The sequence below is a fragment of the Pseudochelatococcus lubricantis genome, assembly GCF_042432495.1.
GTDB classification, from domain to species: domain Bacteria; phylum Pseudomonadota; class Alphaproteobacteria; order Rhizobiales; family Beijerinckiaceae; genus Pseudochelatococcus; species Pseudochelatococcus lubricantis.
In genome coordinates, this window is sequence record NZ_JBHLXC010000003.1 from 57218 (window position 1) to 109154 (window position 51937).

General features: G+C 64.3%; 68 protein-coding genes (2 of these 68 cut by a window edge). 20 read left to right on the forward strand and 48 right to left on the reverse strand.

Going from position 1 to position 51937, the window contains the following annotated elements; all coding sequences use genetic code 11:
- The 4 genes from ACFFJ7_RS10065 to ACFFJ7_RS10080 form a co-directional block, all read left to right on the forward strand.
- On the forward strand, positions 1-307 hold the end of the coding sequence (locus ACFFJ7_RS10065; protein WP_034658511.1) for a cation diffusion facilitator family transporter. 740 nt of this gene lie to the left of the window's left edge; only the last 307 of its 1047 coding nucleotides appear in the window; its start codon lies beyond the left edge, outside the window; it ends in the stop codon at positions 305-307.
- Positions 304-618, forward strand: a complete 315-nt coding sequence (locus ACFFJ7_RS10070) for an ArsR/SmtB family transcription factor (RefSeq protein ID WP_012092668.1) — start codon at positions 304-306, stop codon at positions 616-618. Before ACFFJ7_RS10065 ends, ACFFJ7_RS10070 begins: the two co-directional genes overlap by 4 nt.
- A gap of 213 nt (positions 619-831) precedes the next feature.
- Positions 832-1008 carry a hypothetical protein gene (locus ACFFJ7_RS10075; RefSeq protein WP_012092667.1) on the forward strand — a complete coding sequence of 59 codons (177 nt, stop codon included), beginning with the start codon at positions 832-834 and terminating at the stop codon, positions 1006-1008.
- Positions 1008-1955, forward strand: a complete 948-nt coding sequence (locus ACFFJ7_RS10080) for a LysR family transcriptional regulator (protein WP_012092666.1) — start codon at positions 1008-1010, stop codon at positions 1953-1955. The genes ACFFJ7_RS10075 and ACFFJ7_RS10080 overlap by 1 nt, the downstream gene beginning before the upstream one ends.
- Here the strand turns inward: ACFFJ7_RS10080 and ACFFJ7_RS10085 are convergent.
- From ACFFJ7_RS10085 to trbB, 11 genes are read right to left on the reverse strand one after another with little or no spacing between them, the layout of a single operon-like run.
- Entirely contained in the window at positions 1909-2148 is a 240-nt protein-coding gene (locus ACFFJ7_RS10085; RefSeq protein ID WP_012092665.1) for a DUF2274 domain-containing protein, read from the reverse strand. The genes ACFFJ7_RS10080 and ACFFJ7_RS10085 overlap by 47 nt on opposite strands.
- Before the next feature lie 2 nt (positions 2149-2150).
- Positions 2151-3278, reverse strand: coding sequence for a TraB/TrbI/VirB10 family type IV secretion system protein (locus ACFFJ7_RS10090; protein ID WP_012092664.1), 1128 nt, complete (start codon positions 3276-3278; stop codon positions 2151-2153).
- Complete coding sequence (trbG, locus tag ACFFJ7_RS10095; RefSeq protein ID WP_012092663.1) at positions 3275-4303, reverse strand: P-type conjugative transfer protein TrbG; 1029 nt, start codon at positions 4301-4303, stop codon at positions 3275-3277. Before trbG ends, ACFFJ7_RS10090 begins: the two co-directional genes overlap by 4 nt.
- On the reverse strand, positions 4300-4989 hold the full coding sequence (gene trbF / locus ACFFJ7_RS10100; protein ID WP_012092662.1) for a conjugal transfer protein TrbF: 690 nt from the start codon (positions 4987-4989) through the stop codon (positions 4300-4302). The genes trbG and trbF overlap by 4 nt, the downstream gene beginning before the upstream one ends.
- Positions 4986-6344, reverse strand: a complete 1359-nt coding sequence (gene trbL, locus ACFFJ7_RS10105; RefSeq protein ID WP_012092661.1) for a P-type conjugative transfer protein TrbL — start codon at positions 6342-6344, stop codon at positions 4986-4988. The genes trbF and trbL overlap by 4 nt, the downstream gene beginning before the upstream one ends.
- A gap of 3 nt (positions 6345-6347) precedes the next feature.
- Positions 6348-6635: a putative entry exclusion protein TrbK-alt gene (trbK-alt, locus tag ACFFJ7_RS10110; protein WP_012092660.1), complete on the reverse strand. Its 288-nt coding sequence runs from the start codon at positions 6633-6635 to the stop codon at positions 6348-6350.
- A 16-nt stretch (positions 6636-6651) separates the two neighbouring features.
- Positions 6652-7434, reverse strand: coding sequence for a P-type conjugative transfer protein TrbJ (gene trbJ, locus ACFFJ7_RS10115; RefSeq protein ID WP_012092659.1), 783 nt, complete (start codon positions 7432-7434; stop codon positions 6652-6654).
- The gene (trbE, locus tag ACFFJ7_RS10120; protein WP_012092658.1) at positions 7431-9941 is read right to left on the reverse strand and encodes a conjugal transfer protein TrbE; all 2511 of its coding nucleotides are present in this window, start codon (positions 9939-9941) and stop codon (positions 7431-7433) included. The genes trbJ and trbE overlap by 4 nt, the downstream gene beginning before the upstream one ends.
- Positions 9942-9949: 8 nt before the next feature.
- The gene (locus ACFFJ7_RS10125; RefSeq protein ID WP_012092657.1) at positions 9950-10231 is read right to left on the reverse strand and encodes a VirB3 family type IV secretion system protein; all 282 of its coding nucleotides are present in this window, start codon (positions 10229-10231) and stop codon (positions 9950-9952) included.
- Positions 10231-10560, reverse strand: a complete 330-nt coding sequence (locus ACFFJ7_RS10130; protein ID WP_012092656.1) for a TrbC/VirB2 family type IV secretion system protein — start codon at positions 10558-10560, stop codon at positions 10231-10233. The genes ACFFJ7_RS10125 and ACFFJ7_RS10130 overlap by 1 nt, the downstream gene beginning before the upstream one ends.
- Positions 10557-11555 (reverse strand): P-type conjugative transfer ATPase TrbB, encoded by a 999-nt coding sequence (gene trbB, locus ACFFJ7_RS10135; protein WP_012092655.1) that lies wholly within the window; start codon positions 11553-11555, stop codon positions 10557-10559. Before trbB ends, ACFFJ7_RS10130 begins: the two co-directional genes overlap by 4 nt.
- 428 nt (positions 11556-11983) lie before the next feature.
- On the opposite strand from trbB, the gene ACFFJ7_RS10140 reads away from it, so the two are divergent.
- Entirely contained in the window at positions 11984-12349 is a 366-nt protein-coding gene (locus ACFFJ7_RS10140; RefSeq protein WP_012092654.1) for an ArsR/SmtB family transcription factor, read from the forward strand.
- Positions 12350-12357: 8 nt separating this feature from the next.
- Positions 12358-13293, forward strand: a complete 936-nt coding sequence (locus ACFFJ7_RS10145) for a bile acid:sodium symporter family protein (protein WP_012092653.1) — start codon at positions 12358-12360, stop codon at positions 13291-13293.
- A gap of 7 nt (positions 13294-13300) precedes the next feature.
- Here ACFFJ7_RS10145 and ACFFJ7_RS10150 read toward each other — a convergent pair whose 3' ends face one another.
- The gene (locus tag ACFFJ7_RS10150; protein WP_012092652.1) at positions 13301-13717 is read right to left on the reverse strand and encodes a MerR family transcriptional regulator; all 417 of its coding nucleotides are present in this window, start codon (positions 13715-13717) and stop codon (positions 13301-13303) included.
- 66 nt (positions 13718-13783) lie between these two features.
- On the opposite strand from ACFFJ7_RS10150, the gene ACFFJ7_RS10155 reads away from it, so the two are divergent.
- From ACFFJ7_RS10155 to lspA, 6 genes are all read left to right on the forward strand, one after another.
- Entirely contained in the window at positions 13784-15916 is a 2133-nt protein-coding gene (locus ACFFJ7_RS10155; protein WP_028034401.1) for a heavy metal translocating P-type ATPase, read from the forward strand.
- A gap of 66 nt (positions 15917-15982) precedes the next feature.
- Positions 15983-16600, forward strand: a complete 618-nt coding sequence (locus ACFFJ7_RS10160; protein ID WP_012092650.1) for a cation efflux transmembrane domain-containing protein — start codon at positions 15983-15985, stop codon at positions 16598-16600.
- Positions 16593-17096 (forward strand): copper chaperone PCu(A)C, encoded by a 504-nt coding sequence (locus ACFFJ7_RS10165; RefSeq protein ID WP_028034400.1) that lies wholly within the window; start codon positions 16593-16595, stop codon positions 17094-17096. Before ACFFJ7_RS10160 ends, ACFFJ7_RS10165 begins: the two co-directional genes overlap by 8 nt.
- On the forward strand, positions 17093-17713 hold the full coding sequence (locus ACFFJ7_RS10170; protein ID WP_012092648.1) for an SCO family protein: 621 nt from the start codon (positions 17093-17095) through the stop codon (positions 17711-17713). Before ACFFJ7_RS10165 ends, ACFFJ7_RS10170 begins: the two co-directional genes overlap by 4 nt.
- The gene (locus ACFFJ7_RS10175; RefSeq protein ID WP_012092647.1) at positions 17713-18456 is read left to right on the forward strand and encodes a cytochrome c biogenesis CcdA family protein; all 744 of its coding nucleotides are present in this window, start codon (positions 17713-17715) and stop codon (positions 18454-18456) included. Before ACFFJ7_RS10170 ends, ACFFJ7_RS10175 begins: the two co-directional genes overlap by 1 nt.
- Before the next feature lie 25 nt (positions 18457-18481).
- Complete coding sequence (lspA, locus tag ACFFJ7_RS10180; RefSeq protein WP_012092646.1) at positions 18482-18946, forward strand: signal peptidase II; 465 nt, start codon at positions 18482-18484, stop codon at positions 18944-18946.
- A 105-nt stretch (positions 18947-19051) separates the two neighbouring features.
- On the opposite strand, the gene ACFFJ7_RS10185 is transcribed toward lspA, so the two are convergent.
- Positions 19052-19549, reverse strand: coding sequence for a DUF6428 family protein (locus ACFFJ7_RS10185; RefSeq protein ID WP_012092645.1), 498 nt, complete (start codon positions 19547-19549; stop codon positions 19052-19054).
- A 46-nt stretch (positions 19550-19595) separates the two neighbouring features.
- On the opposite strand from ACFFJ7_RS10185, the gene ACFFJ7_RS10190 reads away from it, so the two are divergent.
- Genes ACFFJ7_RS10190 through ACFFJ7_RS10215 form a run of 6 tightly spaced genes read left to right on the forward strand, consistent with a single transcriptional unit; the run spans position 19596 to position 23982 of the window.
- Positions 19596-19955 carry an ArsR/SmtB family transcription factor gene (locus ACFFJ7_RS10190; protein ID WP_012092644.1) on the forward strand — a complete coding sequence of 120 codons (360 nt, stop codon included), beginning with the start codon at positions 19596-19598 and terminating at the stop codon, positions 19953-19955.
- On the forward strand, positions 19948-20496 hold the full coding sequence (locus tag ACFFJ7_RS10195; protein ID WP_012092643.1) for an arsenate reductase ArsC: 549 nt from the start codon (positions 19948-19950) through the stop codon (positions 20494-20496). Before ACFFJ7_RS10190 ends, ACFFJ7_RS10195 begins: the two co-directional genes overlap by 8 nt.
- Before the next feature lie 8 nt (positions 20497-20504).
- Entirely contained in the window at positions 20505-20930 is a 426-nt protein-coding gene (arsC, locus tag ACFFJ7_RS10200; protein WP_012092642.1) for an arsenate reductase (glutaredoxin), read from the forward strand.
- Between the two features lie 27 nt (positions 20931-20957).
- Complete coding sequence (gene arsB / locus ACFFJ7_RS10205; RefSeq protein WP_012092641.1) at positions 20958-22046, forward strand: ACR3 family arsenite efflux transporter; 1089 nt, start codon at positions 20958-20960, stop codon at positions 22044-22046.
- A complete protein-coding gene (arsH, locus tag ACFFJ7_RS10210; RefSeq protein ID WP_377592175.1) occupies positions 22043-22759 on the forward strand; it encodes an arsenical resistance protein ArsH in 717 nt (238 codons plus the stop codon). Before arsB ends, arsH begins: the two co-directional genes overlap by 4 nt.
- Positions 22760-22785: 26 nt before the next feature.
- Positions 22786-23982 carry an MFS transporter gene (locus tag ACFFJ7_RS10215; protein ID WP_049768451.1) on the forward strand — a complete coding sequence of 399 codons (1197 nt, stop codon included), beginning with the start codon at positions 22786-22788 and terminating at the stop codon, positions 23980-23982.
- A gap of 152 nt (positions 23983-24134) precedes the next feature.
- Here ACFFJ7_RS10215 and ACFFJ7_RS10220 read toward each other — a convergent pair whose 3' ends face one another.
- The 24 genes from ACFFJ7_RS10220 to ACFFJ7_RS10335 all read right to left on the reverse strand — a co-directional run bounded on the left by ACFFJ7_RS10220 (position 24135) and on the right by ACFFJ7_RS10335 (position 45737).
- Positions 24135-24611, reverse strand: a complete 477-nt coding sequence (locus ACFFJ7_RS10220; RefSeq protein ID WP_147307258.1) for a hypothetical protein — start codon at positions 24609-24611, stop codon at positions 24135-24137.
- Between the two features lie 91 nt (positions 24612-24702).
- The gene (locus tag ACFFJ7_RS10225; RefSeq protein WP_377592176.1) at positions 24703-25131 is read right to left on the reverse strand and encodes an EF-hand domain-containing protein; all 429 of its coding nucleotides are present in this window, start codon (positions 25129-25131) and stop codon (positions 24703-24705) included.
- Complete coding sequence (locus ACFFJ7_RS10230) at positions 25128-25577, reverse strand: ribbon-helix-helix domain-containing protein (protein ID WP_012092637.1); 450 nt, start codon at positions 25575-25577, stop codon at positions 25128-25130. The genes ACFFJ7_RS10225 and ACFFJ7_RS10230 overlap by 4 nt, the downstream gene beginning before the upstream one ends.
- Positions 25578-25581: 4 nt before the next feature.
- Complete coding sequence (locus ACFFJ7_RS10235; protein ID WP_012092636.1) at positions 25582-27567, reverse strand: conjugal transfer protein TraG; 1986 nt, start codon at positions 27565-27567, stop codon at positions 25582-25584.
- Positions 27568-27591: 24 nt separating this feature from the next.
- Positions 27592-29331: a relaxase/mobilization nuclease domain-containing protein gene (locus ACFFJ7_RS10240; RefSeq protein WP_037092212.1), complete on the reverse strand. Its 1740-nt coding sequence runs from the start codon at positions 29329-29331 to the stop codon at positions 27592-27594.
- A gap of 243 nt (positions 29332-29574) precedes the next feature.
- Positions 29575-30339 carry a lytic transglycosylase domain-containing protein gene (locus ACFFJ7_RS10245; RefSeq protein WP_012092634.1) on the reverse strand — a complete coding sequence of 255 codons (765 nt, stop codon included), beginning with the start codon at positions 30337-30339 and terminating at the stop codon, positions 29575-29577.
- Positions 30340-30341: 2 nt separating this feature from the next.
- Positions 30342-30677: a DUF736 domain-containing protein gene (locus ACFFJ7_RS10250; RefSeq protein WP_066816297.1), complete on the reverse strand. Its 336-nt coding sequence runs from the start codon at positions 30675-30677 to the stop codon at positions 30342-30344.
- Positions 30678-30745: 68 nt separating this feature from the next.
- Positions 30746-31291, reverse strand: coding sequence for a S26 family signal peptidase (locus ACFFJ7_RS10255; protein ID WP_012092632.1), 546 nt, complete (start codon positions 31289-31291; stop codon positions 30746-30748).
- On the reverse strand, positions 31288-31773 hold the full coding sequence (locus ACFFJ7_RS10260) for a DUF2840 domain-containing protein (RefSeq protein ID WP_012092631.1): 486 nt from the start codon (positions 31771-31773) through the stop codon (positions 31288-31290). The genes ACFFJ7_RS10255 and ACFFJ7_RS10260 overlap by 4 nt, the downstream gene beginning before the upstream one ends.
- Positions 31770-32024, reverse strand: a complete 255-nt coding sequence (locus ACFFJ7_RS10265) for a hypothetical protein (protein WP_066816300.1) — start codon at positions 32022-32024, stop codon at positions 31770-31772. Before ACFFJ7_RS10265 ends, ACFFJ7_RS10260 begins: the two co-directional genes overlap by 4 nt.
- Positions 32021-32764 (reverse strand): DNA-methyltransferase, encoded by a 744-nt coding sequence (locus ACFFJ7_RS10270; RefSeq protein ID WP_012092629.1) that lies wholly within the window; start codon positions 32762-32764, stop codon positions 32021-32023. The genes ACFFJ7_RS10265 and ACFFJ7_RS10270 overlap by 4 nt, the downstream gene beginning before the upstream one ends.
- A complete protein-coding gene (gene parA, locus ACFFJ7_RS10275) occupies positions 32761-33414 on the reverse strand; it encodes a ParA family partition ATPase (RefSeq protein ID WP_012092628.1) in 654 nt (217 codons plus the stop codon). Before parA ends, ACFFJ7_RS10270 begins: the two co-directional genes overlap by 4 nt.
- Complete coding sequence (locus tag ACFFJ7_RS10280) at positions 33411-34586, reverse strand: replication initiator protein A (RefSeq protein WP_039194769.1); 1176 nt, start codon at positions 34584-34586, stop codon at positions 33411-33413. The genes parA and ACFFJ7_RS10280 overlap by 4 nt, the downstream gene beginning before the upstream one ends.
- Before the next feature lie 18 nt (positions 34587-34604).
- A complete protein-coding gene (locus ACFFJ7_RS10285; protein WP_039194768.1) occupies positions 34605-34886 on the reverse strand; it encodes a helix-turn-helix transcriptional regulator in 282 nt (93 codons plus the stop codon).
- Positions 34887-35025: 139 nt separating this feature from the next.
- Positions 35026-35535, reverse strand: a complete 510-nt coding sequence (locus ACFFJ7_RS10290; protein WP_197057540.1) for a DUF2285 domain-containing protein — start codon at positions 35533-35535, stop codon at positions 35026-35028.
- Entirely contained in the window at positions 35489-35797 is a 309-nt protein-coding gene (locus ACFFJ7_RS10295) for a transcriptional regulator domain-containing protein (RefSeq protein ID WP_377592178.1), read from the reverse strand. The genes ACFFJ7_RS10290 and ACFFJ7_RS10295 overlap by 47 nt, the downstream gene beginning before the upstream one ends.
- A gap of 112 nt (positions 35798-35909) precedes the next feature.
- The gene (locus ACFFJ7_RS10300; protein WP_039194909.1) at positions 35910-36185 is read right to left on the reverse strand and encodes a DNA -binding domain-containing protein; all 276 of its coding nucleotides are present in this window, start codon (positions 36183-36185) and stop codon (positions 35910-35912) included.
- 96 nt (positions 36186-36281) lie between these two features.
- The gene (locus ACFFJ7_RS10305) at positions 36282-36533 is read right to left on the reverse strand and encodes a helix-turn-helix domain-containing protein (protein ID WP_012092622.1); all 252 of its coding nucleotides are present in this window, start codon (positions 36531-36533) and stop codon (positions 36282-36284) included.
- A 232-nt stretch (positions 36534-36765) separates the two neighbouring features.
- Positions 36766-37167: a single-stranded DNA-binding protein gene (locus tag ACFFJ7_RS10310; RefSeq protein ID WP_012092621.1), complete on the reverse strand. Its 402-nt coding sequence runs from the start codon at positions 37165-37167 to the stop codon at positions 36766-36768.
- 703 nt (positions 37168-37870) lie between these two features.
- On the reverse strand, positions 37871-38287 hold the full coding sequence (locus ACFFJ7_RS10315; protein WP_039194765.1) for a hypothetical protein: 417 nt from the start codon (positions 38285-38287) through the stop codon (positions 37871-37873).
- Positions 38288-38447: 160 nt separating this feature from the next.
- Positions 38448-39383, reverse strand: coding sequence for a DUF2493 domain-containing protein (locus ACFFJ7_RS10320; protein ID WP_196108343.1), 936 nt, complete (start codon positions 39381-39383; stop codon positions 38448-38450).
- 374 nt (positions 39384-39757) lie between these two features.
- On the reverse strand, positions 39758-40801 hold the full coding sequence (locus ACFFJ7_RS10325; protein WP_377592179.1) for a DUF7146 domain-containing protein: 1044 nt from the start codon (positions 40799-40801) through the stop codon (positions 39758-39760).
- Positions 40801-45156, reverse strand: coding sequence for a strawberry notch-like NTP hydrolase domain-containing protein (locus tag ACFFJ7_RS10330; RefSeq protein WP_353392173.1), 4356 nt, complete (start codon positions 45154-45156; stop codon positions 40801-40803). The genes ACFFJ7_RS10325 and ACFFJ7_RS10330 overlap by 1 nt, the downstream gene beginning before the upstream one ends.
- 158 nt (positions 45157-45314) lie before the next feature.
- Positions 45315-45737 carry an antirestriction protein gene (locus tag ACFFJ7_RS10335; RefSeq protein ID WP_012092616.1) on the reverse strand — a complete coding sequence of 141 codons (423 nt, stop codon included), beginning with the start codon at positions 45735-45737 and terminating at the stop codon, positions 45315-45317.
- Positions 45738-45898: 161 nt separating this feature from the next.
- Here ACFFJ7_RS10335 and ACFFJ7_RS10340 point away from each other — a divergent pair, with 161 nt between their 5' ends.
- A complete protein-coding gene (locus ACFFJ7_RS10340) occupies positions 45899-46156 on the forward strand; it encodes a type II toxin-antitoxin system Phd/YefM family antitoxin (protein WP_028034381.1) in 258 nt (85 codons plus the stop codon).
- The gene (locus ACFFJ7_RS10345) at positions 46153-46536 is read left to right on the forward strand and encodes a type II toxin-antitoxin system VapC family toxin (RefSeq protein WP_012092614.1); all 384 of its coding nucleotides are present in this window, start codon (positions 46153-46155) and stop codon (positions 46534-46536) included. Before ACFFJ7_RS10340 ends, ACFFJ7_RS10345 begins: the two co-directional genes overlap by 4 nt.
- Before the next feature lie 17 nt (positions 46537-46553).
- Here ACFFJ7_RS10345 and ACFFJ7_RS10350 read toward each other — a convergent pair whose 3' ends face one another.
- The 11 genes from ACFFJ7_RS10350 to ACFFJ7_RS10400 all read right to left on the reverse strand — a co-directional run.
- The gene (locus ACFFJ7_RS10350; protein ID WP_196108339.1) at positions 46554-47198 is read right to left on the reverse strand and encodes a DUF8835 domain-containing pootine; all 645 of its coding nucleotides are present in this window, start codon (positions 47196-47198) and stop codon (positions 46554-46556) included.
- Positions 47191-47607 carry a hypothetical protein gene (locus ACFFJ7_RS10355; RefSeq protein ID WP_196108338.1) on the reverse strand — a complete coding sequence of 139 codons (417 nt, stop codon included), beginning with the start codon at positions 47605-47607 and terminating at the stop codon, positions 47191-47193. Before ACFFJ7_RS10355 ends, ACFFJ7_RS10350 begins: the two co-directional genes overlap by 8 nt.
- Before the next feature lie 66 nt (positions 47608-47673).
- Entirely contained in the window at positions 47674-48231 is a 558-nt protein-coding gene (locus ACFFJ7_RS10360; protein ID WP_039194755.1) for a hypothetical protein, read from the reverse strand.
- 131 nt (positions 48232-48362) lie between these two features.
- Complete coding sequence (locus ACFFJ7_RS10365) at positions 48363-48731, reverse strand: thermonuclease family protein (RefSeq protein WP_012092610.1); 369 nt, start codon at positions 48729-48731, stop codon at positions 48363-48365.
- A 39-nt stretch (positions 48732-48770) separates the two neighbouring features.
- The gene (locus tag ACFFJ7_RS10370; protein WP_012092609.1) at positions 48771-49151 is read right to left on the reverse strand and encodes a DUF6915 family protein; all 381 of its coding nucleotides are present in this window, start codon (positions 49149-49151) and stop codon (positions 48771-48773) included.
- Positions 49152-49161: 10 nt separating this feature from the next.
- The gene (locus tag ACFFJ7_RS10375) at positions 49162-49650 is read right to left on the reverse strand and encodes a DUF6878 family protein (protein WP_377592180.1); all 489 of its coding nucleotides are present in this window, start codon (positions 49648-49650) and stop codon (positions 49162-49164) included.
- A gap of 202 nt (positions 49651-49852) precedes the next feature.
- Positions 49853-50017 (reverse strand): hypothetical protein, encoded by a 165-nt coding sequence (locus tag ACFFJ7_RS10380; RefSeq protein WP_166507195.1) that lies wholly within the window; start codon positions 50015-50017, stop codon positions 49853-49855.
- A gap of 424 nt (positions 50018-50441) precedes the next feature.
- Entirely contained in the window at positions 50442-50738 is a 297-nt protein-coding gene (locus ACFFJ7_RS10385; protein WP_012092597.1) for a hypothetical protein, read from the reverse strand.
- A complete protein-coding gene (locus tag ACFFJ7_RS10390; RefSeq protein WP_012092596.1) occupies positions 50735-51001 on the reverse strand; it encodes a DUF6117 family protein in 267 nt (88 codons plus the stop codon). The genes ACFFJ7_RS10385 and ACFFJ7_RS10390 overlap by 4 nt, the downstream gene beginning before the upstream one ends.
- Before the next feature lie 71 nt (positions 51002-51072).
- Positions 51073-51549: a UCP036055 family protein gene (locus tag ACFFJ7_RS10395; protein WP_012092595.1), complete on the reverse strand. Its 477-nt coding sequence runs from the start codon at positions 51547-51549 to the stop codon at positions 51073-51075.
- Between the two features lie 98 nt (positions 51550-51647).
- On the reverse strand, positions 51648-51937 hold the 3' end of the coding sequence (locus ACFFJ7_RS10400) for a ParB/RepB/Spo0J family partition protein (RefSeq protein WP_196108336.1). The gene runs 1861 nt beyond the window's last position; only the last 290 of its 2151 coding nucleotides appear in the window; its start codon lies beyond the right edge, outside the window; it ends in the stop codon at positions 51648-51650.

Here is a 51937-nt window from a genome sequence, read left to right on the forward strand (position 1 = left end):
GTCGGTGAGCCACATCCATGTCTGGTCGATCACGTCCGGGCGGACCTTGGCCACCCTACATGTGCGGCCGAAAGCCGATGTCGATGCTCGCTCGGTGATGCGCGCGGTCGAGCGTGAGTTGAAGTCACAGTTTAAGATCGAACATCCGACCATCGCCATCGACTGGAATGACGATGCGGACGCGTGCAGCCTGTCGCAAGCCTCTGCCTTGACGGGGCACGCGCATGGGGATCGACACGACCATGATGGGCATCACCACAACCATGGGCCTGAGCATGTCCACAGCAAGCAGGAGCATGAACGTTGAAGCAAGCCCCGTCCCTGTCGCAGAACGACGTAACCGTACTGGCAGAGACTTTTCGCCTGCTGGGCGATCCTACACGGCTGAGAATTCTGCTCTTTTGCCTGCCGGGTCCAAAGTCCGTCGGCGACATTGTTGAGAGCCTGGGACTGTCGCAGACACTGGTTAGCCACCATTTACGCCTGCTCAGAGGTGCACGGCTCGTCAGGGGGGAGCGTCGGTCAAAGCAGGTTTTCTACGAAGTGGCAGACAGTCACGTGAGCGACATGCTGATCGACATGGCAACCCACATCGACGAGGAGCACTTTGATGACTGACAAACAAGGCTTCTTGGCGATGTGATGCCTGTACCGCTGAAGAGCGGGCCGCTAATGCGTTCGTTGAAGCAGGCAGCAGCACTTATCGCCGACACGGCAATCTTCACGCTGCGGTTAAGACCGGGACTTAAGCAATTTCGGTCTTGACCTTCCAATGGTTGGAGGCTGCACGATCTTGCTTGATACCCGTTTCGTCAATGCAAGGCGGCAGAAATGAAGGACCAAGCGAAGAACCGTTCGTCCGTCGACAAATTATTCGGCTCGCTGATCGCGGAAGGGTACGTTTATGCAGATGATGCCGCGGACCTCGATGATGGTGCCGACATACGGATTCGTTTGGGCTTTCTCCAGACATTGATGTTGGCGACCAGAAGCAAGGTGGCCGCATAATGCGGAAAGGGGTCAAGTGTTCGGATAAAGTCGAGCTTCGCCATCTCCGCTATTTCGTGGCTGTGGTCGAGCATGGCAGCTTTCGCAAAGCAGGAGCTGCGGTTGGACGGTCGCAAGCTGCAATCAGTCGGTCCATTGCCAAGCTGGAAGACGAGATTGGCGCCTCCTTGTTTCACCGGCATACATGGGGCGTATCGCAAACCTATGCCGGCCAGCGATTCCTCGTACACGCCCGCAGGGTCATCAGGACTGTTGGAGAAGGCGCTCGAGAGGTTGCCTCCGCAGGTCGTTCTGAAAAGGGACGTGTCCGGATCGGTATTTATTCCTCGATTGCTTCCGGCTTTTTGGCGGAGTTGCTGGAAGTTTACGGCAGGCGACATAGCGCGGTGAGAATCGAAGTGGCTGACGGGAACCCCGCAGAGCATGTCGCAGCGATCCGGCAACTCAATCTCGACGTCGCCTTCATCACTGGAACACGAGACTGGCCGGATTGCGAACGCGTCCTCTTGTGGTCGGAGCGTGTGTTCGTGGTCTTGCCTGACCATCATGCCTTAGCCAACAGGGAGGAAGTCGTATGGCGCGATCTGGCCGACGAGTCCTTTATCGTCAGCGAGACTGCTCCGGGACAGGAAATTTACGATCATCTGGTGCGGCGGCTGGCGGATCTCGGCAGGCATCCCGAGATCCAGGTGCAATATGTCGGTCGGGATAATCTGGTGCCGCTTGTCGCCCTCGGCCGAGGGCTGACTTTGGTGAGCGAAGCCATCACCGTCGCACAATTTCCGGGTGTGGTTTACCGACCGATCCTCGGCGAGGTTCTGCCCTTTTCGGCCGTCTGGTCGGCGAGCAACGACAATCCCGCCTTCCGTCGCTTTCTCAGTCTGGCGAAAGCAATGGCCGTCAGACCTGCGACTTCGGAGACAGGACGGAGCGCCGTGCTTTCGTGAACCCCCTGTCAGTGGCGATAAAGCGCTCCAACATTGGCACGATCAGCCTGACAGGATCAGCGGCGGGTTGGCCGGTCTCGCGGGCCAGCACCTCGGCATAGGTCGCAAGATCGCGATGAAGCGGCCCCGGCAGCTCTACCGTAACCTTGACGGGCTTGTCCTCGACGATGGGACCGAGTTTCAGTTTTGTCATGCTCAACCTCCTGCGGGCTCGAATACCAGGTCGCGGGTCACAATAATCCTGACCGGAAAGCCGGGCCGGATGGTGAGCGTCGGCGCGACCTGCAATTGGCGCTGGACGATCTGCTGCCCGGCCTGATTGACGGTATCCTGTGCGCCGTCGCGAATGGCGCGGATCAACCGGTCCTCGTCGCTGGTCGCCAGCTCTGTACCGACCGCGAGCAGTGTGGAAAGCCCTGCCGCTTTCATCAGATCCCACCAGTGATAATCGACGCCATCCTCAAGCCCGGCGTAACCGGAAGCGTCCGCGCCCGGCAGGCGCTCCAGAACGATGGAGCGGCCGCCCGGCAGGATCAGGCGATTCCACACCAGCAGGACGCGGCGCTGGCCGAAGGTCACGCCGTCATCATATTGGCCGATGATGCGCGTTCCCTGCGGGATCAGAAGCAGCGAGCCGGTCGGGCTGTCATAGACGTTTTCGGTGACCTGCGCGGTGATCTGGCCCGGCAGATCGGAGCGGATTCCGGTGATGAGTGCGGCCGGAATGACGGCTCCAGCCTGAAGGATGTAGGGCGATGCCGGCGGCGTGACGCGATCTGGCGCAACCGTCTGTCGGTCGACCGGGCTATTGAGGAAAGCCGCGTGCCTGTTCTGCCCTGTGCCGTCCGGCTGCAAGCCTATCCCGGCTATTCCTGGCATGGCCGTTCCCGCTGTCCCGCCAGAACGCGACCCGGACTGGAAGAACACGTTGCTCAAGCGCGCGGCCTCTTCCTCGGCGCGGCGGCGCTCCTCTTCGGGATCGACGGCTGGTGTGGTGATTGCCGGAGGCGCGACTGGCTGCCCCCGGTTCTGCGCGTCGAGGATCGGACGGCCAAGGTCGCCCGGCAATGCCGGTCCCAGGACGGGGCCGGTATAGTCGCGCGGCAGACCGGCGAGGCCGTCAGCCGTGGGTCGGTTTTCGGTCGAATAGAGTTCGCCGCCACCCGGCCCCGCATCGCGGGTCTGGAGCGCATAGATCAAGGTTCCGGCGATGCCGAGAAGCGCGACCGCGCCAACGCTTGCCAGCAACTTTCGGGACAGGCGGGTGACACGAGGCGGCTCGGCGCGCAGGCGCATGGGGGCGGCGGTATCGGTATCGCTCATGACGACGATCCTCCCGTGGTCGTGCTGGCTGGTTCTGCTGCGGCCTGCGTCGGGTTGATGCGGACGATCCTGACCACTTGCTGCCGATCGCCGCTGCCAAGGCGCAGTTCGGCCGCACCGAACAGGCGGTCCACGATCAGGACATTCTGGTGGACACGGCTGTTGACGATCTGCGTTTCTCCGTCCGACCCGATGACGAACAAAGGCGGCATTTCGCCCTGCACGATGCCGCGCGAGAAAATGACATAGACGCGGCGGCCATCGTCGAAGACGGAGAGCGGCCGCCATGGCGGGCTGTCGCCCCGCACCTGCAATCCGTAGCGATAGTTCCGCGCCGCCTCGGCGGGGATGATGGGCGCGGCGGGCGTGGTGGCACGGCTTCCCGCCGGCGCCGCGGGATAGGCCCATGCGACGGAAGGCATGTAGAGCGATTCCCGCGCGCGCAGCTCGATCATGTAGGTGCGCCGGTCGGTGGTCACGACAAGGTTGGTGGAAATGTCCGGGCGTGTCGGCTTCACGAGGATGTGGACGCGGCGGTTCGCGCCCGAACCGGATTCGGTGTCGCCAATGATCCATCGTGTCGTATCCCCGGCCGCAATAGGTCCCGCGCCGGTCAGGCTTTCGCCCGGCGCCAGCGCGATATTTGTGATCTGGCCGGGGGCCGCATAGACCTGATAGAGCGCGCCTTCGCTCCACGGATAAATCTGGATGGCGTTGTAATAGCCCTCACGGCGAGGTTCGACACGGGCGGCGGCATTGGCGTTTTCGACACGGCCGTCCGGAGTGCTGGCAGCAGTTCCGCCCCGCGCGACCGTCCAGGCCGGCGGCGTGTGAAGCGGCCGGGGCCGGTCGTCGGTGGCGACCGTCTGCACGGTGGGCAGCGGCGGCACGTCGGCGTCATAGTTGAATTGCGGCGTCCGGTTGGTCGCGCAGCCGGCCAACATGGTCGCGGAAAGCAGCAAAGCCGCGAAAGCGGGTTTACGGAAAACCGGAAAACCGGCTCTACGGAAAGTCGTGCGGGTCATTGGCTCATCTCCCGCGACCATGAAATTGCGTTGATGTAGATTCCCAGCGGATTGGCGCGTAATCGTTCGGCATCGCGCGGGGGCTGGATCACGACAGTCAGGATCGCGGTCCATCGCTCGGTCGTGGAAAGCTGGCCGTTCTCGAAATGGCGTTCGGTCCAGGCGACGCGGAAACTGTCCGGCGAAGCCCGGATGACGCTCGACACCTCGACGGCGATCTGCTGGCGGCCGACCTTGGTGAAGGGATCGTTGGCCCGCGCATAATCGTTCAAGGCCGCCGCGCCCCGGTCGGTGGTGAACTCGTAAGCCCGAAGCCAGTTCTGCCGGACGATGATCGCGTCCGCCGGGATCGCGCGGACCTGCTCGATGAAGCGGCCGAGATGGAAGGCGATCTGCGGATCGGTCGGGCGATAATCGGCGTTCGCGGGCGCGACAGCCTGCGCCTGACCGAGATTGTCCACCTGCACCACCCAGGGCACGACGGTTCCACGCGCCGATTGCCAGACGAGCGCGGCGGCAAAGCCGGCCGAGAGGATCAGACAGCCGAACGCCATATAGCGCCAGTTCTTCGCCTGCACGCGGGCCGAGCCGATGCGTTCGTCCCAGACCTGTGCGGCTTTTTGATAGGGAGTCTCGGGTTCCGGCACCTTGCCGTAATGGGTCGTCGGTCGTTTGAAGATGTTCATGTGCGGTCACTTTCGGAAAGGCTGACGGAGGAGCCGCCGCCGTGGCTGTCGCCGGATCGGACAGCATGAGCAGCAGCCGTGACGCCGTGGCTCATGGCCCGGCCACGCCGCATCTGCTGCGCCCAGGCCGGCGGCCCATCAGGGGTTGAGGGGGTTGACGGCGCAGGCGACGAATCTCTGCCGACGGTGCCCATGGTCGACGTGCCGCCGGATGCCGCGAATCCGGCTTTCGCACCATCGGAATAGCTGGATTTCAGGCTGTCGCTGGCGCGGGAGGCGGCGCGCTTGAGTGGTGAAACGGCGGCGGAGGCTCCGGCGCGCGCCACACCGCCAAGGCCGGAGGCGACCCCGGCCGTGCCGGACCCGCCCAAGGAGCCGAGGGTATAGGCGGACGAAGCCGCACCGGCGGCCGAGGCACCGCCGCGGGCAAGTGCTGCCCCGCCCGAGAGTGCGGCTGCGCCACCCCGCGCCGCGAGCATGGTCGCGCCACCGGCTGCGATCGCAGCGCCGCCAACCGCAAGGCCAGTCCCGACGGCGGCGCCGGCACTGAGTTGCGGGCCTCCGGAGACGAGGCCGGTGGCGATGCCGGGGCCGAAGATGCCGAGGCCGAGAAGGGAAAGGGCTGCCAGCACGATCGCCATGGCGTCGTCGATTGTCGGGGTCGCACCGCCGAAGCCTGCGGTAAACTGGCCGAAGAGCGTGGAGCCGATGCCGATGATGACGGCGAGGACCAGCACCTTGATACCGCTGGAGATCACATTGCCCAGCACCCGCTCGGCCATGAAGGCGGTCTTGCCGAACAGGCCGAATGGAATCAGCACGAAGCCGGCCAGCGTGGTCAGCTTGAACTCGATCAGCGTGACGAAAAGCTGGATTGCCAGGATGAAAAAGGCCAGCACCACCAGCGCCCAGGCGAACAACAGGCACGCGATCTGGATGAAGTTCTCGAAGAAGGCGATCCAGCCCATCAGGTCCGAAATAGATTCCAGCAGCGGGCGACCGGCGTCCAGCCCGGTTTGGGCAACGCGGCCGGGGCGCAGCAGATCGGCAACCGAGAAGCCAGTGCCGGACGCCATGAGCCCGAGCCCGGCGAAGCTCTCGAAGACGATCCGTGCGAGATTGTTCCAGTTGCTGATGAGATAGGCGAAGACGCCGACGAACAGCGTCTTTTTCACCAACCGCGCAATGATGTCGCCGTCGGCGCCCCAGGCCCAGAACAGTGCGGCGAGCGTCACGTCGATGACGATCAGCGTCGTGGCGATAAACGCCACCTCGCCGCCGAGCAGGCCGAAGCCGGAGTCGATATAGCTGGTGAAGATGCCGAGAAAATTATCGATGACCCCCGTTCCGCCCATGGCTCACGGTCTCCCGTTCTGTGCGGGGGTCGCTGGCGCGGGTGTCTTGCCGAGGAAGCGATCGCGGGTCTCGGCCCAGGTTCGGAGGCAGTCGGCATCATTGGCCGCCGCCTCGCCCAATGCCTGGCAACGCCGCTGTTCCAGACGCAGCGGATCGGTGGCGGGCTGAAGCGCTGGGACGGAAGGTGCTGGCGCGGGGCCTTCCTCACGCGACATCTCGATGATCGCCGCCGTGATGGCCACGGCCACGAACACAATGGCCGCGATCCGGGCCAGCACCTTCCCCTCCATACTCCGCCTCCTTTCCTCAGTTGAACATTCGCGCGTTGCCGGGCTGATAGCCTGACCCCGGCGTCAGGAAACGCTCGCGCTGAATGCGTCCCTGTTCGGCTGCCGTGGCGCGTTCGGCCTCGGTCAAGGCATTCGCCCGGCCATTGGCCGAGATGACAGCGATCAGGTCCGAAAGCTGCTGCGACTGGAGGGCGAGAAGCTGGTTGCCAGCCTGGGTCGCCTGAAGCGCGCCGGTCGCCCCCTGGCTTTGGCCGACAAGCTCCGACATTTGCGTGCGATTGCTGTCGATATTGCCGACGACGCCGGCCTGGACGCGCATGGCGTCCTGCAGGCCGCCGACGGTGTTTTCCCAGCGCGAGCGCGCATCGGCGATCATCTGGGTGTCGGTCGCGGTCAAAGACAGCTTGCCGTAGTCCTGCTGGAACATCTGATCGATGTTCTGAACGTCGAACGCAATGTTCTGGGCCTGCCCGAGAAGCTGCTGGGTCCGCTGGACGTTCTGCTGAAGCGCCTGAAGCGAGCTGTGAGGCAGGCTCGCGAGATTGCGGGCCTGGTTGATCAGCATCTGCGCCTCGTTCTGAAGCGAGGTGATCTGGTTGTTGATCTGCTCCAGCGTACGGGCGGCGGTCAGCAGATTCTCCGCGTGGTTGGTCGGATCATAGACGATCCGGCCGAACCCGCCGAAGAAGGCATGGGCCGGGGTGATGAAGTCCGGCGCGAGCGCCAGCGGCGCGGCAAGCGAAAGGGCGAGCGCCGAAGCGCTGGCCATGCGGGAAATCCGGGTCTTTGTGCGCGTCATGGGGTACTTTCCTCTTCTTCCAGGGTGAGCTCGAACGCGTCCTCATCGAAAATGACGGACGGCAGATCCTCGCTTTCGGTCGCGAGATTGCTGAGGTCCGGGATCAGTTCTGCGGCCCATTCGACGCCACGCGCCTTGAGCCAGGCGGCGAGGAACCCGTCGCGGCCATGCTCGGTGAGGATTTCGCTGATCAGGGCCTGATCGGATTTGGCCGATGCGGCGCAAAGCGCCAGCCCGACTTCCGACAATCCGAGGTCAAACAGGCGGTTGCCGCGCCGCGACTGGCAGTAGTAGTCCCGCTTGGGCGTGGCCCGTGCGAGGATCTCGATCTGCCTGTCATTGAGGCCGAAACGGCGATAGATCGCGGTGATCTGGGGTTCGATGGCGCGCTCGTTGGGCAGCAACAGCCGCGTTGGGCAGCTTTCGATGATCGCCGGCGCGATGGCTGAATTGTCGATGTCGGACAGTGACTGCGTGGCGAAGATGACGCTGGCGTTCTTCTTTCGCAGGGTTTTGAGCCATTCCCTGAGTTGGTCCGCGAAGCCTTCGTCGTCGAGCGCCAGCCAGCCCTCGTCGATGATCAGCAGCGTGGGCCACCCGTCTAGCCGGTCGCCGATGCGGTGGAAGAGATAAGAGAGGACCGCGGGCGCCGCGCCGGTCCCGACAAGGCCCTCGATTTCGAATGCCTGCACGTCTGCTGAACCAAGATGTTCGGTCTCCGCATCGAGCAGCCGGCCATAGGGACCACCGACGCAATAGGCGCGGAGCGCCTGTTTCAGATCATTCGACTGGAGCAGCACGGCGAGGCCGGTGATGGTGCGTTCCCCGACCGGGGCGGAGGCGAGCGAGGTCAGGGCCGTCCAGATGTGCTCCTTCACCTCCGGGGTGATCTGGATGTTCTCGCGCGTCAGGATCGCCACGATCCAGTCGGCGGCCCAGGCGCGTTCGGCCGTCTCGTGAATGCGCGCCAGAGGTTGCAGCGAGACGGATGTTTCGGAAGCGTCGGTCAGCTCGCCACCAAGATCGTGCCAGTCACCTTGCATCGCGAGGGCGCAGGCCCGGATCGAGCCGCCGAAATCGAAGGCAAAGACCTGTGAGCGCGCGTAGCGCCGGAACTGCAAGGCCATTAGCGCCAGCAGCACCGATTTGCCGGCACCCGTCGGCCCGACGACAAGCGTATGGCCGACATCGCCGACATGGAGGGAAAACCGGAACGGGGTCGATCCTTCGGTCCTGCCATACAGCAGCGGGGGCGCGCCGAAGTGATCGTCCCGTTCCGGTCCCGCCCACACGGCGGACGAAGGGACCATGTGGGCAAGGTTGAGCGTCGAGACCGGCGGTTGCCGGACATTCGCATAGGCATGTCCGGGCAAGCTGCCGAGCCAGGCGTCGACGGCGTTGACCGTTTCGACCATGACGCTGAAATCGCGGGACTGGATGATCTTCTCGACCAGCCGCAGCTTTTCGTCGGCGCGGCGGGCGTCCTCGTCCCAAACGGTGACGGTCGCCGTGACATAGGCCATGCCCGCCATGTCGGCGCCAAGTTCCTGCAGGGCCATGTCGGCATCGGCCGCCTTGTTGGCGGCGTCGGTGTCGACGAGCGCGGATTGCTCGTTGGTCATCACCTCTTTCAGGATGGCGGCAATCGACTTGCGCTTGGCGAACCACTGGCGCCTGATCTTCGTCAGCAGCCGGGTCGCATCGGTCTTGTCCATGAGGATGGCGCGGGTCGACCAGCGATAGGGAAAGGCCAACCGGTTCATTTCGTCGAGCAGGCCGGGGGTGGTGGTTGCCGGAAAGCCGGTGATCGTCAGCACCCGGAGATGCTGATTGCCCAGGCGCGGCTCCAGCCCGCCGGTCAGCGGCTGATCGGCCAGCAGCGCATCGAGATAGGTCGGGGTTTCGGGCACGCGGACGCGATGCCGGTTGATCGAAATCGTCGAATGCAGGTAAGTCAGCGTCCCGGCGTCATCGAGCCAGCGGCATTCCGGCATAAAACCGTCGAGCAGCGCCAGCACGCGGTCGGTGCGGTCGGCAAAGCCGCGCACCAGTTCCCAAGGGTTCACGCTCGACGTTTCGCGGCCCTCGTAAAGCCAGGACTCGGAGCGGGCGGCATCCTCGGCGGGCGGAAGCCAGAGGAAGGTCAGGAAATAGCCAGAGACGAAATGGCTGCCTTTCTCCTCGAAATCGGCCTTGCGCTCGGCATCGACCAGCGCCGATGCGGGATCGGGGAAGCGGCTCGCCGGATAGGTGGCGGCTTCCGACCGCTGTGCTTCGACGAAGATCGCCCAGCCGGAGCCGAGGCGACGGAAGGCATTGTTAAGGCGGCCAGCGACCGCGACCAGCTCGGCCGCGACGGCGGAATCCAGATCGGGACCGCGAAACTTCGCGGTGCGCTGGAACGAGCCGTCCTTGTTGAGGACAACGCCGAAGCCGACCAGCGCTACCCAGGGAAGGTAATCGGCGAGGCGGGATGCGGTACGGCGGTATTCGGCGAGATTCATCATGGGCTTCCTCACACCGAAAGATGACCGGGGATGCGGAGGTGGCGGCGCGCGACCTCGACGAAGAGCGGATCGCGCTTGGCGGCCCAGACGGCGGCGATGTGACCGACGGCCCAGATCAGGATGCCGGCCAGCCAGAGCTGGAGGCCGAGGCCCACGGCTCCGGCCAGCGTGCCATTGAGGATCGCGACGGAGCGTGGCGCTCCGCCAAGCAGGATCGGTTCGGTCAGGGCGCGGTGAACCGGCACACTGAATCCCGGAACCGCGTCGAGCGCCTCGAAACTCACCGCCATCAGACCAGCGCTCCGCCGCCGAAGCTGAAGAACGAGAGGAAGAAGCTGGACGCCGCGAAGGCGATGGAGATACCGAAGACGATCTGGATGAGGCGACGGAAGCCGCCGCCGGTATCGCCGAATGCGAGCGTCAGGCCGGTGACGATGATGATGATCACTGCCACGATCTTGGCCACCGGGCCTTCGACGGATTCAAGGATGGATTGCAGCGGCGCTTCCCAGGGCATGGAGGAGCCAGACGCTTGGGCGGGGGCAGTCATCAGGCTCGCCCAGGTGAAGGCGGCGGCGGTCGCCAGATGATGACGGATACGAACGGCGCAACGGATCATGCAGGTTCTCCTGGAACGTGAGGGATTGAGGTGTCGGGAAAAGCGAGGGAAATCCGGTAATCGCCGTCGGGGCCGAGCCCTTCGACGCAGGCAAGTTCGGCCAGCCGGCGCGCGGAGCCGCGGCCAGCGAGGACGGCCACGAGGTCGATGGTCTCCGCGATCATCGCGCGCGGCACAGTGACGACGGCTTCCTGGATGAGTTGTTCGAGGCGGCGCAGGGCGCCGATGCCGGAACCAGCATGGATGGTGCCGATGCCGCCCGGATGGCCGGTGCCCCAGGCTTTGAGGAGATCGAGCGCCTCGGCGCCGCGCACCTCACCGATCGGAATGCGGTCCGGACGCAGGCGCAGCGAAGACCGCACCAGTTCCGACAAGGTGGCGACACCATCCTTGGTGCGCATCGCCACGAGATTCGACGCTGCGCATTGCAGTTCGCGGGTGTCCTCGATGATGACGACCCGATCCTGCGTCTTCGCCACCTCGGCGAGCAGCGCATTGGTCAGCGTCGTTTTACCGGTGGACGTGCCGCCTGCGACAAGGATGTTGGCGCGGGACGCGACGGCCGCGCGGAGCGTTTCCGCCTGATCGGCGGACATGATGCCGGCGGCCACATAGTCGTCTAGCGTGAATACTGCGACCGCGGGCTTGCGGATGGCGAAGGCGGGTGCGGACACGACCGGCGGCAGCAACCCCTCGAAGCGCTCGCCGGTTTCGGGCAGTTCGGCCGAGACGCGCGGGCTGCGCGCATGGACTTCGACGCCGACATGGTGGGCGACCAGCCGCACGATGCGCTCACCGTCAGCGGCGGACAGTATTTCGCCCGTATCGGCCAACCCTTCGGACAGCCGGTCCACCCAGATGCGTCCGTCCGGGTTCAGCATGACCTCGACGACAGACGGGTCTTGCAGCAGGGTTGAGATGGCAGGCCCGAGCGCTGTCCGGAGCATGCGCGCGCCGCGGTCCACATTTGCCTGTTTGTGGTTGATGCCTGGCATCTCGTCCCCGTTCCACCGGGGAGGCGAGAGACGATCCCCGGATGGGGATCACTAAAAGAGACACAAAACAGGTCGTTTCAACAAGTTTCGGTCGTCGTAGTAGTGTGGGATAAAATTACAGGAGAACGGCGGTGTGCCTGACCAGTCGGATGATCTGCAGGCACACCGGCATGCTCTCGACTGATTCGACCGGCCCGTGGCGTCAGGCCGCCTCGCCGGGACCGAGCCGACGTTCGCCCCAGGTGGTCCGCTCTCGGAAATCATGTCGCAAGTGGCTTAGCACTTGCGATAAAGTCTTGTGAAACGAATAGCCGCGACTTTCCGGGTGCAGCCGATCTATTGCGGGTTTCAGGAATTGCGCGAGATTGAGGCGCGCGCGCTCCATCTATAAGCAATAATTTCAACAAAACATGAAACGTTGAAATGATATGGACGAAAACGACGCGCTCGCGGGCTTCGCCGCGCTCTCTCACAAGGACCGCTTGCGGATAATCCGCATGTTGGTCGTCGCGGGGGCTGACGGCATGGCCGCTGGTGCCATCGCCGGCGCGCTCGATGATGCGCCGCCGTCGCGCGTCTCCTTCCATCTCAAGGAACTGGAGCGTGCCGGACTCGTGCAGGGGCGGCGAGATGGCAAGTCGATCATCTACAGCGCCAACTGGCCGGCGCTCTCCGATCTCGTCGCCTTCCTCATGCACGACTGCTGCCAAGGTCACTGCAAATATTGCGATCAAGCGATTGCCCTGTTCGCGAAATGCGAGGGCCGCCCAACCGGTACGATCCGCTGCGAATAGGACTGCCGATGCAGAAAGCCCTCGCCTTTGTTGAAAACAATCTCCTGCTGCTGGCCGTTGTAACGGCCGCGCTTGGCCTGCTCGTCCCTTCGCTCGGCATGGTCCTTGAAAGCGGCATAAGCCCGCTTCTGGCATTGCTGATGCTGGTCATCAGCCTGACATTCGACGCTCACGCCGTGAAGCTGGTTTTCCGGAAGCCGAGCCGGCAGCTTTGGGCGCTTGGCCTCGTCTATGGTCCCATGTCGCTCGCCGGATGGCTCACCGGGCGGCTGTTCTTCGGCTCTGGGCCGCTGGCCGCCGGTCAAACCCTTGTCGGCACTCTGCCGACTGACGTTTCCGCTCCGTTGCTGGTCCTGCTCGCACGCGGCAATGTCGCCCTCGCGGCGGTCCTCAATGCGGTCAACACAGTGCTTTCGCCCTTCATCGTGCCGATCCTGTTCCTGCTTCTCACCGGAATCGAGCTGCAAGTTCCCATCGGGGCGATCATCATGGAATTAGTGCTGATCGTGGTGCTGCCGACCGTGATCGGGGTCTACCTACGCACGCGATACCCGGAAGCGGTCGGCCGACACGATGGCCTCTATCCCTCTCTTGGTTCGGTGCTCTACCTGCTCCTGCTTCTGGCGGTCGTGGGTCCAAACGCCGAAACAATCCTCGGCTATGGCTGGTTCGCCCTCCTAATCGCGCTGGCCGCGCTCACGCTGAACCTGATCGGCTATGCGGTCGGGTCCATCGCAAAAGTCTTTGTGGCCGACCGGCAAGAGCTGATCGCCTACCTGTTCACGGTGAGCAAAAAGGAGTTCTCCATTGCGGCGGCGTTCGTAGCGGCGTCCGGGTTGCCCTCGGAAATCGCCGTGCCTGCCGCCTTCTTCGCTGTGATCCAGATGATTACGTCACCGATCGCCGCAAAGATTTTGGCATCGAGAGGCCCGGCGCTGCGGTGAGCAGTCATTAGGTTCTGGCTGGCAGCGGAGACAGGCTCTCTATTATCCTACAATCTGCGACCAGCCCGCATCCACACTGGTCTATCATCCTGTCCAGTTCCGACTTGAGCGCAGTTAGGTCTTCGATTTTTCGCTCGACTTCCTTCCGGTGCTCCTTTGCAATCGCATCAATCGCCGCGCAGGACTGCGAACGATCGTCGGCCAGCTTGAGAAACTCCCTGATCTGATCGAGCGAGAAACCAAGCTCGCGCGCACGCCTGATGAAGCTGAGGCGGTTGAGGTGGCCCGGCTCATATGCACGGTAGTTGCCATCGGTACGCGAGGGTGCGGGCAGGAGACCGTTCTTCTCGTAGAACCGGATCGTCTCGACCTTGGTCCCCGTTCGTCTAGCCAATTGGCCGATCATCAGAATTCTGTCGTTCATCTCTTGACCCTATAGTTACTACAGGGTCTATCTACAATGTCACATCGGGAAAGTCGAGGTGACATCATGGCGGCAGCGAGCCCTTACAGACTGCGTGTAGAAGGCATGGACTGCGCCTCCTGCGCGTTGAAAATTGAAACGGTGATGCAACGCCTGCCGGGCGTTAGCGACATTCATGTCAGCTACGCCAACGAGACGCTCGCATTGCAACTGGATGAGGACCGTACGGCTCTCGGCACCATTGAGCAAAAGATCCGAGCGCTCGGCTACACACCAGTGATCGAGCAGACCGAGGCAAAGGCGAGCCCACCTCGGAAACGCAGCACGGAGGCGTGGTGGAAAGGCAGCAAGGGTCGGCTTGTGCTCCTTACCGGCGCGTTGTTCATCCTTGCCTTCGCCCTCGCGCGTGTCCTGCCCGAATCGGAGCAATGGCTATACTCGGGCGCTGCATTGATCAGCATCATCCCGTTCGCGAGGCGGGCGGTCGCCGGCGCGATGTCCGGCTCCCCCTTCACCATCGAGACGCTGATGACGGTCGCGGCACTCGGCGCGGTCGCCATCGGCGAGGCCGAAGAAGCTGCTGTCGTGATCTTTCTGTTCGCAGTGGGCGAATTGCTTGAAACCGTGGCGGCCGGCCGTGCGCGCGCTGGCATTGAAGCACTGATCGATCTCGTGCCTCGGGCCGCGTTCCGCGAGCGTGATGGTGTTGTTGAGAAGGTCGCCGCAGAAGATCTGGCCGTCGGTGATGTTGTCGTTGTTCGGCCTGGTGACCGTGTGCCGTCTGACGGCACGGTGATTGACGGCGTTTCTGAGGTCGATGAGGCCCCGGTGACAGGCGAATCCGTGCCCGTGCTGAAAGAAGCCGGCGCAAACGTCTATGCCGGCAGCATCAATGCAAATGGCGAGTTGCGGGTGTCGATCAGCCATGTCGCGGCCGACAACACCATCGCCCGTATCATCCACATGGTCGAGGAAGCCCAGGAATCAAAGGCCCCGACGGCGCGTATGATCGACCGTTTCAGCCGCTGGTACACGCCGGGCGCGATGGTCGTCGCGGCTCTGATCGTTGTCGTGCCGCCGCTCGCCTTCGGCGGTGACTGGATGACATGGGTGTATCGGGGTCTCGCGACGTTGCTGATTGCTTGTCCCTGCGCGCTCGTGATTTCCACACCGGCGGCTATTGCTTCGGGTCTTGCCGCCGGTGCGCGTCAGGGACTGTTGATCAAGGGCGGCGCGACGCTGGAAACACTTGGCAAGGTCGTAACCGTTGCCTTCGACAAGACGGGAACGCTGACGCGTGGCCACCCCCAGGTGACGGACATTGTGCCGATCAATGGTGATGAGAACTCCGTCCTTGCCATCGCGGCGGCCGTCGAGCGCAGCACCAGCCATCCTCTCGGGATTGCAATCGTGGAGGCGGCAAAGGTGCGGGGGCTCGAACTGCCCGCCACCTTCGGGGGCGGCGTTGCCACACCCGGCAAAGCGGTCACAGCGCGGTTGAAGGACGGCTTCGCTTCGGTCGGGTCTCCCCGTCACGCCGCCGAACAAACGGGCCTCGAAGAGAGCATCGTTGACACGATCACCGGGCTGGAGAGCCAGGGCAAGACGGTCGTCGTGCTCATCAAGGGCAAGACCATCGAGGGATTGATCGCCTTGCGCGACGAGCCGCGCGACGACGCTATCGAAGGTGTGAAGCGGCTGACAGATCGCGGCGTGCGCCCTCTGATGCTGACCGGCGACAACAAGCGCACGGCCGACGCCATTGCGGCTCATCTCGGCCTTGAGGCGAGCGCCGAACTTCTGCCCGACGCCAAGCTCGCCGAGATCGGCCGCCTCAGGGCTGATGGACCGATTGCCATGGTGGGAGACGGTATCAACGACGCTCCGGCGCTCGCTGCTGCCTCCGTTGGCGTTGCCATGGGTGCGGGCACCGACGTCGCGCTGGAAACCGCTGATGCCGCGCTGCTCAGAAACCGGGTGACGGGTATCGCTGATCTCATCGGATTGTCGCAGGCGACGCTCGGCAATATCTGGCAGAACATCGCAATAGCGCTTGGTCTGAAGGCTGTCTTCCTCGTGACGACTCTATTCGGCATTACCACGCTCTGGATGGCCATCCTCGCCGATACGGGCGCTACTGTCCTCGTTACGGCCAATGCGCTGCGCCTGCTGACCTGGCGCGGCACCCGCGACAAATGAGCTTGAACAGTGCGCACATGCAGGTCGCGGCTTCCACTTCTCGCCAAGAAAGCCGAGGTATAATTTATGAGTAATCAGTCCCAGGGCAGTGCCAATTCATCCGAGAAGAGCGAACAATGGGCGCTCGCATGGGTACTTGCGATTAATACTGCCCAGGCAGCCATTGTGGGAGGATTAGGTTGGTGGGCTCAGTCAACAGGATTGATGGGCTCTGCACTCGATAATCTTGGCGATGCCGGTGTCTACGCCATCAGCCTTTTCGTCGTAGGTCGCGGTTTGGCGGCGAAGGTTCGCGTTGCGCGGCTGTCGGGTATGCTCCTGATAGTATTCGCCGGTTTGCTTCTGTTTGAGGTTGGCCGACGCTTCTTCACTGGCTCCGATCCGATCGGGCCGGTCATGATCGCCGTGGCAATCGCGAGCGCGCTTACGAATATGATCTGCATGTGGTTCCTGAAATCACATCGGGAAAGTGGCGTGCATCTGCAAGCCTCATGGATATTCACGACAAACGATATGCTCGTGAACTCGGCGATCGCTGTTTCTGGTCTTGCAGTAATTCTTTTCAATTCGCCTTATCCGGATCTGATCATTGGCTTGGGTGTGGTTGTAGTCGTTGTCAGAAGCGGCTTCGAAATCCTTGAGAAGGCCGGCGAAGCTGGAAAAGGAGAAAAGGAACATGACTAGTTTGCGAGCCCTATCCGCCGCCTTCCTTGCCCTTGCAGTGTCGATCTCTCCTGCTGTGGGTCACGACTTCCAAGCTGGTTCGATCACCATCAATCACCCGTGGTCACGCGCGACTCCGCCGGTCACGCCGGTAGCCGGCGGCTATCTGACGCTGACAAACGATGGCGATATGGCCGATCGCCTGGTTTCAATCTCATCACCTCTGTCAGACCGGGTGGAAATCCATGAGTCGACCGTGAGCGATGGGGTTGCCAGCATGAGGCCTGTGCAAAATGGCATCGAAATTGGAGCTGGCGAGACCGTCGAGCTTCAACCTGGCGGTATGCACATCATGTTCTTGAAGCCATCGCGCCCTTTGAAGGATGGGGAGCGGTTTGCCGCGACTCTTGTGTTCGAGCAGGCCGGTGCGATCGACGTTGAGTTCGTTGTGCAGAACATGGGCGCTCGTCCGGAATCTGCGAACGAACATGACGGACACGGAGAGGCTGTCCAATGAGCGGCGTCAAACTTTTCCGCCTTGTTGCATGGGTTGCCGTCGCCGCTGTCGGCGGGCTTTTCATCGGCCTGTCCGTATCCAAGCCTTGGCAACAGCAAACCGTGGCGGTCGCGTCCTCGACAGGCACGGCAGCCATCGGCGGCCCGTTCCAGCTCACATCCCATCGAGGCGAAACGATCGACAATGCTGCGCTGGCCGGAAAGCCTTATCTCGCCTTCTTCGGCTTCACCCATTGTCCCGATGTGTGCCCGACGACGCTCTATGAACTGAGCGATCTCATGAACGAGCTCGGGCCGGTGGCCGACCAGTTCAACGTCCTGTTCTTCACCGTCGATCCCGAACGGGACACACAAGAATTGCTGGCTCAGTACATGACAGCCTTTGATAACCGCATCCTCGCACTGCGGGGAAATCGACAGGAAACGGACGCTGTGGTGAAGGCCTTTGCGGCCTATGCGCGAAAAGTGCCTCTGGAAGGGGGCGAATACACAATGGATCATACCGCCGGCGTTTACCTGATGGATGCCGAGAGCCAATTCGTCGGCACGCTCGACATGCACGAGCCGCGTGAGATTCGATTGCAGAAGCTCCGCCGCCTGGCGGGCGAGATTGGCTGATGGAGTTCTCCAGTATCGGAATAGCGACGGCTTTCGCCGCAGGTGTCGTATCCTTCCTGTCGCCCTGCGTCCTTCCGCTGGTGCCGGGCTATATCTCCTACGTCGCAGGCCGCACGATTAGCCCGGATGGCACTGCGGCCGATGCCGAATTCAAGGCGGCAAGCCGAACTCTCGGCCTCAGCCTCTGCTTCGTGCTCGGCTTTACGACCGTGTTCGTCCTCCTTGGGGCCAGCGCAACCGTGTTGAGCCGGCTCCTGCGCATGTATCTTTTCGAAGCGAACCTGATCGGAGGCGTAATCGTCGTCCTCTTCGGTCTGTTCACGACAGGCCTCGTACCAATGCCCTGGCTCAATCGTGAAGCGCGGTTCCATGCCAATCCGGGCAGCGGAAGCGCCGGCGCGGCTTATCTCCTCGGTCTCGCTTTCGCGTTCGGCTGGACTCCCTGCATCGGACCAGTGCTGGGCGCGATTCTGACCCTGTCCGCCGCCAACGCCACGGTCGCAAGCGGAACGACGCTGCTCGCCGTCTACTCGCTCGGCCTTGGCCTCCCTTTCATCTTGGCCGCTTTGTTCATGCGCGGGTTCATGGCGCGGATGATGTCGATGCGCCGTACTGGCCGGGTGCTCAAAATCGTCGCTGGTGGGGTGATGGTGGTGATGGGCATCGCCATGATCACCGGCCATCTAACCAGCTTTGCGATATGGCTGCTCCAGACTTTCCCGGCCCTCGGCCGGATCGGCTAAGCCGGAGTTTAAAGGACATTTGGACATGCTCAGGCTCGGCCTTCCCATCGCCCTTGGCGGATTTTTCCTTGATCAGGCGACGAAGTGGTGGGTCCTGAACCATGTTATGAACCCGCCTCAGGTCATCCCCGTCACCGGCTTCTTTAATCTCGTGCTCGGCTTCAATACCGGCGTGAGCTTCGGATTGTTCGGCCAGGCGCCGGCTTGGCTCCTGATGGCGTTCACGCTCGCTATAGTCGCTGGCCTCCTTGTCTGGATCCATCGAAGCGACAGCCGCCTGACGGCATCCGCCCTCGGGCTCGTGGTTGGGGGGGCGCTCGGCAATCTGCTCGACCGGCTGCGGCAGGGTGCGGTGGCGGATTTCCTGGATTTTTACATTGGCAGCTATCATTGGCCCGCCTTCAACCTTGCCGACGTGGCGATTGTCTGTGGGGTCGGGCTTTTGCTGGTGGAGAGCGTTCTGGCACGAGGCAAAACAAAGGCTGCATGAACAGAAGTCCTCGCCAGCTATCCGAAACTATCGCCGCAAAATTCCCGGAACCTGCAACGTAGCGGGCTTTAGAAGTAGTGCGACATGGCAATGGCTCGGGCGGGCTTAGCCGCAGCAGGCAGACGCTCTCGTCTGCTGCGCGCGATGCCTCGGCTTGCAGATTGCGGGGCGCGGGCTGAGACGCACAATCGTCCGGTCTTTCTCGATCTCGATTCCGGCCCCGTCATAGACCTGCATCGGCTCACCGGGCCGGCTCACCTCCCATGTCAACCGCGCGTCCGTGTCAAGCTGGACCCTGCTGCCGACCTTTCCCAAGATTGACCGGAACTTGGCGACGGTCATCGGCATGCTGCCTTCGGTCGGGGGAATATCCTCGACCTGCAAGACCGTCTCCCGCCACGCATCGGGATTGCCGCCGCAATCGAGCGTGACGAAGGAACCGGCCTTGACCTCCGTGATGTGATAGCCGGCCTGCACCTGCTGCCCGTCGCCATAGGCGAGCACAAGAACCTTGTCGGCATGGCCCTCCAAAATATCGAGGATCGCCCCGAGCGAGGCAACATCAGGAAATTCTGTGATTAAGGGGCTGGCGTAAGCGTTCATGTCCGTGTATCCATGATTCAACTACTCTTGAGATGTTGAGGCATACATGAACGAAAAGCAAGCCCTCTCTGCCTTCGCGGCGCTCTCGCAGGAAACCCGGCTGCGCATCGTGCGCCTGCTGGTGACGGCCGGCCCGGAAGGGATGCCGGCCGGCGCGATCGGGGAAGCGATGGACGGCGCATCGTCGTCGCGCATGTCCTTCCACCTGAGCCACCTTGAACAAGCCGACCTCATCGAGTCGCGGCGCGACGGGCGCTCGATCATCTACAGCGCCTCCTATCCGGCGCTGTCCGGCCTGCTCGAATTTCTCATGCGCGATTGCTGCCAAGGCCACCCGGACGTGTGCAACCCGGCAGTCGCCGCGCTGTCCTGCTGCAAACCGACGAAAGGCGTCACCCATGCCTGAGCCTATGGCCAATCACTCCGATAGAATCTTCAACGTGCTGTTTCTTTGCACCGGAAATTCCGCCCGCTCGATCCTTGCCGAAAGCATCTTGAACAAGGATGGTGCGGGTCGCTTCCGGGCCTATTCGGCTGGAAGCCAGCCCAAAGGCGAAGTGAACCCGCTCGCCCTGAAGGTACTCGAAAGCTACGACTACCCGGCTGAAGGCTTCCGATCGAAAGGATGGGAAGAATTCTCCGGCCCCGACGCGCCGGTGATGGATTTCGTGTTCACCGTCTGCGACAACGCGGCCGGCGAAGCCTGTCCGGTCTGGCCGGGCCAGCCGATGACCGCGCATTGGGGTATCGAAGACCCCGCCACCGTCGAGGGCACCGAGATTCAGCGCATGGCGGCTTTTGTCACGGCGTTTCGCTACATGAAAACCCGGATTTCGGTCTTCGTGGCCTTGCCCGTCGCCAGCCTCGATAAATCATCGCTCAATATGAAGCTCAACGAAATCGGTCAATCCGAAGGGGCAGCCTCGCCCCGCTCTGGCGCGGCGTGAGGCAATCCATGGATGTCATTGTCTACCACAATCCCGATTGCGGCACCTCGCGCAATACGCTCGGCCTGATCCGCAATTCCGGCGTCGAGCCGCATATCATCGAATATCTGAAAACCCCGCCCTCACGGGCGCTGCTCGCGCAACTCATCGAGCGCGCCAGCCTGACGGCCCGCTCGATCTTGCGGGAGAAAGGAACGCCCTATGCCGACCTCGGCCTTGGCGATCCAGAATTGAGCGATGACGCATTGCTCGACGCCATGATGGCGCACCCGATCCTCATCAATCGCCCCCTCGTCGTCACCCCCCAAGGGGTCAAGCTCTGCCGACCGTCCGAAGCCGTTCTTGATCTGCTGCCCCCACAACGGGGCGAGTTCGTCAAAGAGGATGGCGAGCGGATCATTGACGAACATGGACGGCGCGTTGCTTCCGCCTGACTTTCAGCCTGCGATTGGAGAATACTGATGGCTTCCCTCAAGCCAGCTTCCCGCCTTGGTTTCCTCGACCGCTATCTGACGGTGTGGATTTTCGCCGCGATGGCACTCGGCGTCGTGCTGGGCACGATATTCACCGGCTTGCCGGAAGCTCTCAACGCCATGTCGGTCGGCACCACCAACATACCGATCGCCATCGGCCTGATCCTGATGATGTATCCGCCGCTCGCCAAGGTGCGCTACGAAGAACTGCACCGGGTCTTTTCCGACAAGCGAGTGCTGATCCTTTCGCTGGTACAAAACTGGATCATCGGCCCGACGCTGATGTTCGCGCTGGCCGTGATCTTCCTGCGCGACCACCCGGAATACATGACAGGACTGATCCTGATCGGACTCGCCCGCTGCATCGCTATGGTGCTGGTCTGGAACCAACTCGCGCGCGGCGACAATCAATATGTCGCCGGTCTGGTTGCCTTCAACTCGATATTCCAGATTCTGTTCTTCTCCACCTATGCGTGGTTTTTCCTTTCCGTCTTGCCACCCCTCTTCGGCCTTGAGGGCAGCGTCATAGACGTGAGCTTCTGGACCATTACCGAAGCGGTGCTGATCTATCTCGGCATTCCCTTCCTCGCCGGGTTCCTGACGCGCCGCATCCTCATCGCTCGCAAAGGCGCGGGCTGGTATGAGCACGAATTTCTGCCGCGCATCAGCCCCATAACGCTAGCCGCGCTGCTGTTCACCATTGTCGCCATGTTCAGCCTCAAGGGCGCGGACGTGGTGTCGCTGCCTCTCGATGTCCTGCGCATAGCCATTCCCCTGGCGCTTTATTTCGTCATCCAGTTCCTCATCAGCTTCGCGATGGGCCGGCTGATCGAGGCGGATTATCCGCGCACCACGGCCATCGCCTTCACCGCTGCCGGCAATAATTTCGAGTTGGCCATCGCGGTCGCCATCGCGGCATTCGGTCTCGCATCGCCGGTGGCCTTCGCCGCCGTCATCGGCCCGCTCGTGGAAGTGCCCGCACTGATCCTGCTCGTTCATGTCGCGCTCAGGCTCGGCGCGAAGTGGTTTCCCGAGAAAGGGACGCCCGTTGCCGTTCCGGCCGAGGCCAAGCCATGACGGTTTCCGACCTTCCTAATGTGGTCCGCGCGGTGCTCGACAGCCCATCGGCTGAACGCCTACGAACGACGCCCTCTGCTCATCCGCCGCGCATTCTCCTGCTCTACGGCTCGTTGCGTGAACGCTCCTATAGCAAGCTGCTCACGCTCGAAGCCGAACGGCTCCTCAACCACTTCGGCGCGGAAACCCGTGTGTTCGATCCGCACGGCCTGCCGCTGCCTGATGGTGCGCCCGTTGATCATCCGAAGGTGCAGGAGCTTCGGAAACTTTCGGAATGGTCCGAAGGGCAGGTCTGGACCAGCCCCGAACGTCACGGTGCCATGAGCGGAGTCCTCAAGGCGCAAATCGACTGGATACCGCTCGCGGTTGGCGCAGTTCGCCCCACCCAGGGCCGCACATTGGCCGTGATGCAAGTCTCTGGCGGCTCGCAGAGTTTCAACGCCGTCAACCAACTTCGCGTCCTCGGCCGCTGGATGCGGATGATCACCATCCCCAACCAGTCCTCGGTCGCCAAGGCATATCAGGAGTTCGACGAAGCGGGTCGAATGAAGCCTTCATCCTATTACGACCGGGTGGTCGATGTGATGGAGGAACTGGTGAAGTTCACGCTTCTGACCCGCGACGTCGCTCCTTACCTCACCGACCGCTACAGCGAGCGCAAGGAAACCGCCCGAAAGCTGGAAGAGCGTATGGCGCTCAAGCGCGTCCGGTGACGACAAACCTGCCGGCTCAAACGGGCCTGTCTCCCGACGCGAGAAGGTGGCCCGTCATCTCCGCGCTCGGCATCGTACAGATATTTGCATGGGGCAGCTCCTATTACCTGCTCGCCGTTCTCGCCGCCCCGATCGCGGCCGATACGGGTTGGCCGCTTTCATGGATCGTCGGCGCTCTCTCCATTGGCCTGCTCGCGGCCGGCGTCGTTTCCCCGCGCGTGGGTGACGCCATTGGCCAGCACGGCGGGCGTCCCATCCTTGCTCTGGCTTGCCTGCTGTTCGCTGCCGGCCTCGTCATCCTTGCGGCTGCGCCGTCCCTATGGGTATTCGTCGCCGGATGGATCGTGCTCGGTATCGGCATGGGGGCCGGCCTTTATGATGCGGCATTTGCCACGCTCGGGGGCTATTATGGCCGTTCCGCGCGATCCGCCATCACTACACTGACCTTGTGGGGCGGCTTCGCAAGCACGGTCTGCTGGCCGCTCTCGGCCTTGTTTCTGGAGCATCTGGGATGGCGCGGGGCCTGCATGGCCTATGCCGGCATTCATCTCGCGATCTGCCTGCCGCTCGTGCTGCTGGTCCTTCCGAGCAACGGCAAGCCCAGGCCGATCGGTGGCAAAGACCAAGCTCCTGCGATCAAGCTGCGCGACCATGAGCGCCGGGCCTATCTGATCATGATGGCGATCGTGGTGCTGGCCGGATTGGGCGTCACCATCATATCGGTGCATCTGCTGACCCTGTTGCAGCAACGCGGGCTGTCGCTGGGCGAAGCTGTAGCCCTCGGCGCGCTGATAGGCCCGGCCCAAGTCGCCGGCCGAATTGGCGAAATGGCGAGCGGGGGGAGGCATCATCCCTTCTGGACACTCGCGGCCGCCTCCGTCCTGAGCGCGGCAGGGGTGACGATGCTCGCGGCAGGTTTTCTCATCATCGGCCTGTCGCTCATCCTCTACGGGGCCGGCAATGGCATCTTCTCGATCGCCAAGGGTGCGCTCCCGCTCGCCCTGTTCGGACCTTCCCGCTATGCGCCGATCATGGGGCGGCTTGCCCGGCCCAGTCTCGTCGCCCAAGCTGCCGGCCCAACCGTGGGTGCGATCCTGCTTTCGGTCGGGGGCACCGATCAAACTCTTGTGGCGCTGGCAGCTCTCGCCATCGCCAATCTCGCCCTCGTCGCGCTGTTATGGGGGCCGATCAAAGGAGAAGCGGGAAGCAACGATAAGTTTTGAGAAGCCGTCACGAAGATCCCTGATTTTTGTAGCAGGTCAGGCCAACGTTGAATTTTCAGGGGAATTTCTGTCGCAAATGTCGCGTGCGAAAGTCAAAATTGTGCGACTGATTTTTGCGACACGTCGCGGCCCGGAATCCGGGCCGCAATGGATTACCGCTCTTCCCGCTGCTGTGGTGCTGGACCGATTGTAGCGGGTTCCCCTTCGATGATGCGGATCGGCACGCCCAAAGCAGCCGAAAGGGATGCTTCGCTGCCACCGGCAAGCTCTGTTCCGGGGAGAACCGTAAGAACCACATATCCGGTGCGCTCATCGACATATCCGCCGTAGCCATCGGGAAGAACGCGCGTAATCATCTGGCGGTCATCCAACGCGGCGACCAGTTGATCGACGGTATGGGATGCGCCTGTCAGGACTTCGACACGCACCCGATCTTCGCCCAATTGGTACTGAAGCGTGCCCGCATCCCGGTCTCCCGTTAGCCTGACGACGACATGGAAATCGGGCTCGCGCTCGATGAAGATACCGGCGATACGGTCGCGGAAACGCTCCTGTAGGGCGGCCGAAAGCGGGCCGGTGTCCGGCTCCATCTCATGCGAGGGGATTTCAGGAACATAGTTCTCAGGCAACCCGGCCGGTCTGGCGGACGTGGGCGCCTCCGCGCCTGCCACGGATGCTGCCGCGACAAACACCGTTGCGCCAAAAGCCCCCGCCCATACCCTATTCATTTGTGGTTTTGCCGTGTGCTTCGAAGAGCGCGGCCTTGTCTTCCGCGGGGCTGATGAAACCGTCGCCATCGGTGTCGATCTGGTCGAAGACTTCATCGGTCATGTTCGGATTCCCGGCTTTCGCCTCTTCCCGGCTCAGCTTGCCGTCGCCATCCGTGTCGCCCGCGTCCCATTCGGCCTGCCATGCGGCTTCGTCAAAATCTGCGGGCGGTTCCGTCTGGGCGAAGGCAGGGACGGCGAGACCGATGGCGAACAGGCTGGCAATGGCAAGTCTCAAGGCTGTTCCTCCAAAGTCGAGTGAATATACAGCCATCACCTTAGGATAATTCGCGAAAATCCCAAAGACCGCGACAGTCGCGAAGGCCGCTTCCGGCGGATCCTTGTTACTGCTCAGCCAACCGGGAGCGGGAACTCGTGTCAACGACTAAGGCGGCCAAATTCAACTCTCTGATCCGTCACATCCTCCGACACCTCCTGCCGCAGCTTCGGTCCCTGTGCGAGGCGGCGACCGAGCGCGGTGATGAACGCCTCGTATCGCTCCGCTGATTTGGCCTTCGCGGCCTTTGCCGCCGGCTCAGGCAAGGCCGGTGTGGTGTTGACCCAGAAGCGGATGAAGACCGCCAGGCTTTCGACGGCGATGCCGACGTCTCGTTCAAGCCGGTCCATGCGGCGATCGAGTCGATCGAGGCGCTTGGCGATTATCGCCTCTCGGCGTTCGGCATCGTCGGGAGACAGGAATGAGGCGATGGCCGCCTCGCCGATCATCGACTGCGACCGGTCCCGCCGCGCGGCAAACTCGGTCAGGGCTTTTTCGACATCGGGGTCCAGATAGACGGTGAGTTTTTTCTTCTTCCGGAGATTGGCCATGGCGCTACAGCTCCATGCCGTCGTTCGGGTCCATGGCAACCTGCCGGGCAATGCCCTGCACCTGGCGGATCATGCGCCGATTTTGCATGGCCTCTTCCTCAACTTCATCGGGCGGCGCGATCTCGAATTCGTTCTCGAGGGGCTTTTTCTTCTCCACGGGCTTTACGCGGCTGAGTTCAGGCTGCAATCGGCGTTCGGATTCGGTCGGATCTTCGTCATTGGTTCTCTGGTCGCCGTGATCCGTGGCGCCTTCCGGTCGCGCCGGGATCGGAAGCTTGGTCCAGTCGTCGGGCCGCGTTTCTTCGGGACCTTTCAATTCAGGCGGTGACAGAACGCGCTCGCGAAACCGGGCGTCCTCGTAATAGCGCGCCTTCGTCGCCCGGATCGGGGGGATGCCCGCCACCATGACGATCTCCTCATGTGGGGGAAGCTGCATGATCTCGCCCGGCGTCAGCAACTGGCGCGCGGTTTCCGAGCGCGAGACCATAAGGTGCCCGAGCCAGGGCGACAGGCGATGGCCGGCATAGTTCTTCATCGCCTTCATCTCGGTGGCGGTGCCGAGCGCATCCGACACCCGTTTCGCCGTGCGCTCGTCGTTGGTGGCGAAGCTGACGCGGACATGGCAGTTGTCGAGGATCGAGTTGTTCGGCCCGTAGGCTTTCTCGATCTGGTTCAGCGACTGCGCGATCAGGAATGATTTCAGACCGTAGCCGGCCATGAAAGCCAGCGCGGTCTCGAAGAAATCGAGCCTGCCCAGCGCCGGAAACTCGTCCAGCATCAGAAGGAGCCGATGCCGCCCGGCGTTCGCCTGCAGGTCTTCGGTCAGGCGACGGCCGATCTGATTGAGCAGCAATCGCATCAGCGGCTTGGTGCGGTTGATGTCGGAGGGCGGCACGACGAGGTAAAGCGTGACCGGCTGATCGCCTCCCACAATATCGCTGATGCGCCAGTCGGAGCGGCGTGTGACTTCGGCCACGACCGGATCGCGATACAGGCCGAGAAACGACATCGCCGTCGACAACACGCCGCTGCGCTCGTTCTCGGACTTGTTGCGCAGCTCGCGCGCGGCGCTGGCAACGACCGGGTGCGGCCCCGCTTCGCCCAGATGCGCGGTCTTCATCATGGCGCGCAACGTGGAATCCACCGGGCGCTTCGGATCGGACAGGAATTTGGCCACACCTGCCAGGGTCTTGTCGGGTTCGGCGTAAAGCACATGCAGGATGGCGCCCACCAGCAGCGAATGGCTGGTCTTTTCCCAATGGTTGCGCTTGTCGAGACTGCCTTCCGGATCGACGAGGATGTCGGCGATGTTCTGGACGTCGCGCACCTCCCACTCGCCGCGGCGCACTTCCAGCAGCGGATTGTAGGCCGAGGATTTCGGGTTGGTCGGGTCGAAGAGCAGCACGCGGCCGTGCTGCGAGCGGAAGCCGGAGGTGAGCTGCCAGTTCTCACCCTTGATGTCGTGGACGATGGCCGACCCCGGCCAGGTCAGCAGCGACGGGACGACGAGGCCGACGCCTTTGCCCGAACGTGTCGGGGCAAAGCACAGGACATGCTCCGGCCCGTCATGGCGTAGATAGTCCTTCTCGTAACGGCCGAGAACAACACCATCGGGATCGAGCAGGCCCGCCGCCTTGATCTCTCCTTTCCCGGCCCATCGCGCCGAGCCATAGGTGGCGACGTTTTTCGCCTCGCGCGCCCGCCAGACCGACATGCCGATGGCGACGGCAATGGCGATGAAGCCGCCCGATGCCGCGATGATCCCGCCCTTGGCGAAGATCGGCGGCGCATAGGCTTCGTAGAAATACCACCACCAGAAGATCGCGGGCGGATAATAGATCGGCACGCCGAACATCACGAACCAGGGCGGCCCGAGTTGCGCCTGATAACCGAGGCTCGAGGCGACATACTGGGTCGCGCCCCAGGTGGTGGCGAGGATGATGAGGAAGACGATGGTGATCTGTCCCCAGAGGATCTTGGTCGCGGACATTGCGATGGTCCTTTCTGGTTGAGGCTAAAGGCCGAGGGAGCGCTTGCGCCCGAAGTCCCAATCTACGCCGCCATCATCGCGGGCTACGCCGGAGACGTGACGGCCGATCTGTTTTTCGAGAGAGGGCGACCAGGGCACGAGCTGGAAGCCGAGGCCGTCGTCGATCATGGCGAAGCGGCCGGAGGCGAGCGCGAAACGCTGGCGATAGGAGCCGGCGACATATTCGCCGCTGGCTGCGCGCTCGAAGGACATGCCGGTCTCGGTTGCGAGCTTCTCGCCGAGGTTGTCGAGTTCGCGTTGGCGCAAGGTGCTGAGCAGCCGGCGCGCGAAGACGACGCGACCGCCCTGCCGCTCGGCAAAGCCCTCGCCGATCAGATGTTCAGCGCGTTCGTCCAGAGCCTGACGGACCTCAGCGCCGAAACCGCTGTCCGACAGCGCGATCGGATCGCGGGCGATGGCCTGCCGGTCGAGCCAGGTCGCGCCCGAGGCGCCGACTTGCGCACCAAGATCGAGATCGGCGCGGACGGCGAGCGCGACGCGGCGCTGCCCCTGCGGGTCCTCCCAGGATCGCAACTCGACGATGGAACCGGGCGGACTGTCGCCGGCGGCGTCGAGATGCGGCAGCTTGATGTGATGGGTCCGCCCGTCGGTGCCGTCGACCACGGCATAAGCGGTGCCCTTCAACTCGTCGTCGAGGCCGCGCTCGACCAGGCGGCCGATGACGGGAACGTCAAGGCTTTCGCCGGCGAGGACATAGCTGGCCGAGCCGCGTTCGATGCCGCGTTCGGTCAGGGCACGGTGCATGCGCTTGATGATGTCGCCGCGCTCGCCCAGTTCACGCAGGACCGCTTCGGCTTCGGGCTTGATGAACCATTGCGAGAGGCCGATCTCTTCGGCAAGCCCGCGGATTTCAAGGGTTCGCAGCCGCCCCACCTTCAGAGTATGAAACTCGTCCGGCTGGCGGTCGGGAAGCGGGGCAAGGTCGATGATGCCGGACTTGCCGGCGTCGCGCACAAGCTGCCGGTCGAGCTGCGTCCAGCGTTCCGCCTCGACCTGCCGCTCCAGATTGCGGTGGATCTCCAGATCGGTGCGGGGCCCGAGTTCCTGCGTGACCAGATCCTGCGCACGGGCGCGCATGCCCTCCTTGATGTAGTCGCGGGAAATCACCAGGTCCTGGCCATCGTCGGTGCGGCCGCGCAGGATGATATGGATATGGGGATTGTCGGTGTTCCAGTGATCGACGGCGACCCAATCGAGGCGCGTGCCGAGATCCTTCTCCATCTGCCCCATCAGCTCGCGGGCGTGATCCTTCAGATTGGCCATGTCCACCGCGTCTTCGGGCGAGACGATGAAGCGGAAATGATGCCTGTCGTCCTGGCACTTTTCCGCGAAAGCGCCGACATCCATGTCGTCCCTTTCCGGGCCGAACATCCGCGCCTTTTCCCCGTCGCGGGTCACGCCATCGCGGCGCAGATAATTAAGGTGTGCGCCGAGCGGAGCCGAGCGTGCCGTTTGGCGAACCACGCGGGTCTTGATGACGGCGATGCGCGAGCGTCCGGTGAGAAGCCGGTTGGCCTGGATGCTGGCGCGCTGACCGCGCCCGAAGCGTGAGCGGTTGCCCGAGGTGATCTTGCCGGAGCGCGAGACGCGTCCGCCGGCTTTCTGGGCGGCGGCGAGCGCCTGGGCGACAAAGGGCCTCGCCTGTTGCGCGCGGGTCGAGCGGATACGGCCCGGACGGATGCGGAACTCGTTGTCATCGGACATGGGGCGCCCCCGCACGGTGCAAATCATCAAGGAAAATCAGGAAGAGGAGCGCGCAGCGCACGGTGCGCGCCAGCGCCGCACGGTGCGGGACGCGCCGGAAACCTGAACAAAAACAACCGCCCGCCACAGCCGCACCGTGCGGCCTTTTATCTCGCCATCTTTCGGTCGTGGTGCCTGCCGCCACCCTCTGCGCCCTCCATGACACGCCAGCGCCCGATGGGATGCGAATTGCGGTGCCGCTGCTCATGGCCGGTCCCCACCGGCATCGCGGGCGACGAACAGCCCCTCCGACTGCAAGGCGGTGAGTGCGTCCGGTGCCGCCGGGACGAGCGAAGGGGCATCGTCCGGCGTGCGGTCGGGGGACGCGGGATCGGCAGCGGAAGCGCCGATTTCACGCGCGACGAAGAGCGCCGCCTCGCGCCAGTCGGGCGGCGGAGCGACCGTCGAGCCGCTGCCGGAAGGCCGCTCGCCGAGCAGGATCGGCGTCAAAGCAGCGACATAGGCGCGCGTCTCGGCAGGCAGCGGACGAGCCGTCGCGCGGTATTCATCGTAGCGACCGGGACCGGCATTGTAGGCCGCGAGCATCGCGGCGACATTGCCGTAGCGATCCCACATCTCGCGTAGGTAGGCGGTGCCCGCGAGGATGTTGTCGCGCGGCTCGAAGGGGTCGCGGCCGAGAGCATGGCGGATGCGCAGCTCCGCCCAAGTCGAGGGCATGACCTGCATCAGCCCCATCGCGCCGGCAGACGATATGGCGTGCATATTGCCCGCGCTTTCGACCTGCATCACGGCGATGATCCATGCCGCCGGGATGCCGAACCGCTGCGAAGCCTCTTCGATATGGGCGCCGTGCGGATGCACGGCGACGGCACGACCCATCACGGCGATCTGCGCCAGGCCGGGCAGCGGGGCAATGGCTGTGACGAACAGGCCGGAAAGAAGAAGGAGGAGGATGCGGCGGCGGGCGCCACATCTCCCCGAGGCGGGACGGATGCAGGACGTGACCATGATCACTCCTGCTCGTCGCGCTTCTTTTGGCGGGTCCAGTGCAAGCCCCAGTCGCGGCCGTCTTCGTCCGACTGGAACAGGCGGGCGCGGATCGGCTGCTGGAAAACTAGATCGTCGAGAAGCACGGAGACGAACGGTCCCGCGCGCTCGCCGGAATGTTTCCAGCCTGCGCCGACTTCCGGCCCATACTCATCGCCGAGATGGATGCGATAGGCAGGCGCCTTGTCGGCGTCCGCATTTTCCGACGGCGTGAAGGTCAGCTCGACGTCCAGCGAGAGCGTGCGGAGTCGCCCGGAATAGCCGGACGGGGTGCGGGTAAACTGGCCGATCTGTGCCATGGAAGGCTCCTTTCCTATGCGGTGGAGAAGACGCGGGACGGCTCAACGGCCCCGCTCTGGACGCGCTGTCACCGCATCGGCGCGCGCCAGACAAAGCGGCCCTCGCCGTCTTCGTCGGTGAAAAGCGGGATCGCGTGGCCGATCACCGCCGAGGCGGGGAACGGGCCGAAATAGCGGCCGTCGAGGCTGTCGCCGACGTCCGGGTTCATCAGGAACACTTCGCCCTCGGCGATGACGCGACAGCCCTGCCAGACCGGCAGGTCTCGGCCGAAGCTGTCGTGGTCGCGCGCCTCGCCGAGCGGAACGCCGTCGACGATAATGGCGCGGCCATCGCGGCACAGGCGCTGTCCGGGCAGGCCGAGAACGTGCTTCAGAAGCGGCACGTCGCGTGCGACGTAGCCGCGCTCGACCATAAACGAGGCGAAGGGTTCGGGTGGGATGACGGCGACCAGATCGGGCACCGCGATCCGGTCGTCGGGTGCGACAGTATAGAACCCGATCGGCACGCTGGCCGATGCGTTCCAGACCAGCCTTGGCGCAGTCGGAACGAATCCGGCAAAGGCGATCCCGAGCGTGGCAACCGTCGTCACCATGACATAGCGAAAGCGCGTCATGGGGCGATCTCCCGCCGCCAGAGCCATGCCTGATGACGCTCCGCGGTGTAGGGACGCGGCGCTTCGCCTGCGTTTATCCAGTGGGAGACGTGCCGCCAATGATCGGGATCGACTTGGGCCGGATCGACACCTATGGCCTCGATCCCGTCGACATGGCGAAGGACAGCCTCGACCTTCGGCCAGCCTTCGATCTTCAGCAGGATTTCGCCGCCTGGACGGACGAAGGGCAGCGTCTGATAGGACTGGCCCGGCGCAACCGCGCGCAGGATGTCGAGGCGCGAAATGATCGTGCCGTGGTCGTTCGCCGCCCAGCGGACGAACGCAAACACCGTGCCGGGATGGAAGAATACAACACGCCGGTTGCGATCGAGGATCTGCTCACCAGTCGCATGGCCGAATCTGATCCAGTATTCGGTCTTGCCTTCCACCCAGGTCAGTTCCGCGCGGGTCAGATCGCCGTCATGGGCGTCGATGCCGATCATGGGCGGTCTCCCCCTATGTCGGGAAACTCGCGCGCCAGCAGGTCGCGCAGCATGTCGGCGACGGTGATGCCGCGCTGGAAGGCCGCGATCTTGATGCGGCCGCGCAGCGCCGGCGTGATGTCCACAGTCAGCCGCGCCGAATAGGCGTCGGCGGTATCCGTGCGCTTTGGCGGCGCGTCGCCCGCCTTGATCCAGTTATCGGGATCGGCCGGGCGCGTAGCGAAGCTGCGCTTCTCGGTGCGCGCCGTCATGACGAAATTCCGTCATGGAATGGCAGCACGGTGGCGATGCGCGCCCGCGCGCACTCGGCCATGTCGGGGTCGATCTCGCAGCCGAGATAGCGCCGGCCGGAAAGCCGGCAGGCTTCCCCGGCCGCGCCGGAACCGGCGAACCAGTCGCCGACCAGGCCGCCTTCGGGGCAGCTCGTGCGGATCAGGATCTCCAGGAGCGCCGACGGCTTTTCGGTCGGATGGATGGCGCGGCCGTGGCAGTTGCGCAGGTAGATGACCGAGCGCATGAGGCGCGGCCCGCCGTCATGGCTGACATAATGGCCGGCGTCGATCTGGCCGGTATGGGGCGGGCGCTGCTTGCGCCGCACCGTGCGGGCCGTCGCGTCGGGCGTGGTCTGGACGTCGTTGTAGATGTCACGCCAAGCGGTCTCGGCGGGATAGAACTGGACGGCCAGTTCATGCACCCGCTTGAAGCGGTCGGCATGAAAGCCGGTGCCGTTCTGCTTTTCCCAGACGATCTCCTGCGCGATCCGCAAGCCGGCGTCAGTGAAGCGGTCGGCGGTCGCCATGAAGCTGCGCAGCGAGCCGAAGACCCAGAGCGAGCCGGTCGGCCTGAGGGCGGCGCGCGCCAGCACGACCCAGCCCTCGACGCGCCGATCCCAGGCGAGCGAAGTGTCGCCATAGGGCGGATCGGCGATGATCATGTCGTAGGGTGCGTGCCAGGGCATTTCTTCGCGGCAGTCGCCGGTAAGGATCGTCATGCCGATACCCTCCCGATCCCCAGCAGGCCGATCTCGGCGGCCAGGGCGGCAATCTCGCGCGCGGCGGGTGATCGGCGCCCGATCTCGCGGACGAGCCGCCCGGTCTGCGCGGCGTCGGCGAAGACGACGCGCTGGCCGATGGCGCTGGTGAGCACGGGAGGATCGTGGTCCGCCAGCGTCTCGGCGGTCTCGCGGGCGATGACGGTGCGGGCACCGCAGCGGTTGAGCACGAAGCGGGCAACGAGCTGGGGCCGGTAGATGCGCGCCTCCGCCAGGAGGGCGAGCATCTCCGCCGAAGCCCAGCCGTCGAACGGCGATGGCTGCACCGGGATCAGCACGAGATCGGCGGCGAGCAGCGCGGAGCGCATGAGGCCGGCGACGCGCGGTGGCCCGTCGATGACGATGCGATCGACATCGCGGGCGAGTTCGGGCGCTTCGCGATGCAGCGTGTCGCGGGCCAGGCCAACGGTGCCGAAGGCGCGTGGCAGGCCCTCACGCGCGCGTTGTTGCGACCAGTCGAGGGCGGAGCCTTGCGGATCGGCGTCGATCAGGGTGACGCGCTTGCCACCCTGAGCCAGTTCACCGGCAAGATGCAGCGCCAGCGTCGTCTTGCCGACACCGCCCTTCTGGTTGAGGAGCGCGATGATCATTTGCACCCCCCCGGCAGATCGAGAGGCAGGCGGGGTCTTTCTGCAGATTCAGGAGCCTCGGTTGCGCCTCGATCAGATGCCGGTCGAGGCGATGCCGGGGCGTCGGATGCCCTCTTCTTAGCGGCTCTACCAAGGCTTCTGGCGGTGTCGCGGATGAGGTTTTCCACATCGCGCGCGCGCTCTTCAAAGTTAGACTCTTTGTTAGACTCTAAGTTAAGGGCGCGATTTCCTGAATGGGTTCCGGGTGTTAAGCCCGGTTTCGGTTCCTGATAGCACGAGCCTCCGGTTCCCGATAGCACGATAGTCCGGGTTCCTGATAGCACGAGGCCATCCACAGGTTTTCCACAGGGCGCGACCGGCTCGAAGGCCAGCAGCATCCGCCCGCCAACCTCAGCTTCGAGAAACAGCGAATAGCCCGGCAGAGGCTGGCGCCGGATGATGTCGCGCAGCTCGAAGGCGAAGCGCTTGAACGGCGACAGGCTGCCGGATTTCTGGTGAAGGTGACGGAAATCGAACCGCCAGCCATCGCGCTGGCGGCCGCCGTGCTTGCGCACCAGGCGGTAGAGCCAGCGGTCGAGGCCGCCGGTGAGATCGAAATAGGTCCGGTCGATGGTCAGCACGAGCGCATCGTCGAGGACGGCTTGGTAGAACCAGTCCGGCACGATCATCTCGATGCCGTCGGGTCGGCCGTTGCGGTCGGTGCGCTCCTGCCATTCGTTGATCCACGAGAAACGATGACGGCGGCCTTCGGTCGGCTGGCGGATCGAGGTGGAAATCGTGGTCGATTGCAGCCGGTCGAGCGCCGCCTTCAGCCGCTGGTAGTCGCGAAGCGACGTGCCGCGCCCGACATAGGTGAGAATCTCATAGGGCGTGGCGGCCATCAGCCGGGAGGTGCGAAGCCCGGCATCGCGGGCTTCGACGATCTGGCTCGCGGCCCAGATCAGGATGTCGGCGTCCCAGATCGTGGCCATGCCATGATCGGGAACCGCCTCGACCCGGATGGTCACGCTGCCGGCAGCGAAGTCGATGGGCGCGATGCGCTTCGACTTGGCGAGGGAGAAGAAGGGATAGGCCATGAGATCCTGCGCGTCTCGTGGCGCGAAGTCGCCGGGGAGCGCCCGGAACAGGTCGAGCTGCCCGCGCTCAGAAAGGGATCGGCGTCGCACCGTCATGAAGGGAACCGGCTGCGATCAGCGGGCGTAACGACCGGCCTGCGGGCCGGACGGAAGCGACTGACGCTTGGCGGGCAGCACTGAGCCACGCGGATCGGAGGTGGAGGTCACCGCGCCGCGCTCGGTCCAGGCCTCGAGATCGTCGATGGCATAGACCACACGGCCGCCGAGCTTGCGATAGGCAGGCCCGGTTCCGTAGGTGCGGTGCTTTTCGAGGGTCCGGGCCGAGAGGCTGAGAAAGGTCGCGGCCTCCTTGGTCCGTAGAAAACGCGGCGGCAGGACGACGGGTTCATGTGGCATGATCGGGCCTCCGTGGGGTTGCAAGCGGCCGCTGCGGATCAGCGGCGGGCAATGACCACGGTGGCGCAGGAAGAGCGGCGAGTTGCAGGGCGAAGTTGGGGGGTATCGAAATCGCCCACCATCAGGGCAAAGGATCGCGTTATCGTGGGCGGCGATGACGAAGGAGTTTCCGATAACCGCCGGCGACCATGGAACGGGCGTCGCGCAGGAGTGCCTTGATGGCATGACGGGCCGAGGACGCCTGCCATTCGTCCCGCTCAAGCCGGCCGGTGTTCAGAAGAACCCGCGCGATCTCCTGCTGCGTGACGCCGGCCCGATGGCCATCGAAGGCCCGCAGCATCCGTCGGAGGCGTGCGCGTTGCTGGCGTGTCAGGCGCGTATCCGGCGGGATCGCGCGACCATGCAGGGCCGAAAGGAAGCGTTGAATGGCCTCGATCCGGTCGAAACCGGCGAGGCTGAGAGGGACGATGGCGACCGCGATCGCGTCCCCCTTGATGGCACCGTCGAAAATCTGGAGCTTCTGCCCGTTGCCGAGCGGAAAGTGAAACTCCGCACCTGCATTCTCGACCGCGTAGTCGATGCGCCAGTTCTGCGGAGTGACGTCAGCGCTGTCGCCAAGTTCCGAAGGGACCCCGGTCAGCACCACCACACTTGTGTCCTCCGCCGGGAGCCAAAAGACCGGCGCATCGGGTGGCGGGACCAACGGATCGACAGGGAAATCGCAACCCCCATCGCTGCCGGATCCGTTCGGTCAGCGGTTGGGGGTCTCCATGGTCGGCAATTGAGGCTTCAAAATCTGCGTCATAATCGTCATTGCGGCGCAGCCATTCCCAGGCCAGATCGGATGCCGTCAGTTCATCCAGATGGTCGTAGTGCGCCGACGAACGCCAAGTCGATGCGTCAGGGGTCATCGCGGCCTCCCGGGTCTACTCAAACGAATTGAGAAGGGTCAGGATTCCCGCACGCGTTGAATTGAGGAAGTCAGGCGATGGTCAACAGGTGATGCGCGGCACGCATCACGCGTCAGGAATTGCGCTGGCTTTCGCGGACCAGCTCGCGGTAGCCGTGTTCGGTCATCCAGTGCGCGCGGGCGAGGTGAGCGTCATGGATGGACCGGCAATGCTCGGGGTCATGTTCGGGATCGAGGCCAAAGAGAACCTGCACAGCTTCGCGCCAATCGGCGCCATCACGCTCGGCATCGAGCAGGCGCATGTAGAGTTTCATATGCTCGCGATCATAGGACGTCAGCGTCTGGCTGGACGGTGGCTTGTCGAGGAAAGTCTGTGTCGGGCGTCCCATCATTCGCTCACGTTTGGGTAACGTATTTGTTAACCATCTTCGGCGGAAGACAGCCATTCCTTTTGACGAGAACCTGACATCACGCTGGCCGCTGTTTCACCGTTTGTCGGTGTTGACCGTATCGTGTTGCAGCAACACGCCCTCGCCCTTATCCGTCGACAAGAAAACGATCCCGGCCGCTTCGAGAGCGCGGCGCACCTGGTCGCGGGTGGACTCGAACACCTCGAGCCCGCTTTGGGATTCGAGGCGTTTGAGTGCGGTCAATGCGACCTGGGCCTTGTCGGCGAGCGTCTCCTGTGTCCATCCCAGTAACGCGCGCGCAGCCCGAGATTGGCGAGCGGTGATCATACATGATCACCTCCCACCGGGATACGCACGCACTCCAGAACTACGACTATAATAGTCGTTCTTGCTGTGAGCACCAGCCGAAATTCAGGTGCAATTATCAAGGATAGAGAGGCGACGCTCCCGTCCATGCCCGTCTGATTCGGTCGCTGGACCTTGCCAGACGCGGCAGGCGCGATCCGGTGAAGCAGGGGAGAAGTCCGGCGGCTTGCGCCGCCGGGCCTCGGGTTCCCGATCAGAACGGAATGTCATCGTCGTCGATGAACTTGCCGTCGTCGTTCTGGGTCTGCTTCGCCCGGCTCAGGAAATCGACCGTCTCGGCGATGATCTCGCAGCCGTAGCGATCGACCCCGGCGGCATCGGTCCATTTCGTGTAGTGGATGCGGCCGCGAACCAGAACCTTCATGCCCTTGTCGCAATGCTGCTGGACCGTCTTGCCGAGGCCGTTGAAGCAGGTGATGCGGTGCCATTCGGTGTCCTGGACCCGATAGCCGTTCTCGTCGCGCAGGACGCGGCCTTCCGAATAGCGGGGGCGCGAGGTGGCCAGGGTGAAGTGGGTGATGCCGGTGCCGCCCTGGGTGGTGCGGGTTTCGGGGGCCTGACCGATGTTGCCGGCGAGGATGACGATGTTCTGCATTGTAGGTCTCCGTTGCTCCTCGGAGGGACCGTCCCTCCGACGAGACCCGGCCAAGGCCGTCGGAAGACTCCCGCAACTGCCGCCCTTGCGGCAGCTTGCCCCTAAGGCCCCAGGTGGGGCGGGCAGCCGCGTTTGCGCGGCAACACGGCTGGGAGCCGCGGGGGTTGCTGGTGGAAGCCGAACGGACTTAGGGGATCAGTCAGGCGGAGGGATGGTGCTTTCGAAAGCAGATCGGGGACGCACAGCAGAACCATCGTCCTTGCTGGCGACAGCGACCAGGCAGGCCCCCATGCGAACCGAGACCACCGGCATGGCACTCCTTCAACCGTCTTTGCCGGTCACCGTCGTGTCCGCCGCCGGAAGGCCATGTCATCCGCGATGTGATCGGACAGGCTATCGGGTTCTCAGGTCCGGTATGGCGCCGCCCTGCTTCATCGGCCAAAGGCTCGGTCCCTCAGCATCGTGAAGGGACAAGGAAGGTGTTCGCGAAGGCCCCACGAAACGACGTGGACCGATGCAGCGGGGCATCGACCGCACGGGACCACGGTTCGCACCGCAGACCATTTCAAGCGCCGCGAGAAGCAGACCGGGTGCGATGGTGACATGCTGCGACGAACTGCTTTTCCGTCTTGGGCGAAACGACCGGGGCTCGGCGGCGCAAGCTGCCGGCCTTCCTCAGAAGTGGCTGATCGCGTCTGCCGTTTCAGCGCGAGAACACCGACTCGCCGAGGGCGTTCAGATTGACGATGGCCGAGATGCCGATGACGAGACCGCCCATGCCGCCGAACAGGTTGAGAACCAGCCCCGAGTCGATGGCGTTCTTGGTGATGCCATAGACAAGGGCATAGCCGGCGATGACGGCGGGCACGGCGAAGAGAGCGAGCGCAATGAGCCGCAGGGCCGGGTTCTTCGCGAAGCCAAGAGTCACGATCACAAGCGCGATCGAGAGCACGGCGGCGCCGATGGCCATGAGGCCGGACATCACGACCCCGGCGCCCGCGCCCCAGGCATATTGCGCTGCCGTGATGGCTGCCATGACGGGCAAGGCATAGATCGCGAGATTCCAGGCGATCACGCAGGCCGCGATGGTGAGCGAGATGGCGAGCAGGATCAGCGTCATGGAAACCTCCAGAGAACGGTTGGGGATCACGACAGGCTGCCGGGAGATGCGCTCCGCCTGCGACTATGCTGCTTCGCCGGTTCTGCAAGGATGTTCCATCAAAGGCGCGGCCTTGCATCTTGTCAAGTATCGGCGGCCGAAAGCCGCCAGGCGGCGGCGCTTACGCGCCGCCGTCGAACTTCATGACCGGGATGCCGAGCTTGCGGGCCTTGTCGGCGAGATTCTCCTGAATCCCGGTGCCGGGGAAGACGAGGACGCCGACCGGCAGCACGTCCAGCATGGCATCGTTTCGCTTGAACGGCGCCGCCTTGGCGTGCTTGGTCCAGTCGGGCCGGAAGGCGACCTGGGGCACCTTGCGGTGATCTGCCCAACGGGAAGCGATCAGTTCGGCTCCCTTGGGCGACCCGCCGTGCAGCAACACCATGTCGGGGTGCTTGGCATGGACCTGATCGAGCTTCGCCCAGATCAGGCGGTGATCGTTGAAGTCGGCGCCGCCGGTCAGGGCCACCTTCGGGCCGGGGGGCAGCATCACCTCGGTCTCGGCCCGGCGCTTCGCGGCGAGGAAATCGCGGCTGTCAATCATCGCGGCGGTCAGGTTACGATGGTTGACCATCGAACCGCTGCGCGGCCGCCAGGCGCTGCCCGTGTGGTGCTCGAAGGCCTCGGCGGCGAGGTCGCGGAAGAGTTCCATGCTGGCGCGCCGTTCGATCAGGGTCTGCCCTTCTGCCGTGAGGCGTTCGAGTTCGACCGATTTCACCTCGCTGCCGTCCTGTTCCCGCTGCATCCGGCGCTGCGCCTGCTCGTTGTCGTCGAGATCGCGTTCGACCCGGCTGGTGGCGCGGTGGAAGAGATTGACGGCGCCCCAGAGCAGTTCTTCGAGATCGGGTTCGAGACGGGTGTCACTGAGCGTCGCCACAAGGGCGTCGAAGATGTCTGTGACGGCTACAGCGACGGTATTGCCCTCGGGGAGCCGTCGCGGATCAGGTTCGTCCTGGAACGGGCGCCAGCCGTAGAGCTGGAGTTCGGTGAGGGCGTGATCGGTCTGGGAGGAGGTGTGGACCGGCTCGGCCCCTGCATATTCGGGATCAATCGTCATCGGGAGCGTCCTTTGTCTGGAGACCGCGCCCATCGCGGCCTTCGCAGGCGTCGAAGCGCACGGGCGAGGCGGGTTGGCAGCCCTCGCCCGCTCCGCGAGGGCCTCGATGGCCGGGGTGGGCTATTTTGACTTTCGCGATGCAAAGGCGGGGCCAGAGACGGGGTCCCCACGCGACCTGTCGCGTGGGGTGGCTCCCCGCCGGCGGAAAATAGTCCACCCCCGGCCATTGCCAGCCCGGCCCGTTTGTGCGCCGATCGCCCTCTCCGAAGGCCGTGGGTGCGGGACTCTCCGACGAAGGATGCGGCTGCCGATGGCGAGTGGTTGAGCCCGGCAGGGGATGAAGCAGGACCACGCCACCGGGACCGATCATGCGCTTACCCCGCCATGAAACGGCGGACGTCTTCGGGATGAAGCTGATCCTTCAGGGCCGCCCGAAGGGCATCGGCACCTTGGCGTCGCAGATCATCGTTGAAATCGCCCCTGAGCGGCGTGAGCGATATCGCCTCGATCCCGAGGCTCGCTGCTCGGGCGACCAGGCGGTCTCTTGCGCCTTCCCCGGCCGGGTCGCGATCGCGCAAGACATAGAGTCGGCGCAGGGTCGGCGGGAACAGGATGGCGGCGAGGTGAGCGGCGGAAAGCGCCGCCAGCATCGGCATCTTGGGCAGAACCTGACGGGGCGACAGCACGGTCTCGATGCCCTCGCCAGCCGCGAGCACCACACCGGCATTGCCGAAGCGGACGGCGTGCCCAAGAAGGTCGCCCATCGCCCGCCGCGGTGTCTCGACAGGCGCCTTGCCGGAACCGTCCGGGGCGAGCCATGTGCGATGCGCGCCGGTCTGGTGGCCGGTGAGATCGGTGACGGCGGCGACCATCGCCGGCCTAATCTCGGTGGGCGCATGCTCGTTGGGCCTGTAATAGCACCGGGGATGGTAGCGCAGCGCGGTGGTGCCTTCGAGCGTGGTGATCGCTCGCCGGTTGAGGTAGATCGCAGCAAGGGTGCCGTGGATCGGCTGCGCCATGGCGAAGAGCCGCCGCGACGCTTCAGGCGAACCGGGTGCCGCGCCGGATGTGCTGTCGGTCGGCGCTCTCGTCTTTGCCGGTTCGGGATGCGGGAGGGCGAGGAAGCGGCGCGCTTCCTCAGCCACGTCCTTGAAATCGGCGAGGCCGAGCGCCTCGCGGATGACGTCGAGAAGGTCGCCATGCTCTCCCGTCGCCATGTCACTCCACTTGCCCGCCGCGCCCTTGCCGGATTCCGGGCCGGTCAGTCGCACGAACATGGAGCGTCCTGGGGTGTTCTGCACGTCACCGACCAGCCAGTATCGCCCAGTGCGTTGGCCGGACGAGAGATAGTGGCGGCAAACCGCCTCGGCCTCGCGGCCAAGGCGGATCGCCAGTTCGGATGCGTCGTGGCACAGCATCAGGCTGCGTCCCGCTCGCCGATGCGTTCGACCGGCCAGCGGTCGAAGAGCTTGGCTAGCACGGCGGGACCGCTGGCATCGACCGGCACGAACATGCGCAATTTCCACGAGATGATCTCGTGGAAGAGACCGTAGGCGGTGAGACGCTGGCGTATCGTATCAGTGAAGCCGGAGAGTTCGATACGACTCACACCCATGACGCGGGCCCTACGAAGCTGGAGTTCCTCGGCGAGATCGAGGATCGTGCGGCCTTCCATCAGCGCCGCGAAGGCGTCGTCCGGGGTAATCGACGCGATGCCGGTCGTGGTGGCGTTGGCGGCCCAGGCCGGCGAGACCTTGCGGCCGATGATGCGCTCGCCCGCGTCAGACTGGAGCCGATAGACGCGGGTGGACTCGTTCGGCAGCCGCTTCCAGATCGGCAGCAGCAGGCCCGTCACCATATGCAGGGTGCTGTCTGCGAACTCCGGCACCTCCGCAAGTTCCGCATTCCAGGCCGCAGCGAATGCGTCCCGGTCGGCCTCGACCCAATGGGTCTCGCCCATCATCCTGATGGGGATATTGTGCGCTTCCATCGGCCGGATCAGCCTGACGCGGCGCTCGATCTCGCCATCGTCCAGCATGACGCTGGTGGTGGGGATTTGCACCGCCGCGCGGCCTGAGCGCCCGTTGATCAGGAGCTTCGCGCGCGGATCGTCGAGTTCCGCTAGGGCGGCATCGAGCATGACGGGCCGGTTGCGCTTGCGTTCGGTGATCGTCAGCAGGCTGGTCTCGGCCCCGGTGCGGGGATGGGTGTAGATCACCTGACGGTCGGTGACGGTGAAGCTCTCGGCGCGCAGCGTCTCCAGCCCAGCGTCATAGATGCCGGACGCGATGGCGCCCTCGATCCGCGCGGTCAGAAGCTGCTCGAAAGCGCTGAAGAGAACGCCCTGAAGCTCGACGGTCAGCGCCAGCAGCCGGTTCAAGAAAGTCGTGATGGCGGGCAGCTCGTCCTTGATGCCGTTCGCGTCCATCAGTTTCAACCCGGTGGCGGATTCGAAGCGTTCGAGCGAACATCCCTCGACCTTGCCGCGCACCAGCAGGAGATAGAGCTGGCGCAGCGCGTCGCGGGCGTAGGGACTTTCCAGATTGTCCTCGGGCCGGAACAGGCCCTGGCCGCCGGTCTGGCGCTGGCCGCGCGTGATCGCGCCCAAAGTGTCGAGGCGGCGGGCAATCGTGCTGAGGAAGCGCTTCTCGGCTTTCACATTGGTCGAGATCGGCCGGAACAGCGGCGGCTGCGCCTGATTGGTGCGATGCGTCCGGCCAAGGCCCTGGATGGCGGCGTCCGCCTTCCAGCCGGCTTCGAGCAGGTAATGGACGCGCAGCCGGGTGTTCTTCGCTGACAGTTCGGCGTGATAGCTGCGCCCGGTGCCGCCGGCATCGGAGAACACCAGCACCCGCTTCTGATCGTCCATGAAGGCTTGCGTCTCGGCCAGGTTGGCCGAACCGGCGCGACTTTCCACGACGAGCCGGTCGATGGTAACGCCGCCGCCGCGCTTGCGGACGATACGACGCGAGCGGCCCGTGACCTCCGCCACCGTGTCGGTGCCGAAATGCTGGATGATCTGGTCGAGCGCGCCGGGAACCGGCGGCAAGCTGGCGAGGTTGGCGATCATCTCGTCGCGCCGGGCCGCGGCCTCGCGGCTCTCGACCGGCTGGCCATCACGATAGACCGGGCGCGACGACAGGTTGCCCTCCGAATCCGTGAACGGCTCATAAAGCTGCACCGGGAAGGAATGAGCGAGGTAGTCTAGGACATACTCGCGCGGCGACAGGTCCATTTTCAGATCGCCCCATTCCTCGGTGGGGATCTCTGCCAGCCGCCGTTCCATCAGCGCCTCGCCGGTCGAGACGATCTGGATGACGGAAGAATGTCCCGCTTCCAGATCGGCCGTGATGGACCGGATCAGCGTCGGGGTTTTCATCGACGTCAACAGGTGCCCGAAGAACCTCTGCTTGGCGCTCTCAAAGGCCGAGCGGGCGGCGGACTTGGCCTGCCGGTTCAGCGTGCCGGACCCGCCCTCGCCGCCGGTGATGTTGGCGGCCTGCATCGCCGCATCGAGATTGTTATGGATGATGGCGAAGGCATCGGCATAGCTGTCGTAGATGCGGACCTGTTCAGGGGTCAGTTCGTGGTCGAGCAACTCGTATTCCACGCCTTTGAAGGACAGCGAGCGGGCGGTGTAGAGGCCAAGCGCCCGCAGGTCGCGCGCCAGCACCTCCATCGCCGCGACGCCGCCGGCCTCGATCGCCTCGACGAACTCCGCCCTGGTCGAGAATGGGAAATCCTCGCCGCCCCAGAGACCGAGCCGCTGCGCATAGGCGAGATTGTGGACGGTGGTGGCGCCGGTGGCCGAGACATAGACAACGCGGGCATCGGGCAGCGCGTGCTGGATGCGCAGCCCGGCACGGCCTTGCTGGCTGGCGGCGACATCGCCGCGTTCTCCCTTGCCTCCTGCTGCATTGGCCATGGCATGCGCCTCGTCGAAAATGATGACCCCATCGAAGTCCTTACCCAACCATTCGACGATCTGTTTGACCCTGGAAAGCCTTGTCCCGCGGTCGTCGGAGCGCAGCGTGGCATAGGTTAGAAACAGGATGCCTTCGTTCAGGGTGATCGGCTTGCCTTGGGGGAATCGCGACAGCGGCGTGACCAGCAGCCGCTCCATACCGAGGGCCGACCAGTCGCGCTGCGCGTCTTCCAACAGCTTGTCGGATTTACTGATCCAGACGGCTTTGCGCCGCCCCTGCATCCAATTGTCGAGGATGATGGCGGCGGATTCCCGCCCCTTTCCGACGCCGGTGCCGTCGCCGATCATATAACCCTGCCGGAAGCGGATGGCGCCCTCGGCGTCTTCCGGCGCGGCCGACAGGGTGTCGAGCGTGTCATCGACCGTCCAGCCCCCGGCGAGGAATCCCATATGGGCCTCGCCGGCATAGATCACCGTCTCCAACTGCGCCTCGGACAGCCTGCCGAGAATGTCTTTGGGCAGCACCGGACGATAGCTCGGCTTCGGCGGCGCGATGCTCGCCATCGAGGCCGACTGCACGAGCTGGGTAGGATGCGCCTGCGCCCCGTCGATGCGGATGGTCTGAAGCCCGTATTCCTCGTAGATCGCGTCGGAGAGGCGGCCGCCCTCGGCCGGTTCCCAATCCACGGTCTCATAGGCGAGCGGCACGGCCTCCGGTTCCGCAAGGGGCGCGGCGGGCGCGGATCGCGCGGCGCGGTTGACGTAGCCGCGCACGGTGCGGGGCGCGGTGGGTCGTGCGACCGGCACCGTCAGGCCGGGATCGACCGGCAGCCGCGTGGGAAGCAGGTCGGCTAGCCAGGCGATCAGCGTGGCCACGTCCGGCGCGACACCAGGCGCTGCCGGAAACACCGCCGCATCTTCGGCCGGCAGCTTGTCGATGACCGTGAGCCGGGTCGGGACAGTGGTGCCTTGCTTGGCATAGACCGAGCCGTCGATGGCGGCGGAAAAGGTGACGCGACCGCGTTCCTGCAGCCGGGTCCAGGAGGCGGTCCACGCCGGATTATCGGGGGCGAAGCTCGCCCCGGTGATGGTCACGAGCCGTCCGCCGGGCGCAAGACGCGCCAGCGCCGAAGCGACATGGCGGAAGGCAGCATCGGCCATGCGGCCCTCGACATGGGCCATGACCGAGAACGGCGGGTTCATCAGCACAACGGTCGGAACAAGGCAGGGATCGAGATGGTCATCGATCTGGGCCGCGTCGAAGCGGGTAACGGAAAGGGCCGGAAAGAGGGAAGACAAGAGGCCGGCGCGCGCCTCGGCCAGTTCATTGACGAGAAGCGCGCCGCCGGTGATCTCGGCCAGGATAGCGAGGAGCCCGGTGCCGGCCGAGGGTTCCAGCACCCGATCAGCGGGCGTGATCGCCGCCGCCGTCACCGCCACGAAGCCGAGCGGGATCGGGGTGGAGAACTGCTGAAAGGTCTGCGCTTCCTCCGACCGGCGCGTATGCGTCGGCAGAAGCGCGGCGATCCTGCCGAGCTGCGGCAGGATTGTGGTGGGAGACCCGGCTTTGCGGAAAAGTGCATTGCCGTATTTGCGCAGGAAGAGGACGGTCGCCGCCTCGCAGGCATCATAGGCGGTCTTCCAGTCCCAAGCGCCGGTGGCATCGGACGTGCCGAAGGCGGCCTCCATGGCGCCGCGCAGCGTGGCGGCGTCGACACGCTGACCGCGTTCCAGATGCGGCAGCAGCAGACCGGCAGCGGTGAAAACGCAGGCCGCGGTCTCAGCGTCATGGTCGAACGGAAGCGGCGCGGTGGCGGATGCCGCCGCGGATGCGGAAATCATGTTCATCGGGGATTCCTCGGGAGAGCAAGTCAGGATCAAGCCGGGCAGCGCTCTCTCTCGACCGCACCGGCTCAAACCCCTTCCGGCCCATCTCTCGCTCTGAAGCCGTGGCGAAAGCAGGCATGAAACAAGCGCCCGACCGTCAGGCTGGGCGCTTGTGGGTTTCAGTCGATGGCCTGGAAAATCGCCGCCGCCTCCGCGTGATCGGCGGCATGCTCGTAGAGGCGACCATAGCCCTCGGCGAGTTCGTCGTCATCGTAGCGGAAGGAAAGATGCGAGAAGGCGAAGAGCGTGGCGATGATCCCGGCGGCATCGCTTGAGACCTCGCCCTCGAAGCCGTTGCCTTCGCAGAACAGGCGGCAACGGGGCTTTGAGGTCGGCGCGAGATAGAGCGGCTGGCCGGCGCGTTCGTAGAAATCCCAGAGCCCGCCGCCGTAATCGCCGGGGCTGAGTATCTCCATGAAGCGAAAGACGGTATGCTCGCCGATGATGAGCAGGCGCCGGCCAAAAAGGCGCGGCAGGAAGTCCATGCGGCGCTCGTCGGGGACGCGGATTGCGGATTGGGAAGCAAGTTCGGGCAAAGCCATGATCGGTCTCCGAGAGGGAAAGGGGCACCTGCCGGACGACCCTCTCTCAACCCGTCCGGGGGCACCTGTTCCCGGCCCTCCTTTCGCTCTGGGGGCTTGAAGTGGACCATTATCTGGACCATCTTGTGCAGAATAGCGGAGAACATCTGGAGTGATATGCGATGAGGGTTTCTGTCACCGAGGCGAAGGGGCAGCTCACCGAACTGGTGAAGCGGGCCGAAGCCGGCGACGAGGTGATCCTGACGCGGCGGGGCCACGAGGTCGCCCGCCTCGTGCCGGTTGCCGTGGTGGCGACCCCGAAAGGCCGGCGCGCGCTGATGGAGCGGGTCCGGGCCACGGCGCGGGGCAAGGCATTGCCCGGCGCGGCTGCCGCGCGCAGCCAGGATTTCCTCTACGGGGATGACGGGATGCCGGCATGATCGCCGTCGATACCTCGGCGCTGATGGCCATCGTGCTGGACGAGCCGCAGGCCGAGACCTGCATGGTGGCGATCGAGGCGGCAGACGGCCTGCTGATCTCGGCCGGAACAGTGGCCGAGGCGCTGATCGTCGCCGGGCGGCGCAATGTCGGTGAAGAGATCGCCGCCCTGGTCGAGGGCCTTGGGTTCGAGGTGGTCTCCGTCACTGAAGCCTCGGCACGCAGGATCGCCGAAGCCTATGCCCGCTGGGGCAAGGGCGTTCATCCCGCCGGACTCAACTACGGGGATTGCTTCGCCTATGAGGTCGCCAGCGAACGCGGCTGCCCGTTGCTCTTCGTCGGCGACGACTTCTCACGGACGGACCTGCTGTCGGTTCTGTGAGGCAGCGCAGAAGGGTTTCAGCCGAAGCGCTTTCCATCAACTGTGAAGCTGTATTCGTTGGCAACGATGGCCTCATCGACCGCCTCATCCGAAGTCAGGTAGTCGTATTCGCGCTCAAGCTGGCGATAAAGCCAACGGGCGAGATCGCGCAATGCCTCCATGACGGTCTCCTCGGCATCGGCGGTCATGTCCTGCCAGGTCGGGCTGTCGCGGGTGACCGAGATCGCCATGCAGTATTCGTGATAGTATCGCCCCCGATGGGTCGCCTCGGCGGTCAACTGGTAGAAGTTGCGGCGTTGCGCCTGGTGCAGGGCATCCGCGATGCGGTGCAGCTCCACATCCTTCGGCGCATAGGTACGGATTTCCGCCGCCGTGCCTTTGCGATAGGAATAGTGGCCTTCGAACGCGGCGCCATCGCCCTGCGACCAGAAGCCCGTAAACCAGATGCAAGGCTCTTGTCGCACGCCGCCGCCCATGAGGCGGACGGTGCGGCTCTTGATGCCGATGCCGAGGATGTCCGCGATCCGCCGGAAATCCTCATAGACGGCATCGTACCAATCGTAGTCGAAGCCGCCCTCGCGATACCAGGCGCGGGCATTGTCTTTCGCGGCTTCGGAAAGCTCGTCGAGCCGATAGACCTTGGTTTCGATGACGTCAGGCATTGGGGTCGCCCCCGTCCAGAACGGTGGAAAGCCAACCGTCGGTGTAGATCCAGTCCACCGTCTCGCCGGTGGCGAGGTCGAGGACATGCGCGCCGCCCCCGAACCCGTCGATTCTCGGACGTGAGCAGGTATTGGCGTATTGCATCCCCCATAGCCCGGTCAGGCCGAACGCGGCGGCACAGCGTTTGACGAACTGGATGACATGCTCGGGATCGCCGGTGCCGTCATCGCGCATCCAGAGCTGGGTGCCGCCATGTTCGGGCTGGATCGAAAGCATGAAGCCGTCCGAGGGCGGATCTTCGGCGGCGTTTTCGCGCGCCAGCGCGTTGTAGAGATCAAGCGCGCGGGCGGCGTTCTCGGGGCTGCCCACGTCGAGCAGGCAGGAGAAATGGATGAAGTAGTCGGCCATGTCAGGCTCCTGAAACGAGAAGGCCCGGCGCGGGGCCGGGCCTAGTGGATGGAAAGGGGCGACAGGTCAGGCAGCTTGTGGCAGCCGCAGCAGATCGGCAGTCGTCTCGCGCCAGAAGGGATCGACCAGCCGCGCCTCGAGCAGGCTGGCGCGGTGGCGGAGATCACGAGCCGATACCGCATCGCCGCGCCCGGATGCCGTGAAGGCCATGCCCCGCAGACGGCTGGCCTCCGTGACGGTGCGGCGAGCCTCGGCGTCGGAGGCGACCGGATGCTGCCAGAGCACGATCCCGGCCCGGACCTCACCGGCAAGGACAAGGCCCAGTTCGTTGTCCTGAATGACCATGACGCGGGGGCGAAAGCGCAGCGCATCGCCCTGTCCAACGCGGAAATCACCGCGCGCAACGCGCTGGCTGGCGATGATCAGCGCCTCTTCGGGGGATTGGCACTGGCCGATGACGAGCGTGCGGTCGAAGCCGCCGACGTCATCGCTTTCGTCATCGCTGGCGATACCGATGCAGGAGATGCGCAGCGGCAGCTTCTGGGCATGACGCAGCCGGGGCAGGATCTGTCGCGCGACAATTTCGCCGATCGAGGCGAAAGTGGTGTGGTGGGAAAGGCTCATGGGGAATGCTCCGCGACGGACGGCGGAAGCCCCTCTCCCGCCTCACAATCCGTCACGGCCAACCGGCCCGCACTCTTACTCTCCCGTCCCGACGGTGGATCGTCCCGCACCTCGGCGGGACGATCCGGCGATCAGCACCAGGGCTCACGCCGCCCGGCCCAGGTTCTCGCCAGCCCTTCATCGACGAGAATATCGCCGACATCGCGGCCTTCGACGCGTATCGCCGCCAGGGTCCGGCCATAGCGGTCGGTCCCCTGACGCAGGATTTCGACCCGCCGACCTTGCAGGATTTCCGCCAGCCTGATCTTCGCTTGCCGGGCAAGGTCGGTTTCATGGATGCAGCGGCCCTCCATTTCGGGAGCGTCGATGTTGAATATCCGAACAGCTTCGGACTGCTGTCCCATACCCAGCCGGATCGAGTCACCGTCCCAGACGCGGATTTCCGCCGGTTCGCAGGAAGCCGTGCAGAGCAGGACGGAGATGACGATATGGCTGAGCATGGCAAGAGGCTTTCATAAGGGGGAGGCTGACGCGACTGCTCAGACTTCTTCCTGAAGTCGGCCATTGACGCAATGCGGATCGACCTCCGCCTCGATCCGCTGCGTCCGCCCCATCCAAGGCGCCGGGTGGATTGCCCGCGCCCAATCGGCGAAGGACGGGATACGGCCCAGATCCTCGCGGACATGCTGCTCCCCGACCCATCGGGCCGGGATCACCCTGCCGGTGGACAGGGTGATCGTCGCCCCGAAAATGGTCTCGGCCATGAAGATGCCCTCGGCATGGTGGCGAAGCGCGCGATGACGAAAATCGGCCAGGATCTCCTTGCTGGCATCGAACCAGCTATGGATGGGCAAGTAATCCTCGACCGTGCCGCCCCATTTCTTCACCGACGAGAGCGCGTGATGATAGGGATGTGCCATTTCCGCCCCCTCAGAACTCGTGACTGTAGAATTCGGTGGCGGTGTAGCGCTCGTTGTAGTCGAGCGTGATGGTGCGCGCCGCCACATCGAAGCTGAACTCGCCATAGGCGCCATCATTGTTCTCCCAGCCGCCATGGGTTTCCGAGAGGAAGTCATAGGCGAGCTGTTCGATGGCCGCCTCAACGCCCATTGAGATTGCGGTCACCTTGTCCGTTCCCCATGCCACCGTGGCAATGGTGATCTCGCCCTGCGGCAGGTCCACGATCCGGTCATCCGCTTGTGCGGTGATGTCCTCGATCTGGCCGCTGTCGCCAGAACCGTCGAAGGTGACGGTCACGAGGGCGATCCCTGCGGCGGCCAGCGCATCGAACAGCGCCGTCTTGTTGTCGGGACGGACCGCTTCAGCGCGACGGTTGCGCTCATCGCCCTCGGCGAAGAAGCGCGCGACGCTGGCGGCCATGTCGAATTCCGGCGTGGCTGGTTTGTCGGTATCGGTCATTGGATGATCCTCCAGGAGAGCGGGATGATATGGCCCGGCATCACTCTCCTCTTCTTCCTCCGGGCTCGCCCCGATCCCGGCCCAACTTTCCCTCTTCCTTACCGAGGCAGGCCTCGGCACCGCCGCTGGCGATGGGCAATCGGCGCAGGACTGAAGGCCCGGATGCGGAATCCGGGCCATCGGGCGGAGGCGCTTTCGCGCCTCAGCCGAAGGGATCGAGTTCGAGCTTCACCATTTCTTCGTCGCCGTCGAACTCGTCGGCGGGCATGGCGCCGTGGGTGCCGTCCCCGGCCTGGAACACGACGATCACGACCATCAGCGTGGTGGCGAGGCTGGCGGCGAAAGCGGTGGCATCTGCGTAGGACATGGGTTCCGGCTCCTGTCTTCGGAGGCGGGGGACCATCCCCCGCGCGACAGGCGCCCGAAGTGTCTGACCGGATCTGCAATCACCCTCGGGCGTTCGGATTCTTTCCGAATCCCCGAGGGCGGCACGCGCGCGTAAGCCGACCCCACCGGGGTTGAATGCAAAGAGACGGTCGGACCAAGGTTAGCGAATGGAAGCGGGGGATGGTGCTTTGCGTCGAGCCGGTGCCGGAAACCCGTCGCAGATGCTTTGCTGCGCCAGCCTCGTTGCCGGCGGATATTCAGGGTGTGTTTCAGGCCGGGGACGGAACCCGTTGCCCCCACAACACCAAGGAGTTGGCGCAATGGTGAAGCTCGAACTCGATCCATCGCTGCTTGTGCAGCGATACCCGATAGCCCCGTGTGCAAGGTTCGGCTTTCAGGGCCGGTCAGTCCCAGAACCCATCGGCGATTTCGCGGGCGATCATGGCGCGGGCCTTCATCATCACATCGTCGCCGGAGGTGTCGATATGACCGAAAAAGCGCGTCCGGGCGCCATGGGCCGTCCAGTCGGCATAGCGGCAGTATTCGCGGGCATCGAGCCGGAAGGCGCGCATGTCCTCGGCCCAATGCGGTTTCGGTTCCACGATGACGGTGACGCCGTTGCGGGTTTCCTCCCAGGGAAGCGAGCGCTCCGATGGCGGATTGCGGCGGTCATCGGCGAAGATTTCATCGACCGTCATCATGATGCGCCCCCATCTTCGGCCTTCTCGACAAAGCCGGCAGGATCGTCGGGATCCGGCGGCAGATAGGCGTCATAGGGGTTGCCGCTTGCGAGATGGCCGAACGGCGTGAAGACGTAATCACCCCCGTCGCGGCCGACCGCGCACAGGACATAGCGTGTCTCACGGGTCGCGGCGTCGAGGCATTCCATAAGGGCGAGATTGCCGTCATCGGCAGCACGAAGCAGAGTGTCGAAGTTCGTTCGAACGGGATCGGGAATGGCCATTGTGTTCTCCTGAAACGAAGAAGGCCCGCCGTCACGGGACAAGCGGGCCGGATGAACGGGATCGGCGATGGTCACGCGGCAGCTCGACCCTCGACGGCATCGGCGCCTGCCTCGTCGGCGGTGATCTCCTCGAGGCGCGCGCGGCTGTAGCCGTTCCTGGCTAGCCAGAGTTCGGCCGCCTCGTGGTTCTCCGCGAGGTGCAGCAATTCGACGTTCTCTCCGACATCCTGCACAACACGGACCTGACCGATCTTCGGGCGTTCGACAACCCGGAAGCTCAGATCGCTGTCGATGCCGTAGCTGCGCATGATGGTGATGAGGATGATGCCGCCTTCGCCGAAATCACCCTCATGCAGGGTGAAGGACGGCGGCGTCGTGTAGGTCGGGCGCTCGCGGCCCGGTTCCTTGCGCACGAGGCGACCGGCCCCGTTGCGGGATTTCCACGCGGCGAGCTTCTTGGTGAAACGTGCGGGCGGTTTCGGCTGGCCGTCGCTATAGGCCACGAGCGAGCCGAGAGGCGCAATGTCGAAAATGAGGGAAGCGGACATGATCTTGCTCCTGAAACGAAAGCGGCCCGGCGAGATGCCGGGCCTTCAGATGGAAGGGATGGAATGCGGGGCGGCGGAGGCCGCCCCGCTGCTGCGCGTCACTCGGCGGCGACGAGGGCCTCCGGATCGTCGGCGGCCTCGGCCGTGTCCTCATGGCCACCGGCGAGGAAGTCGGGCAGCGCCACGCTGTCCTCGTCCTGATCGGTCGCGCCATCCACGGCCTGCGCCTCGATGGCGGGGCGCAGCGGCTCCGGCAGCCAGCCGGTATCGGCCAGGAGCCGTTCGGCCTCCTTCGCCATATCGCCCTTCTTGAGATGCGCGATGAGATCGGCCGCGCGATCGCCGGCGCCCTCGCGCACCGCCTCGATGATGCGGGTCTTGGTCACGC

What these genes read in the sequence shown, in the direction of transcription:
- ACFFJ7_RS10350 (WP_196108339.1), bottom strand. Translation starts at nt 47,198, where the DNA reads ATGCCTGACGTCATCGAAACCAAGGTCTATCGGCTCGACGAGCTTTCC.
- ACFFJ7_RS10355 (WP_196108338.1), bottom strand. Translation starts at nt 47,607, where the DNA reads ATGGCCGACTACTTCATCCATTTCTCCTGCCTGCTCGACGTGGGCAGC.
- parA (WP_012092628.1), bottom strand. Translation starts at nt 33,414, where the DNA reads ATGATCATCGCGCTCCTCAACCAGAAGGGCGGTGTCGGCAAGACGACG.
- ACFFJ7_RS10380 (WP_166507195.1), bottom strand. Translation starts at nt 50,017, where the DNA reads ATGTCCTACGCAGATGCCACCGCTTTCGCCGCCAGCCTCGCCACCACG.
- ACFFJ7_RS10390 (WP_012092596.1), bottom strand. Translation starts at nt 51,001, where the DNA reads ATGGCCATTCCCGATCCCGTTCGAACGAACTTCGACACTCTGCTTCGT.
- ACFFJ7_RS10160 (WP_012092650.1), top strand. Translation starts at nt 15,983, where the DNA reads ATGAGTAATCAGTCCCAGGGCAGTGCCAATTCATCCGAGAAGAGCGAA.
- ACFFJ7_RS10320 (WP_196108343.1), bottom strand. Translation starts at nt 39,383, where the DNA reads ATGACGATTGATCCCGAATATGCAGGGGCCGAGCCGGTCCACACCTCC.
- ACFFJ7_RS10305 (WP_012092622.1), bottom strand. Translation starts at nt 36,533, where the DNA reads ATGATCACCGCTCGCCAATCTCGGGCTGCGCGCGCGTTACTGGGATGG.
- ACFFJ7_RS10155 (WP_028034401.1), top strand. Translation starts at nt 13,784, where the DNA reads ATGGCGGCAGCGAGCCCTTACAGACTGCGTGTAGAAGGCATGGACTGC.
- ACFFJ7_RS10265 (WP_066816300.1), bottom strand. Translation starts at nt 32,024, where the DNA reads ATGACGGCGCGCACCGAGAAGCGCAGCTTCGCTACGCGCCCGGCCGAT.
- ACFFJ7_RS10295 (WP_377592178.1), bottom strand. Translation starts at nt 35,797, where the DNA reads ATGACCCCTGACGCATCGACTTGGCGTTCGTCGGCGCACTACGACCAT.
- ACFFJ7_RS10190 (WP_012092644.1), top strand. Translation starts at nt 19,596, where the DNA reads ATGAACGAAAAGCAAGCCCTCTCTGCCTTCGCGGCGCTCTCGCAGGAA.
- ACFFJ7_RS10185 (WP_012092645.1), bottom strand. Translation starts at nt 19,549, where the DNA reads ATGAACGCTTACGCCAGCCCCTTAATCACAGAATTTCCTGATGTTGCC.
- ACFFJ7_RS10175 (WP_012092647.1), top strand. Translation starts at nt 17,713, where the DNA reads ATGGAGTTCTCCAGTATCGGAATAGCGACGGCTTTCGCCGCAGGTGTC.
- trbG (WP_012092663.1), bottom strand. Translation starts at nt 4,303, where the DNA reads ATGACCCGCACGACTTTCCGTAGAGCCGGTTTTCCGGTTTTCCGTAAA.
- ACFFJ7_RS10250 (WP_066816297.1), bottom strand. Translation starts at nt 30,677, where the DNA reads ATGGCACAGATCGGCCAGTTTACCCGCACCCCGTCCGGCTATTCCGGG.
- ACFFJ7_RS10260 (WP_012092631.1), bottom strand. Translation starts at nt 31,773, where the DNA reads ATGATCGGCATCGACGCCCATGACGGCGATCTGACCCGCGCGGAACTG.
- ACFFJ7_RS10145 (WP_012092653.1), top strand. Translation starts at nt 12,358, where the DNA reads ATGCAGAAAGCCCTCGCCTTTGTTGAAAACAATCTCCTGCTGCTGGCC.
- ACFFJ7_RS10125 (WP_012092657.1), bottom strand. Translation starts at nt 10,231, where the DNA reads ATGGCGGTGAGTTTCGAGGCGCTCGACGCGGTTCCGGGATTCAGTGTG.
- ACFFJ7_RS10310 (WP_012092621.1), bottom strand. Translation starts at nt 37,167, where the DNA reads ATGCAGAACATCGTCATCCTCGCCGGCAACATCGGTCAGGCCCCCGAA.
- arsB (WP_012092641.1), top strand. Translation starts at nt 20,958, where the DNA reads ATGGCTTCCCTCAAGCCAGCTTCCCGCCTTGGTTTCCTCGACCGCTAT.
- trbJ (WP_012092659.1), bottom strand. Translation starts at nt 7,434, where the DNA reads ATGACGCGCACAAAGACCCGGATTTCCCGCATGGCCAGCGCTTCGGCG.
- trbL (WP_012092661.1), bottom strand. Translation starts at nt 6,344, where the DNA reads ATGGGCGGAACGGGGGTCATCGATAATTTTCTCGGCATCTTCACCAGC.
- ACFFJ7_RS10245 (WP_012092634.1), bottom strand. Translation starts at nt 30,339, where the DNA reads ATGGTCACGTCCTGCATCCGTCCCGCCTCGGGGAGATGTGGCGCCCGC.
- ACFFJ7_RS10335 (WP_012092616.1), bottom strand. Translation starts at nt 45,737, where the DNA reads ATGGCTTTGCCCGAACTTGCTTCCCAATCCGCAATCCGCGTCCCCGAC.
- arsC (WP_012092642.1), top strand. Translation starts at nt 20,505, where the DNA reads ATGGATGTCATTGTCTACCACAATCCCGATTGCGGCACCTCGCGCAAT.
- ACFFJ7_RS10345 (WP_012092614.1), top strand. Translation starts at nt 46,153, where the DNA reads ATGATCGCCGTCGATACCTCGGCGCTGATGGCCATCGTGCTGGACGAG.
- ACFFJ7_RS10285 (WP_039194768.1), bottom strand. Translation starts at nt 34,886, where the DNA reads ATGCCACATGAACCCGTCGTCCTGCCGCCGCGTTTTCTACGGACCAAG.
- ACFFJ7_RS10240 (WP_037092212.1), bottom strand. Translation starts at nt 29,331, where the DNA reads ATGTCCGATGACAACGAGTTCCGCATCCGTCCGGGCCGTATCCGCTCG.
- ACFFJ7_RS10370 (WP_012092609.1), bottom strand. Translation starts at nt 49,151, where the DNA reads ATGGCACATCCCTATCATCACGCGCTCTCGTCGGTGAAGAAATGGGGC.
- trbF (WP_012092662.1), bottom strand. Translation starts at nt 4,989, where the DNA reads ATGAACATCTTCAAACGACCGACGACCCATTACGGCAAGGTGCCGGAA.
- ACFFJ7_RS10080 (WP_012092666.1), top strand. Translation starts at nt 1,008, where the DNA reads ATGCGGAAAGGGGTCAAGTGTTCGGATAAAGTCGAGCTTCGCCATCTC.
- ACFFJ7_RS10270 (WP_012092629.1), bottom strand. Translation starts at nt 32,764, where the DNA reads ATGACGATCCTTACCGGCGACTGCCGCGAAGAAATGCCCTGGCACGCA.
- ACFFJ7_RS10395 (WP_012092595.1), bottom strand. Translation starts at nt 51,549, where the DNA reads ATGTCCGCTTCCCTCATTTTCGACATTGCGCCTCTCGGCTCGCTCGTG.
- trbB (WP_012092655.1), bottom strand. Translation starts at nt 11,555, where the DNA reads ATGCCAGGCATCAACCACAAACAGGCAAATGTGGACCGCGGCGCGCGC.
- ACFFJ7_RS10165 (WP_028034400.1), top strand. Translation starts at nt 16,593, where the DNA reads ATGACTAGTTTGCGAGCCCTATCCGCCGCCTTCCTTGCCCTTGCAGTG.
- ACFFJ7_RS10085 (WP_012092665.1), bottom strand. Translation starts at nt 2,148, where the DNA reads ATGACAAAACTGAAACTCGGTCCCATCGTCGAGGACAAGCCCGTCAAG.
- trbK-alt (WP_012092660.1), bottom strand. Translation starts at nt 6,635, where the DNA reads ATGGAGGGGAAGGTGCTGGCCCGGATCGCGGCCATTGTGTTCGTGGCC.
- ACFFJ7_RS10340 (WP_028034381.1), top strand. Translation starts at nt 45,899, where the DNA reads ATGAGGGTTTCTGTCACCGAGGCGAAGGGGCAGCTCACCGAACTGGTG.
- trbE (WP_012092658.1), bottom strand. Translation starts at nt 9,941, where the DNA reads ATGATGAATCTCGCCGAATACCGCCGTACCGCATCCCGCCTCGCCGAT.
- ACFFJ7_RS10140 (WP_012092654.1), top strand. Translation starts at nt 11,984, where the DNA reads ATGGACGAAAACGACGCGCTCGCGGGCTTCGCCGCGCTCTCTCACAAG.
- ACFFJ7_RS10230 (WP_012092637.1), bottom strand. Translation starts at nt 25,577, where the DNA reads ATGGCCAATCTCCGGAAGAAGAAAAAACTCACCGTCTATCTGGACCCC.
- ACFFJ7_RS10330 (WP_353392173.1), bottom strand. Translation starts at nt 45,156, where the DNA reads ATGAACATGATTTCCGCATCCGCGGCGGCATCCGCCACCGCGCCGCTT.
- ACFFJ7_RS10075 (WP_012092667.1), top strand. Translation starts at nt 832, where the DNA reads ATGAAGGACCAAGCGAAGAACCGTTCGTCCGTCGACAAATTATTCGGC.
- ACFFJ7_RS10325 (WP_377592179.1), bottom strand. Translation starts at nt 40,801, where the DNA reads ATGCTGTGCCACGACGCATCCGAACTGGCGATCCGCCTTGGCCGCGAG.
- ACFFJ7_RS10150 (WP_012092652.1), bottom strand. Translation starts at nt 13,717, where the DNA reads ATGAACGACAGAATTCTGATGATCGGCCAATTGGCTAGACGAACGGGG.
- ACFFJ7_RS10375 (WP_377592180.1), bottom strand. Translation starts at nt 49,650, where the DNA reads ATGACCGATACCGACAAACCAGCCACGCCGGAATTCGACATGGCCGCC.
- ACFFJ7_RS10385 (WP_012092597.1), bottom strand. Translation starts at nt 50,738, where the DNA reads ATGATGACGGTCGATGAAATCTTCGCCGATGACCGCCGCAATCCGCCA.
- ACFFJ7_RS10170 (WP_012092648.1), top strand. Translation starts at nt 17,093, where the DNA reads ATGAGCGGCGTCAAACTTTTCCGCCTTGTTGCATGGGTTGCCGTCGCC.
- ACFFJ7_RS10235 (WP_012092636.1), bottom strand. Translation starts at nt 27,567, where the DNA reads ATGTCCGCGACCAAGATCCTCTGGGGACAGATCACCATCGTCTTCCTC.
- ACFFJ7_RS10090 (WP_012092664.1), bottom strand. Translation starts at nt 3,278, where the DNA reads ATGAGCGATACCGATACCGCCGCCCCCATGCGCCTGCGCGCCGAGCCG.
- ACFFJ7_RS10300 (WP_039194909.1), bottom strand. Translation starts at nt 36,185, where the DNA reads ATGGGACGCCCGACACAGACTTTCCTCGACAAGCCACCGTCCAGCCAG.
- ACFFJ7_RS10360 (WP_039194755.1), bottom strand. Translation starts at nt 48,231, where the DNA reads ATGAGCCTTTCCCACCACACCACTTTCGCCTCGATCGGCGAAATTGTC.
- lspA (WP_012092646.1), top strand. Translation starts at nt 18,482, where the DNA reads ATGCTCAGGCTCGGCCTTCCCATCGCCCTTGGCGGATTTTTCCTTGAT.
- ACFFJ7_RS10130 (WP_012092656.1), bottom strand. Translation starts at nt 10,560, where the DNA reads ATGATCCGTTGCGCCGTTCGTATCCGTCATCATCTGGCGACCGCCGCC.
- arsH (WP_377592175.1), top strand. Translation starts at nt 22,043, where the DNA reads ATGACGGTTTCCGACCTTCCTAATGTGGTCCGCGCGGTGCTCGACAGC.
- ACFFJ7_RS10195 (WP_012092643.1), top strand. Translation starts at nt 19,948, where the DNA reads ATGCCTGAGCCTATGGCCAATCACTCCGATAGAATCTTCAACGTGCTG.
- ACFFJ7_RS10280 (WP_039194769.1), bottom strand. Translation starts at nt 34,586, where the DNA reads ATGACGGTGCGACGCCGATCCCTTTCTGAGCGCGGGCAGCTCGACCTG.
- ACFFJ7_RS10255 (WP_012092632.1), bottom strand. Translation starts at nt 31,291, where the DNA reads ATGACGCGCTTTCGCTATGTCATGGTGACGACGGTTGCCACGCTCGGG.
- ACFFJ7_RS10315 (WP_039194765.1), bottom strand. Translation starts at nt 38,287, where the DNA reads ATGACGCTGATCCTGCTCGCCATCTCGCTCACCATCGCGGCCTGCGTG.
- ACFFJ7_RS10365 (WP_012092610.1), bottom strand. Translation starts at nt 48,731, where the DNA reads ATGCTCAGCCATATCGTCATCTCCGTCCTGCTCTGCACGGCTTCCTGC.